Annotated in this window: 51 protein-coding genes and 2 pseudogenes (1 of these 53 cut by a window edge); 22 read left to right on the top strand and 31 right to left on the bottom strand. The window is 71.1% G+C overall.

Translation table 11 applies throughout. The features are described from left to right. A protein-coding gene (argH, locus tag EHO50_RS01075; RefSeq protein ID WP_128427882.1) for an argininosuccinate lyase crosses the window boundary here: on the bottom strand, positions 1–616 show its 5' portion. Its footprint begins 815 nt before the window's first position; only the first 616 of its 1,431 coding nucleotides appear in the window; the start codon lies at positions 614–616; the stop codon falls past the left edge of the window. Between the two features lie 266 nt (positions 617–882). Between argH and EHO50_RS01080 the strand changes: the two genes are divergently transcribed. From EHO50_RS01080 to EHO50_RS01105, 6 genes are all read left to right on the top strand, one after another. Then, positions 883–1,752, top strand: a complete 870-nt coding sequence (locus EHO50_RS01080) for a hypothetical protein (protein ID WP_128427883.1) — start codon at positions 883–885, stop codon at positions 1,750–1,752. Positions 1,753–1,873: 121 nt separating this feature from the next. Continuing rightward, the gene (locus EHO50_RS01085; RefSeq protein WP_128427884.1) at positions 1,874–2,461 is read left to right on the top strand and encodes a pyridoxamine 5'-phosphate oxidase family protein; all 588 of its coding nucleotides are present in this window, start codon (positions 1,874–1,876) and stop codon (positions 2,459–2,461) included. Positions 2,462–2,464: 3 nt separating this feature from the next. Next, positions 2,465–3,166, top strand: coding sequence for a L,D-transpeptidase family protein (locus EHO50_RS01090; protein ID WP_128427885.1), 702 nt, complete (start codon positions 2,465–2,467; stop codon positions 3,164–3,166). A gap of 153 nt (positions 3,167–3,319) precedes the next feature. After that, positions 3,320–4,702 (top strand): ferredoxin reductase family protein, encoded by a 1,383-nt coding sequence (locus EHO50_RS01095; protein WP_164904722.1) that lies wholly within the window; start codon positions 3,320–3,322, stop codon positions 4,700–4,702. A gap of 38 nt (positions 4,703–4,740) precedes the next feature. Continuing rightward, positions 4,741–5,541, top strand: a complete 801-nt coding sequence (locus EHO50_RS01100) for an FMN-binding protein (RefSeq protein ID WP_128427886.1) — start codon at positions 4,741–4,743, stop codon at positions 5,539–5,541. Next, positions 5,534–6,337 (top strand): FAD:protein FMN transferase, encoded by an 804-nt coding sequence (locus EHO50_RS01105; RefSeq protein WP_246100982.1) that lies wholly within the window; start codon positions 5,534–5,536, stop codon positions 6,335–6,337. The genes EHO50_RS01100 and EHO50_RS01105 overlap by 8 nt, the downstream gene beginning before the upstream one ends. 82 nt (positions 6,338–6,419) lie before the next feature. On the opposite strand, the gene EHO50_RS01110 is transcribed toward EHO50_RS01105, so the two are convergent. The 6 genes from EHO50_RS01110 to EHO50_RS01135 form a co-directional block, all read right to left on the bottom strand. Then, on the bottom strand, positions 6,420–6,974 hold the full coding sequence (locus EHO50_RS01110; protein WP_128427887.1) for an arginine repressor: 555 nt from the start codon (positions 6,972–6,974) through the stop codon (positions 6,420–6,422). A gap of 19 nt (positions 6,975–6,993) precedes the next feature. Further along, positions 6,994–8,202: an acetylornithine transaminase gene (locus EHO50_RS01115; RefSeq protein ID WP_128427888.1), complete on the bottom strand. Its 1,209-nt coding sequence runs from the start codon at positions 8,200–8,202 to the stop codon at positions 6,994–6,996. Next, complete coding sequence (gene argB / locus EHO50_RS01120; RefSeq protein WP_128427889.1) at positions 8,199–9,113, bottom strand: acetylglutamate kinase; 915 nt, start codon at positions 9,111–9,113, stop codon at positions 8,199–8,201. Before argB ends, EHO50_RS01115 begins: the two co-directional genes overlap by 4 nt. Continuing rightward, entirely contained in the window at positions 9,110–10,261 is a 1,152-nt protein-coding gene (argJ, locus tag EHO50_RS01125) for a bifunctional glutamate N-acetyltransferase/amino-acid acetyltransferase ArgJ (protein ID WP_128427890.1), read from the bottom strand. Before argJ ends, argB begins: the two co-directional genes overlap by 4 nt. After that, positions 10,258–11,298, bottom strand: a complete 1,041-nt coding sequence (gene argC / locus EHO50_RS01130; protein ID WP_128427891.1) for an N-acetyl-gamma-glutamyl-phosphate reductase — start codon at positions 11,296–11,298, stop codon at positions 10,258–10,260. The genes argJ and argC overlap by 4 nt, the downstream gene beginning before the upstream one ends. 140 nt (positions 11,299–11,438) lie before the next feature. Further along, positions 11,439–12,059, bottom strand: a complete 621-nt coding sequence (locus tag EHO50_RS01135; RefSeq protein WP_128427892.1) for a TOPRIM nucleotidyl transferase/hydrolase domain-containing protein — start codon at positions 12,057–12,059, stop codon at positions 11,439–11,441. An 83-nt stretch (positions 12,060–12,142) separates the two neighbouring features. Here EHO50_RS01135 and EHO50_RS01140 point away from each other — a divergent pair, with 83 nt between their 5' ends. After that, a complete protein-coding gene (locus EHO50_RS01140) occupies positions 12,143–14,164 on the top strand; it encodes a hypothetical protein (protein ID WP_128427893.1) in 2,022 nt (673 codons plus the stop codon). Between the two features lie 66 nt (positions 14,165–14,230). Here EHO50_RS01140 and EHO50_RS01145 read toward each other — a convergent pair whose 3' ends face one another. Then, complete coding sequence (locus EHO50_RS01145; protein ID WP_128427894.1) at positions 14,231–16,714, bottom strand: alpha-L-arabinofuranosidase C-terminal domain-containing protein; 2,484 nt, start codon at positions 16,712–16,714, stop codon at positions 14,231–14,233. 135 nt (positions 16,715–16,849) lie between these two features. On the opposite strand from EHO50_RS01145, the gene EHO50_RS01150 reads away from it, so the two are divergent. Beyond that, a complete protein-coding gene (locus EHO50_RS01150; protein ID WP_128427895.1) occupies positions 16,850–17,293 on the top strand; it encodes a DUF6314 family protein in 444 nt (147 codons plus the stop codon). Here the strand turns inward: EHO50_RS01150 and EHO50_RS01155 are convergent. Continuing rightward, positions 17,275–17,868 (bottom strand): histidine phosphatase family protein, encoded by a 594-nt coding sequence (locus tag EHO50_RS01155; protein WP_128427896.1) that lies wholly within the window; start codon positions 17,866–17,868, stop codon positions 17,275–17,277. The genes EHO50_RS01150 and EHO50_RS01155 overlap by 19 nt on opposite strands. Before the next feature lie 308 nt (positions 17,869–18,176). Here EHO50_RS01155 and EHO50_RS01165 point away from each other — a divergent pair, with 308 nt between their 5' ends. Continuing rightward, on the top strand, positions 18,177–18,782 hold the full coding sequence (locus tag EHO50_RS01165) for a DUF6461 domain-containing protein (RefSeq protein WP_164904723.1): 606 nt from the start codon (positions 18,177–18,179) through the stop codon (positions 18,780–18,782). Here EHO50_RS01165 and EHO50_RS01170 read toward each other — a convergent pair. Continuing rightward, positions 18,779–20,221: an aminotransferase-like domain-containing protein gene (locus EHO50_RS01170; RefSeq protein ID WP_128427899.1), complete on the bottom strand. Its 1,443-nt coding sequence runs from the start codon at positions 20,219–20,221 to the stop codon at positions 18,779–18,781. The two genes, EHO50_RS01165 and EHO50_RS01170, sit on opposite strands and share 4 nt — an antisense overlap. Between EHO50_RS01170 and EHO50_RS01175 the strand changes: the two genes are divergently transcribed. Next, a complete protein-coding gene (locus EHO50_RS01175) occupies positions 20,220–21,164 on the top strand; it encodes a DMT family transporter (RefSeq protein ID WP_128427900.1) in 945 nt (314 codons plus the stop codon). The genes EHO50_RS01170 and EHO50_RS01175 overlap by 2 nt on opposite strands. Before the next feature lie 93 nt (positions 21,165–21,257). Then, positions 21,258–21,452, top strand: a complete 195-nt coding sequence (locus tag EHO50_RS01180; RefSeq protein WP_128427901.1) for a DUF1918 domain-containing protein — start codon at positions 21,258–21,260, stop codon at positions 21,450–21,452. A gap of 31 nt (positions 21,453–21,483) precedes the next feature. Here the strand turns inward: EHO50_RS01180 and EHO50_RS01185 are convergent, their stop codons facing one another. Further along, complete coding sequence (locus EHO50_RS01185) at positions 21,484–22,728, bottom strand: glycoside hydrolase family 10-like protein (protein WP_128428913.1); 1,245 nt, start codon at positions 22,726–22,728, stop codon at positions 21,484–21,486. A gap of 349 nt (positions 22,729–23,077) precedes the next feature. On the opposite strand from EHO50_RS01185, the gene EHO50_RS01195 reads away from it, so the two are divergent. Together EHO50_RS01195 and EHO50_RS01200 are read left to right on the top strand one after the other, a co-directional pair. After that, entirely contained in the window at positions 23,078–23,950 is an 873-nt protein-coding gene (locus tag EHO50_RS01195; protein ID WP_128427903.1) for a 3-hydroxybutyryl-CoA dehydrogenase, read from the top strand. 192 nt (positions 23,951–24,142) lie between these two features. Beyond that, positions 24,143–24,400, top strand: a complete 258-nt coding sequence (locus EHO50_RS01200; RefSeq protein ID WP_128427904.1) for a hypothetical protein — start codon at positions 24,143–24,145, stop codon at positions 24,398–24,400. Between the two features lie 15 nt (positions 24,401–24,415). Here the strand turns inward: EHO50_RS01200 and EHO50_RS01205 are convergent, their stop codons facing one another. The 10 genes and pseudogenes from EHO50_RS01205 to infC form a co-directional block, all read right to left on the bottom strand. Further along, positions 24,416–24,961: an NUDIX hydrolase gene (locus EHO50_RS01205; protein WP_030054968.1), complete on the bottom strand. Its 546-nt coding sequence runs from the start codon at positions 24,959–24,961 to the stop codon at positions 24,416–24,418. 85 nt (positions 24,962–25,046) lie between these two features. Continuing rightward, the gene (locus EHO50_RS01210; RefSeq protein ID WP_128427905.1) at positions 25,047–26,387 is read right to left on the bottom strand and encodes an NsdA family TPR-like regulatory protein; all 1,341 of its coding nucleotides are present in this window, start codon (positions 26,385–26,387) and stop codon (positions 25,047–25,049) included. 276 nt (positions 26,388–26,663) lie between these two features. Then, positions 26,664–27,737 (bottom strand): PP2C family protein-serine/threonine phosphatase, encoded by a 1,074-nt coding sequence (locus tag EHO50_RS01215; RefSeq protein WP_128427906.1) that lies wholly within the window; start codon positions 27,735–27,737, stop codon positions 26,664–26,666. A gap of 247 nt (positions 27,738–27,984) precedes the next feature. After that, positions 27,985–30,534, bottom strand: coding sequence for a phenylalanine--tRNA ligase subunit beta (locus EHO50_RS01220; RefSeq protein WP_128427907.1), 2,550 nt, complete (start codon positions 30,532–30,534; stop codon positions 27,985–27,987). After that, entirely contained in the window at positions 30,534–31,655 is a 1,122-nt protein-coding gene (pheS, locus tag EHO50_RS01225; protein ID WP_062722676.1) for a phenylalanine--tRNA ligase subunit alpha, read from the bottom strand. Before pheS ends, EHO50_RS01220 begins: the two co-directional genes overlap by 1 nt. A gap of 169 nt (positions 31,656–31,824) precedes the next feature. Further along, complete coding sequence (locus tag EHO50_RS01230) at positions 31,825–32,961, bottom strand: sensor histidine kinase (RefSeq protein ID WP_128427908.1); 1,137 nt, start codon at positions 32,959–32,961, stop codon at positions 31,825–31,827. A 53-nt stretch (positions 32,962–33,014) separates the two neighbouring features. Then, complete coding sequence (locus EHO50_RS01235) at positions 33,015–33,863, bottom strand: TrmH family RNA methyltransferase (protein ID WP_128427909.1); 849 nt, start codon at positions 33,861–33,863, stop codon at positions 33,015–33,017. Between the two features lie 98 nt (positions 33,864–33,961). Next, positions 33,962–34,345, bottom strand: coding sequence for a 50S ribosomal protein L20 (gene rplT / locus EHO50_RS01240; protein ID WP_006141703.1), 384 nt, complete (start codon positions 34,343–34,345; stop codon positions 33,962–33,964). A 101-nt stretch (positions 34,346–34,446) separates the two neighbouring features. Continuing rightward, positions 34,447–34,641: a 50S ribosomal protein L35 gene (gene rpmI, locus EHO50_RS01245; protein WP_004933563.1), complete on the bottom strand. Its 195-nt coding sequence runs from the start codon at positions 34,639–34,641 to the stop codon at positions 34,447–34,449. A gap of 111 nt (positions 34,642–34,752) precedes the next feature. Continuing rightward, positions 34,753–35,437 (bottom strand): annotated as a pseudogene (gene infC / locus EHO50_RS01250) (translation initiation factor IF-3). A 336-nt stretch (positions 35,438–35,773) separates the two neighbouring features. On the opposite strand from infC, the gene EHO50_RS01260 reads away from it, so the two are divergent. After that, a complete protein-coding gene (locus tag EHO50_RS01260) occupies positions 35,774–36,148 on the top strand; it encodes a DUF1844 domain-containing protein (protein WP_181449534.1) in 375 nt (124 codons plus the stop codon). Between the two features lies 1 nt (position 36,149). Here the strand turns inward: EHO50_RS01260 and EHO50_RS01265 are convergent, their stop codons facing one another. After that, on the bottom strand, positions 36,150–36,881 hold the full coding sequence (locus EHO50_RS01265; protein ID WP_128427911.1) for an SseB family protein: 732 nt from the start codon (positions 36,879–36,881) through the stop codon (positions 36,150–36,152). A gap of 150 nt (positions 36,882–37,031) precedes the next feature. Between EHO50_RS01265 and EHO50_RS01270 the strand changes: the two genes are divergently transcribed. The 3 genes and pseudogenes from EHO50_RS01270 (at position 37,032) to EHO50_RS45945 (ending at position 39,456) form a co-directional block, all read left to right on the top strand. Further along, positions 37,032–38,033, top strand: coding sequence for a serine hydrolase (locus tag EHO50_RS01270; RefSeq protein WP_128427912.1), 1,002 nt, complete (start codon positions 37,032–37,034; stop codon positions 38,031–38,033). An 88-nt stretch (positions 38,034–38,121) separates the two neighbouring features. Continuing rightward, positions 38,122–38,691: pseudogene (locus EHO50_RS44770) on the top strand (HD domain-containing protein); the annotation flags it as partial. Then, positions 38,665–39,456 carry a DUF4253 domain-containing protein gene (locus EHO50_RS45945; RefSeq protein WP_425472135.1) on the top strand — a complete coding sequence of 264 codons (792 nt, stop codon included), beginning with the start codon at positions 38,665–38,667 and terminating at the stop codon, positions 39,454–39,456. The pseudogene EHO50_RS44770 and the gene EHO50_RS45945, both read left to right, overlap by 27 nt. A gap of 48 nt (positions 39,457–39,504) precedes the next feature. Here EHO50_RS45945 and mycP read toward each other — a convergent pair whose 3' ends face one another. Together mycP and EHO50_RS01285 are read right to left on the bottom strand one after the other, a co-directional pair. Continuing rightward, positions 39,505–40,740 carry a type VII secretion-associated serine protease mycosin gene (gene mycP / locus EHO50_RS01280; protein ID WP_128427914.1) on the bottom strand — a complete coding sequence of 412 codons (1,236 nt, stop codon included), beginning with the start codon at positions 40,738–40,740 and terminating at the stop codon, positions 39,505–39,507. Then, positions 40,737–41,876, bottom strand: a complete 1,140-nt coding sequence (locus tag EHO50_RS01285; protein WP_342786889.1) for a hypothetical protein — start codon at positions 41,874–41,876, stop codon at positions 40,737–40,739. Before EHO50_RS01285 ends, mycP begins: the two co-directional genes overlap by 4 nt. 1,123 nt (positions 41,877–42,999) lie before the next feature. Between EHO50_RS01285 and EHO50_RS01290 the strand changes: the two genes are divergently transcribed. Beyond that, on the top strand, positions 43,000–44,202 hold the full coding sequence (locus EHO50_RS01290; RefSeq protein WP_128427915.1) for an amino acid deaminase/aldolase: 1,203 nt from the start codon (positions 43,000–43,002) through the stop codon (positions 44,200–44,202). Positions 44,203–44,237: 35 nt separating this feature from the next. Here the strand turns inward: EHO50_RS01290 and EHO50_RS01295 are convergent, their stop codons facing one another. Genes EHO50_RS01295 through EHO50_RS01310 form a run of 4 tightly spaced genes read right to left on the bottom strand, consistent with a single transcriptional unit; the run spans position 44,238 to position 48,721 of the window. Next, positions 44,238–45,152 (bottom strand): DUF2510 domain-containing protein, encoded by a 915-nt coding sequence (locus EHO50_RS01295; RefSeq protein ID WP_128428916.1) that lies wholly within the window; start codon positions 45,150–45,152, stop codon positions 44,238–44,240. Between the two features lie 26 nt (positions 45,153–45,178). Next, a complete protein-coding gene (locus EHO50_RS01300; RefSeq protein WP_128427916.1) occupies positions 45,179–45,970 on the bottom strand; it encodes a 3-oxoacyl-ACP reductase in 792 nt (263 codons plus the stop codon). Positions 45,971–45,977: 7 nt separating this feature from the next. Next, positions 45,978–47,342: an aldehyde dehydrogenase family protein gene (locus EHO50_RS01305; protein ID WP_246100983.1), complete on the bottom strand. Its 1,365-nt coding sequence runs from the start codon at positions 47,340–47,342 to the stop codon at positions 45,978–45,980. A gap of 8 nt (positions 47,343–47,350) precedes the next feature. Continuing rightward, on the bottom strand, positions 47,351–48,721 hold the full coding sequence (locus EHO50_RS01310) for a glutamine synthetase family protein (RefSeq protein ID WP_128427918.1): 1,371 nt from the start codon (positions 48,719–48,721) through the stop codon (positions 47,351–47,353). A gap of 87 nt (positions 48,722–48,808) precedes the next feature. Here EHO50_RS01310 and EHO50_RS01315 point away from each other — a divergent pair, with 87 nt between their 5' ends. The 3 genes from EHO50_RS01315 to EHO50_RS01325 all read left to right on the top strand — a co-directional run bounded on the left by EHO50_RS01315 (position 48,809) and on the right by EHO50_RS01325 (position 51,891). Continuing rightward, a complete protein-coding gene (locus tag EHO50_RS01315; protein ID WP_128427919.1) occupies positions 48,809–49,555 on the top strand; it encodes a FadR/GntR family transcriptional regulator in 747 nt (248 codons plus the stop codon). A 185-nt stretch (positions 49,556–49,740) separates the two neighbouring features. After that, complete coding sequence (gene eat / locus EHO50_RS01320) at positions 49,741–51,183, top strand: ethanolamine permease (protein WP_128427920.1); 1,443 nt, start codon at positions 49,741–49,743, stop codon at positions 51,181–51,183. A gap of 21 nt (positions 51,184–51,204) precedes the next feature. After that, positions 51,205–51,891, top strand: coding sequence for a gamma-glutamyl-gamma-aminobutyrate hydrolase family protein (locus tag EHO50_RS01325; protein ID WP_128427921.1), 687 nt, complete (start codon positions 51,205–51,207; stop codon positions 51,889–51,891). A 267-nt stretch (positions 51,892–52,158) separates the two neighbouring features. Here EHO50_RS01325 and EHO50_RS01330 read toward each other — a convergent pair whose 3' ends face one another. After that, on the bottom strand, positions 52,159–53,082 hold the full coding sequence (locus EHO50_RS01330) for a LysR family transcriptional regulator (protein WP_128427922.1): 924 nt from the start codon (positions 53,080–53,082) through the stop codon (positions 52,159–52,161). Between the two features lie 70 nt (positions 53,083–53,152). Between EHO50_RS01330 and EHO50_RS01335 the strand changes: the two genes are divergently transcribed. Further along, on the top strand, positions 53,153–54,277 hold the full coding sequence (locus EHO50_RS01335) for a TDT family transporter (RefSeq protein ID WP_128427923.1): 1,125 nt from the start codon (positions 53,153–53,155) through the stop codon (positions 54,275–54,277). Here the strand turns inward: EHO50_RS01335 and EHO50_RS01340 are convergent. Both EHO50_RS01340 and EHO50_RS01345 read right to left on the bottom strand, forming a co-directional pair. Beyond that, complete coding sequence (locus EHO50_RS01340; protein ID WP_128427924.1) at positions 54,189–54,908, bottom strand: helical backbone metal receptor; 720 nt, start codon at positions 54,906–54,908, stop codon at positions 54,189–54,191. The two genes, EHO50_RS01335 and EHO50_RS01340, sit on opposite strands and share 89 nt — an antisense overlap. Continuing rightward, entirely contained in the window at positions 54,908–55,477 is a 570-nt protein-coding gene (locus EHO50_RS01345; protein ID WP_062709954.1) for a helix-turn-helix domain-containing protein, read from the bottom strand. The genes EHO50_RS01340 and EHO50_RS01345 overlap by 1 nt, the downstream gene beginning before the upstream one ends. Positions 55,478–55,625 lie beyond the last annotated feature (148 nt).

A 55,625-nucleotide genomic window follows, 5' to 3' on the forward strand; every position in this document is an offset into this window, starting at 1 on the left:
CACCCGAGCCGTACGGCGAGACCGCCGTGCGCTCGTCCCACTGGCGCAGCCGCTCCGCGTCCCGGGTCAGCGACTGGACATGGGCCAGGACATGGTGGGCGAAGAGCACCGGCTGGGCGTGCTGGAGGTGGGTGCGGCCGGGCATCGCCACGTCCGGGTGGGCCTCGGCGAGGCCGATGAGCGCGTCCTGGAGATCGGCGATCAGGCCGCCGATGATGCGGGCGCGGTCCCGGAGGTACATCCGGAAGAGGGTGGCCACCTGGTCGTTCCGCGACCGGCCCGCGCGCAGCTTGCCGCCCAGGTCCGGGCCGAGGCGCTCCAGCAGCCCGCGCTCCAGGGCGGTGTGGACGTCCTCGTCGGCGATCGTGCCCACGAAGGAGCCGTCGGCGACATCCGCCTCCAGCTGGTCGAGCCCGGCGATCATCCGGGTCAGCTCGTCCTGCGTGAGCAGCCCCGCCTTGTGCAGCACGCGCGCGTGGGCACGCGAACCGGCGATGTCGTACGGTGCCAGCCGCCAGTCGAAGTGGACGGACGCGGACAGCTTGGCCAGGGCCTCGGCGGGACCGTCGGCGAAACGGCCGCCCCAGAGCCGGACGTCACCGCTGTTGCTGCTCACTTGCTGCGCTCCTCGGGAGGGTCTGCGTGTGTGGCACCGCCTCCCCGTGGCGTGAACGGGGAGGCGGTCGTCAGGCTAGTGCGCGCTCACCACACATTGACATGCATGAGTATGCAGAGGACTGCATGATTCGTCAATTCCGGCGGACCGCGGTAGGAAATTTGAAGATCCTTTGAACACGGGAAACCGCTTACTCGTATCTCTCGCCGAACGCAGGCGCCGCGTTCGGAAACGACGACACCCCCGAACCCGAGTGAGGCATCCGCATGTCCAGGGCTCTTCCGAAGTACAACAAGCGTCGCGTCACGTTCATCGGCGGCGCCGCCGCGGTAGCGCTGTCCGGCACGGTGATCGCCGGCTTCGCCCTCGCCGGGGAGACGACATCGTCTTCGAAGAGCGCCGGCACCAACGCCCGGACGCTGGCCGGTCCCGGCACGATCTCCTGCCCCGACGTGAAGTCGAAGCTGCCCGCGGTCCCCGCCACCGCGAAGGCCGAGGTCGACCGCAACCTGGCCCTGCTCAACACCCAGATCCAAGAAGCCAACAAGCGGCTGGTCGACACCGTGGGCCAGGGCGGGCCCAACTTCGTCCAGAACGCCATCCTCGGCCCCCTGAAGGACAAGCGGGTCGCGACGGTCAACCGCATCGCGACGGCCATCGGCCGCACGGCCGCCAAGCCGCAGGGCCTGGACGCGCTGGCACCCTGCACCCTCAACGCCAACGGGAACGCGGCTGCCGCGACCCCGAGCGCGACGCCCACCAAGCAGGCCGGTGGCAACACGGGGAACACCGGTAACACGGGCAACACCGGGAATGCGGGCAACGCGGGCAACACCAACGCCGCCGGCACCATCTCCTGCCCGGACGTGAAGTCGAAGCTCCCGGCGGTCCCCGCCACCGCGAAGGCCGAGGTCGACCGCAACCTCGCGCTGCTCAACACGCAGATCCAGGAGGCCGACAAGCGCCTCGCCTCCTCGGTCGGCCAGGGCGGGCCCAACTTCGTGCAGAACGCCATCCTCGGCCCGCTGAAGGACAAGCGGGTGTCGACGATCGACCGCATCGCCATCTCCATCGGCCGTACGGCGGCCAAGCCCCAGGGACTGAACTCCCTGGCCGCCTGCACGCTCACCAAGTGACGTGACGGACAGCCGTGGCCGCCCCGTCGGCACGCCGGCCGGGGCGGCCACGGCGACGCCTGCCGAACGAATGCCACAATTCGTTAGACAGGCGAAAGAGTTGCACCCATAATCGTTAGACATGGGAAAGACCTATGAACGCATAGACGGCAGGCTGCGCACCTTCATCGAGGCGCAGCCCCTCTTCTTCACCGCGACCGCCCCCCTCTCCGGCGACGGCACGGTCAACCTCTCCCCCAAGGGCCTCAAGGGCTCCTTCGCCGTCCTCGACGAACTCACTGTCGCCTACCTGGACTTCGCCGGCTCCACCGCGGAGACGATCGCGCATCTGCGGGAGAACGGCCGGATCACCCTGATGTGGTGCGCGTTCCAGGGCCCGCCCAACATCGTCCGGGTGCACGGCCGCGGCGAGGCGGTGCTGCGTGACGACCCCCGCTTCAAGGAACTGCTGAGCCACTTCCCGGACATCGATCCGAGCCTGCACGGCCTGCGGGCGATCATCGTCGTGACGGCCGACACGGTCCGTGACTCCTGCGGCTACGCGGTGCCCTTCATGACGTACGACGAGGACCGCGATCTGCACGCCAGGCGCTTCGCGCGCGAGGACGACGCCTCGCTCAGCGCGTACTTCGCCAACAAGGAGCACATCGCGACGAGCCTGGATGGCCTACCCGGGCTGCCGTTGCCGCTGCCTCCGTCTAGCGTCTGAGCCATGCGCCCCGGTGTCGTCGCCCTCGCGTCCGCCTCCCTCCTCGTGCTCGGCGCCGCGCCGGGCGAGGGGCCACCGCGACCGCTGCCCGCGCGCATGGCCGACACCGGGGGCGGTACCCAGCTGATCACCGCGGTGGCACCGAGGACCGCCTCGACGTCCGGGACGGTCACCTGGTGGGACCGGGTCGACGGGCAGTGGGTGAAGGCCGGTTCGGCGCCGGCCCGCTTCGGGGCGAAGGGGCTCGTCGAGGGGGCCGAGCGCAAGCAGAGCACGAACACGACGCCCACGGGGCTGTACGGGCTGCCGTACGCCTTCGGTGTCGAGGCGGCGCCGCGCGGGACGGCGTACCAGTACCGCCGCGTTCACAAGGACTCCTGGTGGTGCCAGGACAACGACTCGCGTGCCTACAACCGCTGGACCGAGCCCCTGGCGCGCGACTGCCGGGGCGCCGAGTCCGAGCACCTGATCTCGTACGGGGCGCTGTACGCGCACGCGCTCGTCATCGCCTTCAACTACGAGCGTCCGGTGAAGGGGCGCGGGGCCGGGATCTTCCTGCATGTGAAGGGGCGCGGGGCGACGGCCGGTTGTGTGTCGGTGCCCAAGGACGCGATGAGGCGGATCCTCAAGTGGGCCGATCCCCGGCAAAAACCGCACATCGCGATCGGGACGGCGAACGGCACCACGGCGATCACCCGGTACTGAGCAAGTAATGGCCAAGTACTGAGCGAGCACCGAGCCGGTACTACGCGAGCACCGAGCAATCCCCACTGAACACACGGACCTCCCCGCACGTATCTCTGGGCCAAGGGACCACGCCCATCACGCACTCCCCTTGCTCCCGTCCCCGGAGGAACCGTGACCACCACGCTCGCAGGCGGCCGTGCCGCCCGCCGCCAGACGATGCGCCGCATCCGCCCGCGCCGATCCCCGGCCGTCCCGCTGGTGATCGCCCTATGGGCGGGCGCGGCGGCGGTGCTGTGGCTGTGGTGGGACAACACGCCGTCCCTCGCGGACAACACCGCCAAGATCCTCGCCGCCGGGCGGATCACCGGACTGCTGGCCGGATATCTCATGGCGCTGGTGGTGCTGCAGATGGCCCGGGTGCCCGCGCTGGAGCGGCGGGTGGGCTCGGACCGGGTCGCGCGCTGGCACGCGATGAGCGGTCGTTACACGATCTGCCTGGTCATCGCGCATGTCTTCCTCACCATGTGGGCGTACGCGCTCCAGGCCGGCAAGACGCTCGGCGATGTGGTCCAGCAGACGATCGACTCGGTCAACACGCTGCCGGACATGGGCAAGGCGGCCATCGGCACCGGGCTGCTGTTCTTCATCGCGTTCATCTCGATCGGGGGGATCCGCCGCCGGATCCCGTACGACACCTGGTACCACGTGCACCTGCTCACCTACGCGGCCGTGTATCTGACGTTCTGGCACCAGATCACCACCGGCAACGAGTTCGCCGTCGAGCCGTCCGCGAAGACCTTCTGGTACGGGCTGTACGGGGTCGTGACCGCACTGGTGGTCTGGTACCGGATCCTCACCCCGATCCGCCTCAACCTGCGGCACCGGATGTATGTCGAGGCGGTCATCGAGGAGACGCCGGGCATCGTGTCGGTGCTGATCGGCGGGCGCAAGCTGCACCGTATGGGCGCGGAGGCCGGGCAGTTCTTCCGCTGGCGGTTCAAGGCACCGGGCATGCGGTTCAGCTCCCACCCCTACTCGCTGTCGGCGGCGCCCCGCCCCGACATGCTGCGGATCACCGTCAAGGCGATCGGCGACCACACCTCGCGGCTGCGCGACCTGAGGCCCGGCACCAAGGTGTGGGCCGAGGGGCCGTACGGCGCGATGACCGCCCAGCGCCGCAGCCGGGGCAAGGTGCTGCTGGTGGCGGGCGGCGTCGGCATCACGCCGATGCGGGCCCTGTTCGAGACGCTGCCCGGCGCGTCCGGCGACATCACCCTGCTCTACCGGGCCAACAGCACCCAGGACCTGGCGCTGTGGGACGAGCTCGCGGCCATCGCCGACGAGCGCGGTGCCCGGCTGATGTACGCGGTCAACAGCCCGGACGGCGAGCGGCCGGACATCTCGGCGGAGCGGCTGCTCCAGAAGCTGCCCGACATCGACAAGCACGACGTGTTCATGTGCGGGCCGGCCGGCTTCGCGCAGTCCGTCTACGAAGCACTGCGCGGCGCGGGTGTGCCCGCCCGCCGCATCCATCACGAGTCGTTCGAGATGTGAGCGACGGGACTCAAAAGACTTCAGGAGCTGTAGGAGCCATGAGGAAGAGTCACCCCATCCGGCGTGTCGTGCTGGCCGGTGCGGCCACCGTGTCCGGGATCGTGCTGCTGCTGTCGCTGAAGCCGGCGACGGACCCGGCCTCCGCGCAGGCGGCGGGCGGCGCGGCACCACCCGTGGCGGCACAGTCGCCGCAGGGCGGCGCCCAGGCGGCCGGCAACGGCACGGTCACCGGTGACGCGGCGCAGACCCAGTACGGGGCCGTGCAGGTCCGGCTGACCGTGGCCAACGGGAAGATCACCCGGGCGGAGGCCGTCCAGGCACCCAAGGGCGGCCAGAGCGACCAGATCACCGCGAACGCCGTACCCAAGCTCAACCAGGCGGCGGTCGCAGCGCAGAGCGCGAGCATCGACGCGGTGTCCGGGGCGACCTACACCAGCGCCGGGTACAAGGAATCCCTCCAGTCGGCCATCGACAAGGCGAAGGCGAGCGCCGGTTCGTCGCAGGGCTCGGGGTCACAGGGCTCCGGATCGCAAGGGTCCGGATCGCAGGGTTCGGGTGCCGCCCAGGCCCGTACCGTCACCGGCAGTGTCGCCCAGACCCAGTACGGGCCGGTCCAGGTCCGGATCACGGTCAACGGCGGCAAGATCACCAAGGCCGAGGCGGTCCAGACGCCCAAGGGCGGCCAGAGCGACCAGGTCACCGCGAACGCCGTACCGAAGCTCAACCAGGCAGCCGTGGCGGCGGGCAGCGCCGACATCGACGCGGTCTCCGGAGCCACGTACACCAGCGCCGGCTACAAGGAGTCCCTCCAGTCGGCCCTGGACCAGGCCGGTGGCTGACACGGTGGCGGAACCGGCAGAAGCTCCCGCCGCGGTACGTCATGCGGAGGAGGTCATGGGGACGGTCTTCTCCTTCGACGTCCGCGGCGGGGAACCCGGTGCCGTCAAGTCGGCACTGGAAGAGGCGGTCACCGCACTGCACCGGGTCGACGAGGTGTTCAGCACCTACCGCGACGACAGCCAGGTCTCCCGGCTGGCGCGCGGTGAGCTGACCGTCGAGCGGTGCGATCCGCAGGTCGCCGAGGTGCTCGAACTGGGCGCCGAGGCGGAGCGGCTCAGCGAGGGCTGGTTCAGCACGTCGTACCAGGGCCGCCTCGACCCGACCGGCATCGTCAAGGGCTGGTCCGTCGAGCGCGCGGCCCGTCGCCTGGCGCAGGTCCCCGGCGTGACCGGCGTGAGCGTCAACGGCGGCGGCGACGTCCAGCTGCTGGGCGTGCCGGGGGCACAGCGGCCCTGGCGCGTAGGAGTCTCCGACCCCCTTCGCCCGGGCGGCCTCGCGGCGGTCATCTCCGCCGCCGGCCTCGACGAACTGGCGGTCGCCACATCCGGCACCGTGGAACGCGGCGCCCACATAGTCGACCCCCGCACCGGCCGATCGGCGGTGACGGACCTGGTGGCGGTGACGGTGGTGGCCCCCCAACTGACCTGGGCGGACTGCTGGGCGACGGCGGCTTTCGCGATGGGTTCGCGACAGGGTCTGCGCTGGCTGGAGTCGCTGCCGGGGGTGGAGGCCCTACTGATCACAGCAGGGGATGAAGTCCGCTGCACAGGAGGCCTGGCCTCTCGACTGGGCTGACTGCCACCCCTCAAGGGGCGCGGGGAACTGCGCGACCAGCCACAACTCACCCGCAGTCGGCGAACGACCGCCACCACCCCACTCAGTGGCCGTTCTGCGCCAACCTCAGCAAGTGATCGGCCAAGGCCTGACCCCCCGTAGGATTCCGGCTGATCAGCAGCAACGTATCGTCACCGGCAATCGTGCCGAGAATGTCCTGCAGCTCGGCCTGATCAATGGCCGAGGCCAAGAACTGCGCGGCCCCCGGAGGGGTACGCAGGACCACGAGGTTCGCGGAAGCCTCCGCGGAGATCAGCAGCTCCTGGGAGAGCCGCCGCATCCGCTCCTCCTTGGCCGACTCACCCAGCGGCGCACGGGGGGTCCGAAAACCCCCCTCACTGGGCACCGCGTAGATCAGATCGCCCTCGTTGTTACGGATCTTCACCGCGTTGAGCTCGTCCAGATCCCGGGAGAGCGTCGCCTGGGTGACGCTCAACCCGTCATCGGCGAGCAGCTTCGCCAACTGGCTCTGCGACCGCACCGGCTGCCGGTTGAGGATGTCCACGATCCGGCGGTGACGTGCGGTGCGGGTCTGCGGCACGGCGGGCCCGGCGGCCCCGTTCGCGTCGTTGTGCCCGTGGTCCTGCGCATGACTCATCGTCGTCTCATTCTCCGGATCATCCGTCCCCGTCGGCCTCGTCGTCGGCCCCGTCCAGGATGCCGGGCAGCGCCTGAAGAAGCGCCTCCACTTCGTCGTCACCGAGGTTCAGCGGCGGCATGAGCCGTACGACATCGGGGGCGGGCGCGTTCACCAGGAAACCGGCGTCCTGAGCCACCTGCTGCACCTTGGCGGCGAGCGGCTCGGTGAGCACGATACCCAGGAGTAGTCCCGCGCCCCGGACATAATCGATCAACGGGTGGCCCAGCGCCTCGATCCCGTCCCGCAACTTCTCGCTCTGCCGCTTGACGTTCTCCAGCAACCCGTCGTTCGCGATGGTGTCCACAACGGCCAGTCCCGCGGCACACGCGACCGGGTTGCCGCCGAAGGTCGTCCCGTGGTGACCGGGCTGCAGCAGCTCCGCGGCCCGCCCGAAGGCGACCGTCGCCCCCAGCGGCAGCCCGCCGCCGAGCTGCTTGGCGAGCGTGACGACGTCGGGCAGCACGCCCTCGTGGGCCTGGTACTCGAACCAGTGCCCGGTACGGCCGATGCCGGTCTGCACCTCGTCGAGGACGAGCAGCGCACCGCTGGCGGCGGTGATCGCCCGCGCCGCCTTCAGATAGCCGGCGGGCGGGACCACGACGCCGTTCTCGCCCTGGATCGGCTCGATGATCACCAGGGCGGTCTCCTCCGTCACCGCCGCGGCCAGCGCCTGCGCGTCGCCGTACGGCACATGCGTGACGTCGCCGGGCAGCGGCAGGAACGGGTCCTGCTTGGCGGGCTGGCCGGTGAGCGCGAGGGCGCCCATCGTGCGGCCGTGGAAGCCGCCCTCGGTGGCGACCATGTGGGTCCGCCCGGTCAGCCGGCCAATCTTGAACGCGGCCTCGCTCGCCTCGGCGCCGGAGTTGCAGAAGAAGACCTTGCCGTCCCGGCCGAAGAGCTGGAGGAGCCGTTCGGCGAGGGCGATGGTCGGCTCGGCCATGAAGAGGTTGGAGACATGGCCGAGGGACGCGATCTGCTTGCTGACGGCCTCGACGATCGCGGGGTGGCCGTGGCCGAGCGCGTTGGTCGCGATGCCGCCGACGAAGTCGACGTACTGCTTGCCGTCGGCGTCCCAGAGCTTCAGGCCCTCACCGCGCAGGAAAGGCAGCCTCGGGGTGCCGTAGTTGTTCATGAGCGAGCCCTGCCACCGCTGGGTCAACTCTGCGTTGGTCGCGGTGCCCGTCATCCGGCATCCCCCTCTTGCGCGTCCGGCACGACCATCGTGCCGATGCCTTCGTCGGTGAAGATCTCCAGCAGGATCGAGTGCTGGACCCGGCCGTCGATGACGCGGGCGGTGTTGACGCCGTTGCGCACGGCGTGCAGGCAGCCCTCCATCTTCGGCACCATGCCGGAGCTCAACTCCGGCAGCAGCTTCTCCAGTTGGGAAGCGGTGAGGCGGCTGATCACCTCGTCGGAGTTGGGCCAGTCCTCGTAGAGGCCCTCGACGTCCGTGAGGACCATGAGGGTTTCGGCGCCCAGAGCAGCAGCGAGTGCCGCAGCCGCCGTATCAGCATTGACGTTGTAGACATGTCCGTCGTCCTGGCTACGGGCGATCGACGAGACGACCGGGATACGGCCGTCGGCGAGCAGGGCCTCGATCGCGCCCGTGTCGATCTCGGTGATCTCGCCCACCCGCCCGATGTCGACCAACTCGCCGTCGATCTCGGGCTGGTGCTTGGTGGCGGTGATGGTGTGCGCGTCCTCGCCGGTCAACCCCACGGCCAGCGGGCCGTGTTCGTTGAGCAGGTTGACCAGCTCCCGCTGGACCTGCCCGGCCAGCACCATCCGTACGACGTCCATGGCGTCCTCGGTGGTGACGCGCAGGCCCGCCTTGAACTCGCTGACGATGCCGTGCTTGTCGAGGGCGGCGCTGATCTGCGGTCCGCCGCCGTGCACGACGACCGGCTTGAGGCCGGCGTGGTGCAGGAAGACGACGTCCTGGGCGAACGCGGCCTTCAGGTCCTCGTCGATCATGGCGTTGCCGCCGAACTTGATGACGACGGTCTTGCCGTTGTGGCGGACCAGCCAGGGCAGCGCTTCGATGAGGATCTGGGCCTTGGGGAGCGCGGTGTGCTTGCGCGCGGGTGAGTTGGTCATGAGGAGTAGGCGCTGTTCTCGTGGACGTAGTCGGCGGTGAGGTCGTTGGTCCAGATCGTGGCGGTCTCGGAGCCGGCGGCGAGGTCGGCGACGATGTGCACCTCGCGGTAGCGCATGTCGACCTTCTCGCGGTCCTCGCCCACGCCGCCGTTCTTGCACACCCAGACGCCGTTGATGGCGACGTTGAGCTGGTCCGGCTCGAAGGCGGCGGACGTCGTGCCGATCGCGGACAGGACACGGCCCCAGTTGGGGTCCTCGCCGTGGATGGCGCACTTGAGGAGGTTGTTGCGGGCGATGGAGCGGCCCACCTCGACGGCGTCGTCCTCGGTCGCGGCGTTGACCACCTCGACCTTGATGTCCTTGCTGGCGCCCTCGGCGTCCCGGATCAGCTGCTGTCCGAGGTCGTCGCAGACGGCCCGTACCGCCTCGGCGAACTCCTCGTACTCCGGGGTGACTTCGGCGGCGCCGGAGGCGAGCAGCAGCACGGTGTCGTTGGTCGACATGCAGCCGTCGGAGTCGACGCGGTCGAAGGTGACCTTGGTGGCGGCGCGCAGTGCCTTGTCCAGTACGTCGCTGTCGAGGGCGGCGTCGGTGGTGAGGACGACGAGCATGGTGGCGAGGCCGGGCGCGAGCATGCCGGCGCCCTTCGCCATCCCGCCGACCGTCCAGCCGTCCTTCGTCACGACGGACGTCTTGTGCACGGTGTCGGTGGTCTTGATGGCGATGGCGGCCTTCTCGCCGCCGTGCTCGGAGAGCTGGGCGGCGGCGGTCTCGACACCCGGGAGCAGCTTGTCCATGGGCAGCAGCACACCGATGAGGCCGGTGGAGCAGACGGCCACCTCGATGGCACCGCGGCCGAGCACCTCGGCCACCTTCTCGGCGGTGGCGTGGGTGTCCTGGAAGCCCTTGGGTCCCGTACAGGCGTTGGCGCCCCCGGAGTTGAGGACGACCGCGGAGACCTGACCGCCCTTCAGGGCCTGCTCGGACCACAGCACCGGTGCGGCCTTGACGCGGTTGGAGGTGAAGACGCCCGCGGCGGATCGGCGGGGCCCGGTGTTGACCACGAGGGCCAGGTCCGGGTTGCCGTTCTCCTTGATTCCGGCCGCGATGCCCGCGGCCGTGAATCCCTTTGCTGCCGTGACACTCACGGTGCGACTCCGATCGTGGAAAGCCCGGTGTTCTCGTGAAACCCGAGGGCGATGTTCATGCTCTGGACGGCGCCGCCGGCCGTGCCCTTGGTCAGGTTGTCGATGGCGCTGATCGCGATGATGCGGTTCGCGGCGGCGTCGAATGCGACTTGCACCTGAACGGCGTTCGAACCGTAGACGGACGCCGTGGCCGGCCACTGCCCCTCGGGGAGGAGGTGGACGAAGGGCTCGTCGGCGAAGGCTTTCTCGTACGCGGCGCGGACGGAGTCCGCCGTGACGCCGGGGCGCGCGCTCGCGGTGCAGGTGGCGAGGATGCCGCGGGGCATCGGCGCGAGGGTCGGCGTGAAGGAGACGGAGACCCGCTCGCCCGCCGCCGCGCTGAGGTTCTGGATCATCTCGGGCGTGTGCCGGTGGCCGCCGCCGACGCCGTACGGCGTCATGGAGCCCATGACCTCGCTGCCCAGCAGATGCGGCTTGAGCGCCTTGCCCGCGCCGGAGGTGCCGGAGGCGGCGACGATCACGGCCTCGGGCTCGGCGAGGCCGGCGGCGTAGGCCGGGAAGAGGGCGAGCGAGACGGCGGTCGGGTAGCAGCCGGGTACCGCGATGCGCTTGGACCCCTCCAGCGCGGCGCGGCCACCCGGCAGTTCGGGCAGGCCGTACGGCCAGGTGCCGGCGTGCGGGGAGCCGTAGAACGTCTCCCAGTCACCCGCGTCCTTCAGCCGGAAGTCGGCACCCATGTCGACGACCAGCACATCGGGGCCGAGTTGCTCGGCGACGGCGGCGGACTGTCCATGGGGCAGGGCGAGGAAGACGACATCATGCCTCCGGCCCTGCCCGGCCAGTACCTCGGCCGTGGTCTCCTGGAGCACGCGGTCGGCGAGGGGCAGCAGGTGCGGCTGCAGCGCACCGAGCCGCTGCCCTGCGTTCGAGTTCCCGGTCAGGGCCCCTATCTCTACCTCGGGGTGCGCCAGGAGCAGACGCAGCAGTTCCCCGCCCGCATATCCACTCGCTCCGGCCACTGCCGCACGTACCGCCATGGAATCCTCCTCCTAGACGGCATGACTATACGTTTCGATGCACGTTTATGCAATCTGGGCGAGTGGGTATGCACGGAGACTTGTGGCGCGGCTTTCGTCGGCTGCCGTCAGAGGCGTGCCTCGGTGTTTCGGTGCCTCGGTCACAGGCTCGCAAGGAGGTCGTCGAGGGGCGCCGGTACCTGGTCGTGGTCCAGGGCTTCGACGAGGAGGTGGCCGTAGCGGATCTTGCGGCCCTTCTTCGTGCCGAGGAAGCGCCGCAACTGCTGCTGCCGGGGCCGGCCGTGCTGGGCGGGCTGGCGCAGGAAGGTCTGCCAGGCGCGGTGGTCGCCCTCGGTGCGGACGATCTCCTCGACCCGTGCCGTGCCCAGCGCGCGGATGAGCTCGTCCTCCAGGTCTCGCACGCACACGAAGAAGGCCGAGTGCGACGCCGCCCGGGCCCGCTGCAGGGCGCGGTCGTAGAAGCGCTGCTCGCCCTCGTCGCACAGTCCTGCCAGGCGCAGGCCGAGGCCGGACGGGCCGAGGAGGCCGGTGTAGCGGCCGACGCTCATCGCCCCGCCCATCGCCACGACGCACACGCCCTCGGCGGCCAGGTCCCGGCCACGCCGTGCGGCCAGCGCCTCTACGGCCGCGAGGTCACTCGGCCCTTCCAGCAGCACCGCAGTGCGCACCCCCAGCCGCACAGCCAGATCACTCGCAGCCTCGCCGGGGCCGCCGGCCGCCCAGCCGTGGACCTCGTCCCGGAACGCTCGCATGTCGGCCATGAAGCGAGTCTGCACCTCCGGCCGAAGGCAGGGCACGGATTATTCGGCACCCTCGGCGGAAGGACGAAGGTAGGGTCCCGCGCATGTGGGAGGGACTCGACGCGGTCGACTGGGCGGCGCTGAAGCACAACTACGGGTCGGCGCAGGACATACCCCCTCTGCTGCGCCGCTGCGCGGGCCCGGATCCTCAGGACGCGGAGGCGGCGGCGGACGACCTGCTCAACCTGCTCTTCCATCAGGGCGGCTGGATCTGCCCCGCCGCCGCGGCCGCGCTGCCCTTTCTGCTGCGGCTGGGAGCACGGCCGGAGATTGCGTGCCGACGCACGGTGCTGGAGATCGTCTCGGTGCTGGCGGCGGAGGCCGGGCGGGTCGAGGAGCGGTTCCTGGCCCCGGGTTGGGCGGCGGCCTGGGAGCGGGCGCTGCCCGAGGTGCTCGCCCTGCTGGCCGACCCCGAGGCCGAGGTCCGGCGGGCGGGCGCCGACATCGTCGCCGGCTGTCCGAGCCCCGGGAAGGCCGTCCTGCCCGCCTTGCTGGAGCACTGGCGGACCGACAGCGACCTCGCGACCCGCCTCGACCTCGTCGTCGCCCTCGGCTCGGCGGTCCGGCGGGAGCCGGTGGGGCGCCGAGGCACAGAGGCGCACTCCCTGCTGCGCGGGCTGCTGAGCGATCCCGAGCCACAGCTGCGCGCGGCGGCGGTGCACGCGCTGGCAGCGGACGAACCCGAGCTCGCCGAGCGCCACTTGGACCTGCTGCTGGACGCCGTCCGGGATCCCGGCGTGGAGGTGTGGCGGCACACCAGTGCGGTGGGGGGTGGGCCGCGGGCCGTCCAGTACCGGGTCGGCAAACTGTTCACCGATTCCCCGGCCTCGTTCACCTCGTACGTGCTCGGCCTGCTGTCCGATCTCCCCCAGCCTCAGCCTCGAACGGACTCGGTCGGCGGGACCCCCCTCGACGAGGAGTGCCGGATCGGCGCCCTCGCCCAGGCGGCCGAGCTGCTGCGCCGCTGGCGCTCGCCGACCGCTGAGCTGGTGCCGGCCGTCGCCGCGCGGCTGGCGGACCCGAGCGCCGAGGTCCGCTATCTGGCGACCGAACTGCTGGCCTGCCTCGGAACGGCGGCCGCCGACTGTGCCGACGCGGTCGCCGAACTGCTGGACGACACCGGCAGACGCGGCACCCGCAGGGGCGAGAGCGTCGCCGACGCGGCCCTGTGGGCGCTGGCCCGGATGAACGACGCGCGGTGTGTGCCGGGACTTGTCGAGCGGGTGGCCGGAGCGCCGTCGACCTTCTCCAGGTACGGCATCCATGCCGGCGGGAACCACTTCCCCACCCTGCCCGCGCTGCACGAAGTGCTCGCTCTCCTCCCGCACCACGCCGACCGGCTGCTCCCGGCGGTCTGCCAGCGGCTCGATGCCACCGAGGACGCACACGAGCGCTCCCGCCTGTGCGAGGTCCTCGCCGACTGGGGGCCCGGCGCGCGGACGGCCGTACCCCGACTGGTCCGGCTGCTGGAGCACGACGGGAGCTGGTCGGCGGCGGCGACGGCGCTGGGAGGCGTCGGGGCGGCGGACGACGCGACGCGAGAACTCCTGCTCGCGCGGTCGGCGGATCCGGGGGACGGTGACGCGACACTCGCCGCCTGGGCCTACTGGCGGACGGGAGGCGCGCCGGGACGGGCCCTGGAGGTGCTGGGTCCCGTCATCGCCGGGGACGGCGTCCGCCACCCCCATCTGCGCAGGCTGGCCGACCTCGGCCCGCACGCCGCGGGCCTCGCGGACCGGCTGCGCGCGCTGGCCCGGACCGGGGACGAGTGGACGAGCGTCGAGGCGGCGCACGCGCTGTGGGCCGCGACCGGCGACACCGAGGTTCCCGTCCAGGCCCTGGTGACGGCGGTTCGCGGGCTGGCGGAGGGCCGCTACCTACCGGTCATGCTCCCCGCGGTGCGCCACCTGACCCGGATCGGCGGGCCGGCCCGGCCCGCCGCCCGTCTCCTGCGCGAGGTCCCGGACCTCGACCGGCGTCTGCACTACTTCAGCGGCTGGCGCGGCTTCGAGACGGACGAGTCGATCCGCGCGGCGATCGGCGAACTGCTCGCCGCGGCCGGCTGATCGTCCGCACCCGCAGGCGCGGGCCGCCGCCGCTCGGACGGCGGCAGCGGCCCGCGCCTGGACCGGCTACCTCTGCTTGATCCGCAGGAAGGTGATCGAGTTCGCCGGGAAGGTGTACGTGAACTTGTCCGCGACCCCGGAGAAGGTGGATGCCACCGGTGCGACCGGCGTCTCCGTCTCGCTGTTCACGGCGTTCGGGTCGGCGGTCAGGGTGGTCACGCGGGCCGTGGCCGCGACCTTCGCGCCACCCAGGTCGATCGCCGTACGGGCCGCCGCCGACTGGGCGTTGACGACCTTGACGATCAGGTCACCCGTCTTCGCGTCCTTGGTGACGACCTGGCGGAACGGCTCGGCCGGCTTGTCGTCGGTGAAGCTGCCCCATTCCTGGCCGTCGAGGTACAGGGTGACCTGGCGGCCGCGCACCTTGATGTCGATGTCGTAGGCGCGGCCCGTCTCGATCGTCCCGGGCTTGGAGATCAGCGTCGACTTGCCGCCGTCCACGGCCTGCTCGACGGCGGACTGGGTGTTGTTCCAGCCGCCCAGGTTCCACCAGTAGTAGTTGCCGGTGTCCTTGACACCGAAGGCGACGAGGAAGCCCTCCTTGCCGGACTTCTTGGTGGCCTTCGCGTGCAGGTCGTAGTCGTGCCAGGTCGGGTCGCCGGCCGAGACCATCGTGTTCTCGGCGGCCGCGTCCGTCTGCACGTACTGCCCGTCCTGGACGCTCCAGCTGCCGCCGCCGGTGTGCGTCCACTTCGAGGCGTCACCGGAGAAGTCGTCGCTGAGCAGTGTCTTGCCGTCCGCGTCCGTGACCTTCACATCGTCGTACGCCGCACTGGTCGCCCAGGTCGACAGGCCGACGGCACCGCTGATCGGGCCGACCAGCGACGGCGTGCCGGTGGCCGTGGAGGGCACCACACGGTCGCCGACGTTGGTCATGAAGAGCTTTTGGACCTCGTAGTTGGCGGAGTTCCAGGCGGCGTGGTTGTTGAACCAGACCAGGTCGGGCCGCCACTGCACATAGTCCTCGTTGGCGAACAGCGGGGCGTACGAGGCGAGCTTGACGACGTCCGCGTTGCGCTCAAGGCCGGTCATGTAGGCGGCCTCGGCAAGACCGTTCTTGAAGGCGTTGCCCAAGGAGGCGTACTCGCCGAGGAAGACCTTCGGGCCGCTGCGGTCGTAGGAGTCGTAGCGGTCGTTGTTCTGCAGGAACCACTGCGGGCTGTTGTAGTAGTGCTCGTCGACCATCTCGACCTTGGCGTCCCGGTTGAGCTTCCAGGCCGTGTCGAAGGTCGAACCGGAGTCGTCCGGGCCGGAGTTGGAGATCACCTTCATGTACGGGTACTCGGCCTGGACGGCGGCCCGGAACTGCTTGAACCGGGCGAAGAACTCCTCCGGCAGGTTCTCCTCGTTGCCGACCTCTATGTGGGTGAGGTGGAAGGGCTTGGGGTGGCCCATCTGGGCACGCTTCTTGCCCCACTCGCTCGTCACCGGGCCGTTGGCGAACTCGATGAGGTCGAGGGCGTCCTGGATGTGCCGCTTGAGCAGGGCGTCGTCGTCGACGGCCTTGTTCTGGCCGCAGCCGGTCACCAGGGCCGGCACGACGGGCAGCGGTATCGCGCCGATGTCCTCGGAGAAGCGGAAGTACTCGTAGTAGCCGAGGCCGTAGCTCTGGTTGTAGCCCCAGAAGTTGGAGTTGGTGGCGCGCGTCTCGACCGGGCCGATGGTGTCCTTCCACTGGTAGGAGCGCTTTCGCTGCCAGCCGGAGGCCTCGCTGTAGTCCTGCATCGAGCCGGTGTTGACCAGGCAGCCGCCGGGGAAGCGCACGAAGCCCGGGTGCAGGGCGGCGATCTTCTCGGCGAGGTCCTTGCGCAGGCCGTTCGGCTGGTGCTTGTAGGTGTCACGCGGGAACAGGGACACCATGTCCAGCGCGGCGGCGTCGGAGGCGGCGACCGCCAGGCGGCCGTCGCTGCTGGTGCGGGTCGCGGTGAAGGTGACGGTGTACTTGGCCCAGCCGCTCTTGCGTACGGCCACCTCGCGGGCGGCGGCGAGCGTGCCCTCGGCGTCCTTCAGGGTGACCGTGAGCGTGCTGCCGCTCTCGGCGCGCGCCCACACCGAGAAGTCGTACTTCTTGCCCGCCTCGACGTGGATGCCGGTGTTGTAGCCGGCGTTCGTGACGGAGGAACCGGCGCCCAGGGAGAGGTAGTTGCGGTTGCGGTCGTTGAGCCGGCCGGCGTCGTTCACGACCTGCGCGGTGCCGTCGACCGTCCAGGAGGTGAGGGGCGTGTACGACCGGTTGTCGTCCGTGGAGTACTCGAAGGACCGGTTCTGCACGAGCTCGGCGTACAGACCGCCGTCCGCGGCCCGGTTGATGTCCTCGAAGAAGACCCCGTACATCGTGTCGTCGATCTTCGCGCCCTTGGTGGCCGGGTCGACGGTGATCGCGTAGTCGGTGACGTCCTCGGCGTGGGCGGGCGCCGGGACGAGACCGGCGGCCACCAGGAAGGCGGTCGCCGTCAGACCGACTCTCCAGCGGGTGCGCGTGCGTGGCATGGATACTCCGCGGCTCGATGTTCGAAATATCAGACACTGATCAGTACTTCGAACGGCAAGATAGGGAGGGGATTCAAGAGCGTCAACGGGTCGCGCGGTACCGAAAGTGTCGGAAGCGCCGGAAGAGAGGGACGGATGGGCGAGTTCTGGCCAGTACCGGATGTGCTGACGTATCTGGCCGGGAGTTGGCGCGTCGAGCGGTCCGTACGGGACCTCGCGAGCGGGGCGGTCGGGGAGTTCTCCGGCACGACGGTTTTCGCCCCGCTGGAGGGCGGCGGGCTGCTGCACCACGAGTCCGGCACGTTCGTCTGGCAGGGCGTGCCCCGGCCCGCCGAGCGGACGCTGCGCTTCCTGCCGGGCACCGCGCGCGGCACGGCGGACGTACGGTTCGCCGACGGGCGCCCCTTCCACGACCTGGACCTGTCGTCCGGGCGGTACATCGCGGATCACCCGTGCTCGGCCGACCTCTACCGGGGCGAATTCACCGTCCTCGACGAGGACCACTGGCGGACGGTGTGGCGGGTGCGCGGCCCGACCAAGGACCTCGTCCTCACCACCGACTACGCGCGCGAGGGCTGAACCGGCGCCCCGTCGAAGCGGAGGTACCAGCGGCCCGCGCGGCCGGTCACGGTGGTCGTCGACAGAGGGCGTACGTCGATGTTCCAGTACGTGGCGGGCGGCGCCTTCAGCGCGTACACCAGGGCGGCACGGATCACCGACGGTTCGGCCACGGCGACGATCCGGCCGCCGTCCTCCACAGGCCTCGTGTCGAGCCAGCCGCCGACCCTGGCGATGAACGCGAGCAGCGACTCGCCGCCGTGCGGTGTGCCGCGCGGGTCGGCCAGCCAGGCGTCCACCGCCTCCGGCTCCCGCGCCATCGCCTCGCCGAGCGTGAGCCCGCGCCAGCGGCCCATGTCACAGTCGCGCAGGGCGAGTTGCACCAGCGGGGCGTAGCCGAGGGCGTCGCCGGTGGCGCGGCTGCGCGGGGTCGGTGAGCAGTAGCGCAGCTCGGCCGCCGCCAGCGGCAGCAGATCGCGCGCGACGCGCTGCACCTCGTCCCAGCCGGCCTGGTCCAGCGGCCGGTCGTCCTCGAAGCGCTCCGCGAGCAGCGGGGAGCTGCGCGCGGCGGCGACGAACGTGACCCTTAGCGACATGCGGCGATGGTGTGTCGCGAAAGTGCGCAGGTCAAGAGGCGTTGTGCAGGCGTCACCGAGGGTGGACGAAACCTTACTGCGCGGTCAGGACCAGGCGGACAAGTTGCTGGAAAACGGCTGTTGGACATTCAAGTACAGCCACTGGTGCCAAGGAGAAGCGGCAACTGGAAGTGGAGCGCCATCCATTGGTCCGGCCTTTCCAGCGGGGCGAACCCGAGCTTCTCGTAGAGCCCGTGCGAGGGCGGTGGCGTCGAGCGGTTTTCCCTGGTCGGCGGGGCGTTGTCAGTGGCGGGTGCGATGCTGCGGGCATGACCGGGACGACGACTGCCGCGGACTACGCGTGGCTGGAGGAGCTGTACGAGGGTCTGCTGGAGGCGTACTGCGTCACGCTGGTGCGCGGGCAGACTCCGCAGGAACTGCTCCGGCAGCTGGGCGCCGAGCCCGCGCCCCGGATCACCGGCGTGGACGGACTGCACGAACCGTCGTACGACGTGGGCGAGTACGACGGGCTGTTCGTCTGTGTCGCGGACCTCGGCGACTGGTCGCTGATGGTCGAGGTCAACGGCTACCTCGGCGTCACGGACGCGGCCATGCTCCCCGTCTCACGAGGTCGCACCGCGGTCTCCCACTTCCGCAACGTGAACGGCGTGGACCACTTCTGCTGGTACGAGGACGGCGAGGTGCGCCTGCACTTCGAGCCGCTCTTCCCCTTCCATCGCGACGGCACCCGCCCCGACGAACTCGTCGAGGAGATGCGGGCGTCGGGATTCGACCTGAGCGAGGGCGGGGGCTTCGAGGGTCACACCGAGGCCGCCTTCGCCCTGGCCCACCGCATCACCGGCATACGCCTGACCCCGGAGCTCTTCGCGTCCGCCGAGTTCAGCTGCGGCATCGCCCCGGTGCCCCGCGGCTAGAGCACCTCGTCGCAAGCCGCCCGCAGCCGCCGCACCCCCTCCGTGATCTCCCCCACCCCCGCCACCGCCGCGAAGCTCACCCGCACATGCCCGGCCGGAGGTTCCGCGCTGAAGTACGGGCGGCCGGGCGCGAGCGCGACGCCCGCGCGCAGGGCGGCGGAGGTCAAGGCCGACTCGTCGGCGCCGTCGGGCAGGCGCAGCCACAGGTGGTAGCCGCCGGACGGGATGTGCGGGAGGGCGAGTTCGGGGAGGTCGAGCCGCAGGGCGGCCGTCATCGCATCGCGGCGGGTCTTCAACTCTGCGGAGATCGCCCGCAGATGGCGCGGCCAGGCGGGCGAGCCCACGAGTTCGAGCGCGGCCTCCTGCAGCGGGCGGGGCACGAAGAAGGTGTCGACGACCTGGATGGCGCGCAGCCGCTCCAGCACCGGACCGCGGGCCGCGAGCGCGCTCAGCCGGAAGCTCGGTGAGGTCGCCTTGGTCAGGGAGGAGACATGGACGACGACGCCCTCGGGATCGTCGGCGGCCAGCGGACGCGGCAGGGGTCCCGCATCCTCGTGCACCAGCCGCCGCACGAAGTCGTCCTCGATGACGAAGGCACCGGCCTCGCGCGCGATGCGCAGCACCTCGCCGCGCCGGTCGGGGGCGAGCATCGCGCCGGTCGGGTTCTGGAACAGCGGCTGGCAGACGAACACACGGGCGCCGGTCGCCCGGAAGGCGTCGGCGAGCAGGGACGGCCGTACGCCGTCCGCGTCGACCGGGACGGGGACCGGGCGCAGACCGGCCGCGCGGGCGATCGCCAGCATGCCCGGGTAGGTGGGCGACTCGACCAGCACCGGCGCGCCCGGCGGTGCGAGTGCCCGCAGCGCGGTCGTCAGGGCCGACTGGCCGCCCGCGGTGATCAGCACCTCGGCGGCCGTGACGGCGCCGCCCGGCCCGCCGATGCCGCGCGCGAACCACTCCCGCAGCTCCGGCAGCCCCTCCATGGGCGGCCTCCCCCACGCCCCGGGCCGGCGTCCGGCCCGTGACAGCGCGGCGGCCATCGCCCGCTCCGGCTGCAACGACTGGTGCAGATAGCCGCCGTTGAACTCGATCACGCCGGGCGGCGGAGCCGTGAGCGAGGCCAGCACGCCGGAGGCGTCCACCGAGCGCGGTACGAGTTCCGCGGCGGCGTCCGCACTGAGCGCCACCTCCTGCCAGGAGGTGTCCCCCATGGACGCGGACCGCGCCTGCGGCTCGGCGCGGAAGGCGCCGGCGCCGGGCCGGGTGACCACCAGCCCCTCGGCGGCCAGTTGCGCGAGGGCACGGGAGACGGTCACCGGGCTCACCCGGAACCGCTCGACCAGGGCTCGACTCGACGGGAGCTTTCCACCTGGAGAGTAGCGGTCCAGCTCTCGCCGCAGCTGATTCGCCAGTTCACCGACACTGCTACGCTCTTGCATGGGAACAGAGAATAGCGCTACCGCTCCGAGCTCGATAGCAGTCACCACCCCGGCCACGCCCAGCACCGCGACCGCGCCGGCCGGGACGCCCCTCCGCGGCACGCTCCAGGCCGCCCTCGGTGTCGCCGCCTTCTCCCTCACCTTCCCCGCCACCGCCTGGGGCCTGGAGAGCTTCGGCGCCTGGTCCCTGGTCGCCGTACGCAGCGTGCTGGCCGCACTGATCGCGGGCAGCTGTCTGCTCGCCCTGCGCGTGCCGCTCCCCGCCCGCCGTCACTGGGCGGGCCTCGCGGTGGTCGCCGGCGGAGTGGTCTTCGGCTTCCCCCTGTTCACCACGCTCGCGCTCCAGACGTCCACCACCGCGCACGCCGCCGTGGTCGTCGGTCTGCTCCCGCTGACCACCGCCCTGTTCTCGGCCCTGCGCGTCGGCACCCGCCCCTCGCGCACCTTCTGGACGGCGGCGCTCGCCGGCGCGGCCGCCGTGGTCGCCTTCACCGTGCAGCAGAGCGGCGGCGCTCTGACCACCGCCGACCTGTACCTCTTCGCCGCGCTGCTGGTGTGCGCGGCCGGCTACACCGAGGGCGGCCGGCTGGCCCGGGTCATGCCCGGCTGGCAGGTGATCGGCTGGGCGCTGGTGCTGTGTCTGCCGCTGAGTGTGCCGGCCGCCGCAGTGGCGCTGTCGTACGAACCCGTCCACCTGACCTGGCACGGCGTGACCGGGTTGCTGTGGGTCGCGGCGGGATCGCAGTTCCTCGGCCTGGTCGTCTGGTACCGCGGCATGGCGGCGATCGGCATCCCGAAGGCCAGCCAGTTGCAGTTGGCCCAACCCCTGCTCACACTGGTGTGGTCGGTGCTGTTGCTGGGCGAGCACCTGACAGTGGCCGCCCCGCTGACGGCCGCGGCGGTGCTGGTGTGCATCGCCGTGACCCAGCGGGCGCGTGGCTGAGCGGGCCGAACGACCCACTTCCAACCACCGCTCCACGCCGTAGACTCAAGGCCACGGACCGCTGCTCCCGCACCTGGTGAGGAGGACCGACAGATGCGTGCAACCGTGGGCGACCAGCTTGTCCAGCACGGCAGGGTGGTCGGGCAACACGACAAGGTCGGCGAGATCGTCGAAATCCTGGGCCAGGAGGGCAACCCCCCGTACCGCGTCCGTTTCGAGGACGGGCACGAGGGTCTGTGCTCCCCCGGCCCCGACACCGAGATCCGTCACAGGGACACGATGAAGTAGCTCGGCGAGCAGGTCAGCCGCGACCGAGCCGTCAACGCGGAGGAATCGCCGGCCGCCCGTAGTGGTCGGCGACCACCCGTGCCATCGCCCCGATCCGGTCCGCCGCCACGTCCTTCGCGGCGAAGAAGACGTGCCCGCGCGCCTCCACGTGCTCCTTGGCCAAGGTGAGATGCCGGGACAGCTCGGCCTTGTCCTGCCAGGCCGCGGGCTGCGCCGGATCCCCGGCCTTGTACAGCGCCTCGCCGAGGTACAGCCTCGTCCGGCTGCCGCGCGCCACCTCCGCCCACCAGGGCACGAGCTTGGCGTAGTCGGCGGCTGCGAAGCCGATGTTCCAGTACAGCTGCGGGCAGATGTAGTCGATCCACCCCTCACGGACCCACTTGCGGGTGTCCGCGTACAGGTCGTCGTACGTCTGCACGCCGGCCCGTGAGTCGGAGCCGAGCGGGTCGGTGGCGGAGTTGCGCCACACGCCGAACGGGCTGATGCCGAACTCCGTGGTGGGCCGGATCTTCCTGATGCCGGCCGCCATCTCCTTCACCAGCTTGTCGATGTTGTCCCGCCGCCACTCGGCCCGGGTCGCGAAACCGCCACCGTAGCGGTCGTAGGCATCGTTGTCGTCGAAGGTCTGGCCCGCGACCGGGTACGGGTAGAAGTAGTCGTCGAAGTGGACCGCGTCGACCGGGTACCTCTTCACCGCGTCGAGCATCGCCTTCTGCACGAAGGCGCGGACCTCGGGCAGGCCCGGGTTGTAGTAGAGCTTGCCGCCGTACGTCACCACCCAGTCCGGGTGCCGGCGGGCCGGGTGGGATTCGGCCAGCCTGGTGGGGTCGGTGTGATTGGCGATGCGGTACGGGTTGAACCAGGCGTGCAACTGCAGACCGCGGGCGTGGGCCTCCTCGACGGCCGTACCCAGCGGGTCCCAGCCGGGGTCCTCGCCCTGAGTGCCGGTGAGAACCTGCGACCACGGCTCGTACGGCGAGGGCCACAGGGCGTCGGCCGTGGGCCGCACCTGGAGGATGACCGTGTTCAGACGGTTTTCCACCGCCGCGTCCAGGTGAGCGATCAGCTCCTCGCACTGTTCGTCGGCGGTCAGCCCCTGCTTGGAGGGCCAGTCCCGGTTCGCCACGGTCGCCACCCACACCCCGCGCATCTCGCGGGTCGCCCGGCGCGGGGCCGGCTTCGTCGTTCCGCCGGCCATGGCGGAACCGGCCGCCACCGCGCCGCCTCCCGCCACGAGTGCCGACAGGGTGGTCACCGCGAACGCCCGACGTGACATGCGCGACTTGCGGTGCAGCATCTTCTCCGTACCTCCGTGTGCCGTGGTCAAGGGCCCACCCCTAGGCCCTGTCGTCGAATGCCCGCCTGCCCGGCGACGCCTGGCCCGCACTGCGGCTCCGGCGCCTTACGATCGCACGCACCGGACGCCGCCGGACCGGCCCTTCGGGCGGACGACGGGAATTCGACGACAAAGCCCGAATCCGTACTCTCCGGATCGCGCCCTGCGTCAGCCTTTCATGAGGCACCCGAACGATCGATCATGCTTCGCCGAAGGTAACGTGCAGGTTTGGAGCAGGCGCCGAACAACGGCGGTCCTGCCGCATTCGTGGACCAGCGAAGGGGTCGATGTGACCGGCATCTCCGGAGATATTGCACGCGTCGGTGTGGTGGGCTGCGGCCAGATGGGAGCGGGCATCGCCGAGGTGTGCGCCCGCGCCGGGCTGGACGTGATGGTCGCCGAGACCACCGGCGAGGCCCTGGAGATCGGCCGTACCCGGCTGTTCACTTCCCTGACCAAGGCGGCCGAGCGCGGCAAGATCAGCGAGGAGGAGCGGGACGCCACGCAGGCGCGGATGTCCTTCACCACGGACCTGGGCGAGTTCGCCGACCGTGACCTGGTGATCGAGGCCGTCGTCGAGAACGAGCAGGTGAAGACCGAGATCTTCCAGGTGCTCGACCAGGTCGTGACCCGCCCGGACGCCATCCTGGCCTCCAACACCTCCTCGATCCCGCTGGTGAAGCTGGCGGTCGCCACCTCGCGCCCCGACCAGGTCATCGGCATCCACTTCTTCAACCCGGCCCCGGTGCAGAAGCTCGTCGAGCTGATCCCGGCGCTCACCACCTCCGAGGGCACGCTCGCCCGCGCCCAGCAGTTCGCCGAGAAGCTGCTCGGCAAGCACGCCATCCGCGCCCAGGACCGCTCCGGCTTCGTGGTGAACGCGCTGCTGATCCCCTACCTCCTCTCCGCGATCCGGATGTTCGAGTCGGGCATCGCCAGCCGCGAGGACATCGACAACGGCATGGAGCTCGGCTGCGCCCACCCGATGGGCCCGCTGAAGCTGTCCGACCTGATCGGTCTGGACACGGTCGCCTCCGTGGCGCAGAGCATGTACGACGAGTTCAAGGAGCCGCTGTACGCCGCTCCCCCGCTGCTGCAGCGCATGGTCGACGCAGGCCGGCTCGGCCGTAAGACCGGCTCGGGCTTCTACACCTACGGCTGATTACAGACCGTCAAATTCCGGCCAAGCAGACGGGCCCGGCACCGAGATGGTGCCGGGCCCGCGCCATTCACACACCGTGTGCGCTCCGGGCTCGCATATGCCCCTCGCACACTCTCCCCATGCGTCCACCAGGCGAGTTCACTTTCCCTGCGCATGCCAGGGATTCGAGATGACTACGGAAAGGAGCGGACTGTGACCGCCGATCCCGAGCATCCCATCGTGCAAGGAGAACTCGCAGAGTTACGACGCCGCCTGGACGTCGCCTACGCCCGTGTGGAGGGCGGGCTGGCTCTGCTCACGCACCGCACCGAGGAGACCGCCAAGGAAATCGACGAGCTGAACACCCGGATCCACACACTGGAACACGCGCGCTGGCCGCTGCCCGCGGTCGCCGCCCTCACCGCCGTGGGTGCTCTCGTCGTGGCGATCTGGCAGGCCGTCGGGCATTAGATCCAGGACGCCACTTCAGGGCAGGACGTCCTGCCCGAGCCTGAGATGGTGCAGCAGCAGTAACGCGGCCGCCATGTTGGCGGCCGGGACCTCCCCACGGGCGACCATGTCGGGGACGAGCTTGAGCGGGACCCATTCCCGGCGGTCCGACTCGAAGTCGTCCACGGGATGCCCGACGTACTCGCCCTCGTCGGCCCAGTAGATGTGGTGCCGGGCGTCGGTGAGGCCGTTGGAGGGCTCCACGCTCATGAGGTGGTGCAGGGGTCCCGGCCGCCAGCCGGTCTCCTCCTCGAGTTCCCTGGCGGCCGCGCGGACGATGTCCTCGCCGTCCTCGACGACGCCCGCCGCGAGTTCCCACCCCCAGCTGTCGGTGATGAAACGGTGCCGCCACAGGAGGAGGACTTCATTGGCCTCGTTGACCACAGTGGCCACGGCGACCGGCCGCAGCCGTATGAGGAAGTGGTCCAGGTGTCGGCCGTCCGGCAGCTCCACGTCTGCCAGGTTGACGGTGAACCAGCGGTTTTCATACACAGTTTGTTCGTTCTGTTTCGTCCACTGCACGGTTCTGCCACCTTCCGTCGAGTAAGTGGCAATATCGCAGCAGGGACTATGAGGTGTCGGGGTTCGAGTACCGACCTGCAGCGGCCTAAAGCGGTACGCGCAGTGCTCCGTCGATGAGTTCGGCGGCCTCGGAGGTGCCCGCGCAACCGCTTCGCACCAGATGTTCGCGTACCGCCCGGAGTCTGTCGCGCAGGCGCTGGGACTCCATTCCCCGGGCTTGCTCGGCCATCTGCACCGCGGTGGCCACCGCCTTGTCGGCATGGCCCTGGCGCAGTTCGATCGTGCTGAGCATGGCGAGCCGGTGCACCCGGCCGCGGTCGTGGGCGGGATTGTCGACGGCGGCCGCGGCGTGCTCCCCGGCAGCCGCCAGCTCCCCGAGGCTGAGCAGCGCCTCCGCCACCTGCACGTTGACCAACCCCGGCTGGACATAGCCGGTTTCGTCGGGTTCGTATCCGCGCCGGATGCGTTCGGCGGCCTGCTCGGCACGCCGGATGCAGGACAGGGCGCTCGTGCCGTCGCCGAGGTGGGCGTACGCCTTCGCCTGCATCGCGTACAGGTCGGAGGCGAGCGCCGGGGTGATGTGCTTGCCGGCCGCCCGCAGCGCGGCCTCCGCGAAGGCGACGGCCTGCCGGAACTCCCGCATGAACAGCGCCTGGTTGACGAGAAGGGCGATCACATACGCACCCAACCCCCGGTCCCCGCTCGCCTTCGCGAGCCGCAGCGCCTGATGGAAGTAGCGCTGGGCGAGCCCGTGCGCGTCGGAGTCGTACGCGCAGATGCCGGCGACCGCCACCAACCCGCCTGTGGCCCGGTGCAGTTGACGCCCGGTGGCATCGGTGTAGCTGCCGCGCAGCAGGGGCGCCGCCTCGGCGTTGAGGAAGCCGACGATCCGAGTGCGGGTCGCTATGCCGCCCGCCTTCCGGTACATCTGTTCGTAATGGGTGCGTGCGGCACGCAGCATCTCGATGTCGGCGGGGGTGACCCGATGCCGGCCGCCACGCGACACGTCCACATCCTCGGGCGGGTTCTCCCACTCCCACACGGGCATGACGGCGGGCGTCCCCGTGACGGCGGGGGCGCCCAGGATGTGGGGCCGCTGCTGCTCGTCGGAGCGCCACAGCGCGGTGGCCCGCTCCACGAAGCCGGACAGCGAGGTGGTGTGCGCGGCCGACGGGTCACCGGGCACGCCCAGGCCGATGTCGTCGAGCGTGACCGTACGGTGCAGCCTGGTGGCGAGCACCTCACAGATCAGGTCGGGCACCTGGCCGCGCGGGCGCTGCCCCTTCAACCACCGTGCGACGGCGGTGTGTTCGTATCTGAGCGCGAGCCCGCGCGCCCTCCCCGCCTGGTTCACGTGCGCGGCCAGCCCCGCGTGCGAGATCCCCGCCTCGTCCAGGATCGCGTCGAGCAAGGTGTTGGGCTGCATGTATGCCCCCCGGATGGCTCGGTGCCGTCAGAGTAGTGCGAACGCCTTCACACGGGGTGTGAACGGAGTACGCGAATCCGCAGCGTGCGCGCGCTGTTGCGGAGAGTTTCCAGCCGGTTGACTGAAATGCCTCGCAAGAGGCCGGCCGGGCCGCCGGCTCCCCCTCGTACAGTGCGGCGGCCCGCATCCGCGCCGTCCGCCCAGCTGCCTGCCCGACACTCCGTGGCGGGGCGGACGGCCGCCGCCGGCTTGGCCGCACGACTAATCGCCGTTGGTCTAAAGGTGGTTGGTCGGCTGCGGGCCGGGGGTGGCTGGTCGCGCAGCTCCCCCCGCCCCTGAGGGCGTGCACTGGACCGGAGTTCGGTCGTTCCGTAGGACCAGTAGCGCTATGTCGTCTGCCGGCCTGCCTCTTGTGTGGCGGAGGAGGGCCGTGAAGAGGGTGCGCAGGATTGTCTGCGGAGTGATCGGGGCGTTGCCTACGACTCCGGTGAGTGCCGCCCGCAGCGCAAAGAACCGGCCTCTCGCGTCCCTCGCGTCCTCGACGCCGTCCGTGTACAGGACCAGGGAGTCGCCGGGCTGCAAGGTGCCGCAGCTCAATGCGGGCAGTTCGGTGGGGAGCGGGAAGGGCCCCAGGGGCGGAAGGGGGTCGGCGCGGGCGAGGGGTTCGACGCCGCCGACGGTCAGCAGATACGGCCAGGGATGACCGCAGTTGAGGGCGGTGATCTCGCCGTCCCGCCCGATCTGCAGTAACAGGAGGGTGACGAACTCTTCGGCGACCGGGCTGTCGGGTTCCCGGCCCGCGGAAGGGTGCTCTTCACGTGCCCGCTCGCGCAGGTGCCGAGCCAGGGCCCGGTCCAGTCTGTGCAGCACCCGGCCCAGGTCGGGTTCGTCGTGCACGGCTTCACGGAAGCTGCCGAGGACTGCGGCGACCGTGCCTATGGCGGCGATGCCATGTCCGCGTACGTCGCCCATCACCGCCCGCACGCCGTGCTCGGTCGCGATGACCTCGTACAGGTCACCGCCGACACAGGCACTGCGATCCGCGGAGAGCTGGGCGGCGGCGACGTTCAGCCCGTCGATACGCGAAGGCAGCGGCCGCAGCAGCGCACTCTGCGCGGCACCGGCGACCTTGCGGACCTGCCGGAGCTCACGCAGCAACGCCTGACGGACGTGCACGATCAGCCCCGTACCCACGGCGAAGAAGACGGCACTGGTGACAACACGGGCCCCGAAGCCGTCCTGCTGGGCGAGCGGGCACGCCAGCTTGTACGTGATCGCCATCGCGCCCCAGGCAATGGGCAGCCCCAACGCCAGCACCTTGCGGGGAACCCGACCCTTGATGCGGAACATGCCGACGGCCCCCCAATAGGCCCTGACAACGCAGAACGGACCGACCCCGAAAGGCCGGTCCGATTCTGTCGAGAGATGCCCCGGAAGTACCAGATCACCCAGAGAAGTCACCCTATTGAGTGAGGTGACCACAACGCCCGATGGGGGTGTGGGGGCATGCCCCCACAAGGGGCGCGGGGAACTGCGCAACCAGCCACGACGAGCCCGCAGCCGCCAACAAACAGCAGTCCCCCGCCCCTTGGGCGAACTAGCCCCGCAGAACAGCTCCCGTACGCTCGCCCGCCAGGGCCACCGCAGCGTCCCTGGCAGCCGAAGCCTCATCGACGGTCAGCGTCCGATCGCCCGCGCGGAAGCGGAGCGCGTACGCCAGCGACTTCTTCCCGTCGCCCAGCTGCTCCTCGTTCTCGTACACGTCGAACAGCCGGATCCCCTCGAGGAGTTCGCCGGCCCCCGCACGCAGCGCGGCCTCGACCTCCGCGGCCGGCACCGGCTTGTCCACCACGAGGGCGACATCCTGCGTGGCCACCGGGAACGTGGAGATGCTCGGCGCCTGAGGCGTACCGTCCCCGACCTGCTCCAGCGCGTCCAGGTCCAGCTCCATCGCGCAGGTGCGCGCAGGAAGGCCCAGCGCCTTGAGCACCCTCGGGTGCAGCTCACCGGCGTGACCGACAACGCGCTGGGCACCGTCCACGGTGATCGCCAGCTCGGCGCACCGGCCCGGGTGCCAAGGCCCGTACTGCCCGCCCCGCACGATCAGATCGGCCCCGGCCTCACGGGCCACGAGCCGCGCTGCCTCGACCGCGTCGGCCCACCCGGCCGGACGGCCACCGCCCCACCAGCCGGCCTGCTCACGCGCACCGGCGAGGACGACGCCCACATGCCGCGGCTGCTCGGGCAGCACGGCGTTCAGCGCGGCGATCTCCTCGTCGGTCGGGCGGCGGTCGACCGGCAGATGCCCGGCGACGCGCTGCTCCTCACGCGGCTGGAAGACCAGGCCCGTCTCGAACAGGGCCAGGTCGTGCGAGCCCCGCCCGTCATTGCGGCGCAGCGCACCGAGCAGACCGGGCAGCAGCGACGTACGGAGCGCGGGCTCCTCGTCGTTGAGCGGGTTGACCAGCTTGACGACGCGGCGGGCCGGGTCGTCGGCCGCGAGGCCCAGCTGGTCGAAGACCTGCTCGCTGACGAAGGGGTAGTTCGGCGCCTCGACATAGCCCGCTCCGGCCAGCGCACGACCGACCCTGCGGTGCAGTCGCTGACGGTGGGTCAGGCCACGGCCGGACGGCGGCTTGGGCAGCGTGGAGGGCAGGTTCTCGTAGCCCTCCAGGCGGATGACCTCTTCGGCCAGGTCGTTCGGTTCGAGGAGGTCGGGCCGCCAGGACGGCACGGTGACGATCAGCTCGTCCTGCCCGTACACGTCGCAGCCGATCTCCTGGAGACGCCGTACGACGGTCTCGCGGCCGTACTCGACGCCCGCGACCTTGTCCGGGTGGTCGGCCGGGCTGGTGATGGTGTGCGGCCCGGAGGGCGTGACGACCTCGGTGACACCGGCCTCGGCGGTACCGCCGGCCAGCAGCACCAGCAGGTCCACCGTCCGCTGGGCGGCCGCAGCAGCCGCCGCCGGGTCGACGCCGCGCTCGAAGCGGCGGGACGCCTCCGAGGACAGCTTGTGACGGCGGGCGGTGCGCGCGATGGCGACCTGGTCGAAGTGGGCGGCCTCGATGACGACGTCGGTCGACGCGTTCGAGACGTCGATGGGGGTCCCCCCGGTCGAGTCCGTTCGAGACTGGGGGAGGTCGGCGATCTCGGTGTTGGCGCCGCCCATGACGCCCGCGAGGCCGATCGGGCCGCGCTCGTCGGTGATGACCAGGTCCTCGGAGTGCAGCTTGCGCTCGACGCCGTCGAGGGTGACGAGCTTCTCGCCCTCCTCGGCCCGGCGCACGCCGATGGTGCCCTGGACGAGGTTGCGGTCGTAGGCGTGCAGCGGCTGGCCGAGCTCCATCATCACGTAGTTCGTGACGTCGACGGCGAGCGAGATCGGGCGCATGCCGACCTTCTGCAGGCGGCGCTGCAGCCAGATCGGCGAGCGCGCCTCGGGGCTCAGGCCGGTCACCGTACGGGCGGTGAAGCGGTCGCAGCCAATCGGGTCCGAGACCTGCACCGGGTAGCCGAAGGCGTTCGGGCCGGGCACGTCGAGCAGTGCGGGGTCGCGCAGCGGGATGCCGTAGGCGATGGCGGTCTCGCGGGCGACGCCGCGGATGGACAGGCAGTCGCCGCGGTTGGCGGTGACGGCGATGTCCAGGACCTCGTCGACCAGCTCCAGCAGCTCGATGGCGTCCTTGCCGACCTCGGTCTCCGGCGGCAGCACGATGATGCCGTGGGTGCCGTCGTCGCCCATGCCCAGCTCGCTGGTGGAGCAGATCATGCCGTGCGAGACGCGGCCGTAGGTCTTGCGCGCGGCGATCGAGAAGCCGCCGGGCAGCACGGCGCCGGGGAGGACGACCACGACCTTGTCGCCGACCTGGAAGTTCCGGGCGCCGCAGATGAGTTCCTGGGGCTCGCCGGTGCCGTTGGCCTGGCCGACGTCGACGGTGCAGAAGCGGATCGGCTTCTTGAACTCCGTCAGCTCCTCGATGGTCAGCACCTGGCCGACGACGAGCGGGCCCTTGAGGTCGGCGCCGAGGTGCTCGACGCTCTCGACCTCGAGACCGGCCGAAATGAGCTTGGCCTGGACGTCACGGCCGGTTTCGGTCGCCGGCAGGTCGACGTACTCCCGCAGCCAAGAAAGCGGGACCCGCATCAGATCTCCATCCCGAACGGCCGGGTGAACCGGACGTCACCCTCGACCATGTCTCGCATGTCTTCGACGTTGTGGCGGAACATCAGCATCCGCTCGATGCCGAACCCGAAGGCGAAGCCGCTGTACTTCTCCGGGTCGACGCCGCAGGCGGTGAGCACCCGCGGGTTGACCATGCCGCAGCCGCCGAGCTCGATCCAGCCCTCGGAGGAGCAGGTACGGCAGGGCCGGTCGGGGTTGCCGACGGACTCGCCGCGGCAGACGTAGCACACCATGTCCATCTCGGCGGACGGCTCGGTGAACGGGAAGAAGTTCGGGCGCAGCCGGGTCTTCATGCCCTCGCCGAACAGGGACTGGACCATGTGGTCCAGGGTGCCCTTGAGGTCGGCCATGGTCAGGCCCTCGTCGACGGCGAGCAGCTCGACCTGGTGGAAGACCGGGGTGTGGGTGGCGTCCAGCTCGTCGGTGCGGTACACGCGGCCGGGGCAGATCACGTACACCGGCAGCTCGCGGTCGAGCAGGGAGCGGATCTGCACGGGCGAGGTGTGGGTGCGCAGCACGACACCGGACTCGGTGCCGCCGTCAGGGCCCTGGACGAAGAACGTGTCGGCCTCGCCGCGCGCGGGGTGGTCCGGGCCGATGTTCAGGGCGTCGAAGTTGAACCACTCGGCCTCGACCTGCGGGCCCTCGGCGACCTCGTAGCCCATGGCCACGAAGATGTCCTCGATGCGCTCGGACAGGGTGGTGAGCGGGTGGCGGGCGCCGGCCGGTACGCGGTCGTACGGCAGCGTGACGTCCACGGCCTCCTCGACCAGCACGCGCTGGTCGCGCTCGGCCTCCAGCTCGGCCTGGCGGGCGGCGAGGCCCTTGTTGACCGCGCCGCGGGCCTGGCCGACGCGCTTGCCGGCCTCGGCCTTGGCGTGCGGGGGCAGGGCGCCGATCTCGCGGTTGGCGAGGGCCAGCGGGGAGGTGCCGCCGGTGTGGGCGACCTTGGCCTCCTGGAGCGCGTCGAGGGAGTCCGCGGCGGCGAAGGCGGCGAGCGCCTCGTCCCGCATGCGCTCGATCTCTTCCGGTTTCAAGGCCTCGACCTCTACAGGGTCGTACGACTTATTCGGTGCCGACATCTCTTCCCGTGCTTCCGATTGGCTGGCGGATGGTCCCCGTACCGACTCGTGGACAGTGCGTCACGGTTTTCGGGACACAGCGTCTTGGTTTTTGGGACACAAAGGTGCCAAAGGCCGAGTCTAACGGGGTTGAGGTATGCGAATGCGCCCGTGGGGCTCGGTCCGGATCTCAGGTGAGATACGCCGGGGCCGCCACGGGCAACGTAAATCGGAACTGGGCGCCGCCGCCGGGGGCGCGGCCGACCTCGACGGCGCCGCCGTGCGCCTCGACGATGCCCTTGACGATGTAGAGCCCGAGGCCCGTGCCGCCGCGCTTGCTGCCCCGCCAGAAGCGGGTGAAGACGCGGTTCATGGACTCCTCCGGGATGCCGGGCCCCTCGTCGCTCACGGTGACCGACGTGCCGGTGTCCTCACCTTCTCGTGGGGACGCCGTGGCCGTGATGTCAATGGTGACCGTTCCGTCGCCGTGCCGCACGGCATTTTCGATCAGGTTGCTGAGCACCTGGTCGATCTTGTCGGGGTCGGCCCACAGGGCGGGCAGCGGCTGCTCGATGCGCAGCAGGAACCGGTCGGCCGGCTGACCCGCGGCGACGTACGCCTGGATGTGCCGCCCCACGGCCGCGCCGATGTCGACGGGCTGGCGGCGCACCTCCAGCCGCCCGCTGTCGATCCGCGAGATGTCGAGCAGCTCGGCGATGAGCCGGGTGACCCGGTCGGCGTCGGCGTCGACGGTCTCCAGCATCAACCGCTTCTGGTCGTCGGTGAACCGTTCCCACTTGGCGAGGAGCGTGGCGGTGAAGCCCTTGACCGAGGTGAGCGGCGAGCGCAGCTCGTGCGCGACGGTGGCGATCAGCTCGGCGTGACTGCGCTCGGTGCGACGGCGGGCCTCGGTGTCGCGCAGCGAGACGACGACGCGGCATACGGGACCGGTGGGCTCGCTGCGGACGTACCGCACCGAGACGAGCACCTCGCGACCGCCGGGGAGGAGGAGATTGCGCTCAGGCTGCCTGCGTCGAATGGCGAGGCCGCCGTACGGATCGGTCAGCTGCCACCAGCGCCGCCCCTCCAGGTCCTCTAACGGCAGGGCCTTCTCCAGCCGCTGCCCGAGGGCGTCGGCGGCCCGGACGGCGGTGATGCGCTCGGCGGCGGCGTTGAAGCAGATGACGTGCCCGTGCTCGTCGGCGACGACAAGGCCGTCGGGCAGGTCGTCGGGATCGATACCGAGCTCGGCGGGATCACCGGGGCAGGACGCGGACGGTGGCCGCACATCCCGTGCCCCCGGCGCGCTGCTCGTGCCGACACTCATCCCCGTACCCCACCTCTCACGACGGCTGAGGGGCCCCCGAGCTGGTCACCCTACTAGCTCTCGGTGACGGTGCGGCACCCTCCGGAGGCGCGCTGTGCACGGGCCGACGCATAGAGACATACGGCGGCGGCGGTGGCGAGGTTCAGGCTCTCGGCCTTCCCGTGGATCGGGACGCGCACGACGGCGTCGGCCAGCGCACGCGTCTCCTGCGGAAGCCCCCACGCCTCGTTCCCGAACACCCAGGCGGTCGGCCCACCCATGCTCCCCTTGTCGAGCTCGTCGTCGAGATCGTCGGTCCCCGCCCCGTCGGCGGCGAGGATCCGCACGCCGGCGTCCTTCAGCCCCGCCACGGCCCGCTCGACGGGTACGCCCACGGCGACAGGGAGGTGGAACAGGGAGCCCACGGAGGCCCGGACGGCCTTGGGGTTGTACAGGTCCACGGAAGCGTCGGTAAGGACGACGGCCTCGGCCCCGGCGGCATCGGCGCACCGCAGCACGGTCCCGGCGTTCCCGGGGTCCCGCACATGAGCGAGGACGGCCACGAGCTTCGGCCGGGCGGCGAGGATCTCCTCGAACGGGGTGTCGATGAACCGGCAGACGCCGACGAGCCCCTGCGGGGTGACGGTCGTCGAGATGTCGGCGATCACCTGCTCGGAGGCGAGGTGCACGCGCGCGTCGGCCGCCCGGGCCTCCCCGATGATGTCGGCATACCGCTCTGCGGCCTCGACGGTCGTGAACAGCTCCACGAGCGTGGACCCGTACGCCGCCGCCTCCCGCACAGCCTGCGGTCCCTCGGCCAGGAACAGCCGCTCCTTGCCCCGGAAGTTCCGCTTGCCGAGCCGCCGGGCGGCGGAGACACGGGGGGAACGGGGGGAGATCAGCTCGGGGGCGCCGGAAGGCATGGGGCTCACTTTCAAAGGATCTTTCCGCCAACACAACGGACCCGCAGGTAAAACCCACGGGTCCGTTCAGTCACGTCGGTTCAAGCCGAGCGCAGCGGTCACGCAGCCTTCGGCGCGTTGACGTCCGACGGCAGCGCCTTCTGGGCGACCTCGACGAGCGCGGCGAACGCGTTCGCGTCGTTGACGGCCAGCTCGGCCAGGATCTTGCGGTCGACCTCGACGTTCGCGGCCTTCAGACCCTGGATGAAGCGGTTGTACGTGATGCCGTTCGCGCGGGCAGCGGCGTTGATGCGCTGGATCCACAGCTGGCGGAAGTCACCCTTGCGCTTCTTGCGGTCGTTGTAGTTGTAGACCAGCGAGTGGGTGACCTGCTCCTTGGCCTTGCGGTACAGACGCGAACGCTGACCGCGGTAGCCGGAAGCCTGCTCGAGGATCGCCCGGCGCTTCTTGTGGGCGTTGACTGCCCGCTTGACGCGTGCCACTTTTTAACTCCTTGTAGCGGGGCCGCGGTTGGACTCACACGGCCCGGAAACGATTGGGTCCCGGTCCAGACGTACGGCGCTCAGTGCAGGCGCCGCTGACGTCACTTGCCGAGAAGCTTCTTGATCTTCGCGGCGTCGCCCGGGGCCATCTCGGCGTTGCCGGTGAGGCGACGCGTCACGCGGGACGACTTGTGCTCGAGCAGGTGGCGCTTGCCGGCGCGCTCACGGAGCACCTTGCCGGAGCCGGTGACCTTGAAGCGCTTGCTGGCACCGCTGTGCGACTTGTTCTTCGGCATAGCGCCGTTCTCTCCTCGTCGGTGGCGTTCCGGTGCCCGGTCGTGAAACCGGGCACAGTGGAACGTCGCTCTTTGTATCGGTTACGTCCTGGGGACTGGCGTCCCCCGGGATCACGCCTCGGCGGAAGCCTCGGCAGGCGCCTCGGCGTCGTCCACGTCGTGGTCGACCTCCGCGGCGTTCTGCGACTTGCCGGGGTTGGCCTTCGCTTCTGCCTTGCGGGCTTCCTGCGCCTGGCGGGCCTCGGCCATCGCCTCGGTCTTCTTCTTGTGCGGACCGAGAACCATGATCATGTTTCGGCCGTCCTGCTTCGGGTTCGACTCCACGAAACCGAGGTCCTGGACGTCCTCCGCGAGACGCTGCAGCAGTCGGTAGCCCAGCTCGGGCCGGGACTGCTCGCGACCACGGAACATGATCGTGATCTTGACCTTGTCGCCCTGCTTGAGGAACCGGACGACGTGACCCTTCTTGGTGTCATAGTCGTGCGGGTCGATCTTCGGCCGGAGCTTCATCTCCTTGATGACCGTGTGCGCCTGGTTCTTGCGCGCCTCACGGGCCTTCATGGCCGACTCGTACTTGAACTTCCCGTAGTCCATGAGCTTGCACACGGGCGGACGGGCGTTCGCCGCGACCTCGACCAGGTCCAGGTCGTACTCCTGCGCAAGCTCCAGTGCCTTGGCCAGCGGGACAATGCCCACCTGCTCGCCACTGGGACCGACAAGTCGCACCTCGGGAACGCGAATCCGGTCGTTGATGCGGGGCTCGGCGCTGATGGATCCTCCTCGGTTAGCACCACACGGCGGTCTGGCGGACAGCCGCGTATGTCTTCTTTCGTAAGACCTAACCGCGCCGAAGCACAAAAAATGCCCCGGACGATCACAGGCGGGGCTCCAAAACACTACCGGAGCACCACCGCGATGATCACGGGGCGCGGCTTCGGGCGACTCCATCGTCCGTACGGAACGATGGTGGCCGCCTGACCGGGTGACCCGCCGTCCCGGAGGACGGTCAGGTGGGAAGTCGGAGCCTCCACTTGTGGGCTGGGCAATAGCTGTCCAGCCGGTCGTTACACAAGGTTAGCAGCTACCCGGGGGTGGTGCTAATCGGAGTGCACCGGGGCCTATCGTGTGGGACATGAGTGACACCCCTGCTGAGCCCGCCGAGTCTGCCGCGGGCCCCGACTTCGACGAGATGACCCGCGACATCGCCGAGGTCCCCGCCGTCGAGGTGATCGTGACGGTCGCCGTCAACCTGATGAGCGCCGCCGCGGTGAAGCTCGGTCTGACCGAGGAGGGCGAGAAGCACAAGGACCTGGACGAGGCCCGCAAGCTGGTGCACGCCCTCGCCGGGCTCCTCGACGCGAGCACCACCGAGATCAGCTCCTTCCACGCGGCTCCGCTGCGTGACGGCCTGAAGTCGCTCCAGCTGGCGTTCCGCGAGGCGTCGATCGTCCCGGACGAGCCGGGTCAGGGCCCGGGCGAGAAGTACACCGGCCCGGTCTACGGCTAGCTCATCCCCGTACGTACAGGGGCTCGCCCGGTGGCGTCGCCTCGGCCGGCAGCAGTGCCAGGTCGAGGCCGCGTACCAGGCGGGCCCTCAGTGTTTCGTCGGCGGCGAGGCGCTCCGCGACCACCCGCGCGGCCCGGGCCGGGGGCGCGGCCGGGTCCAGTACGAGGGCGAGGGTGCCGTCGGCCTGTCCGGGCCCGAGGTGGGCGCGCAGGACGGCGGGTTCGGCGGCGACGGCAGCGCGTACGGCCGCCACGACGGCCGGGTCGGTGAGCGGGTCGGTCGTCGTACGGCCCTCGGCGAGCGCGAGCAGTGCGCGCCCGGTCAGCTCGTACGGCACCGGACCGGCCAGGTCCAGCACGATCGTGTCCGCCTTCTCGTGCGCGGCCGCCTGCAGGGCCTGGTGCAGGGGTACGGCGACGGGGCGGGCCGCCGGGTCCCAGCGGGCGAGCGAGTCGGTGGACGTGAAGGCGGGCAGGGCGGTGCGCTCGCCGGCCTTCAGGGTCGGTACGGCCATGTCGCTGCTCTTCTCGCGGCGCAGCCCGTTCTCGTCCTCCTCCACCTCGCCGAGCACGGCCACGACCGGGACGAGCAGCCGGGCTTCCTTGAGCGCCTCCAGGACCGGTCCCTCGGCGGTGCGGTCCTCGGCCCAGGCGGCGAGCGCGGCGCTCAGCCGGGGGGAGGCGGAGCCGTCGTCGTCGGAGAAGGGGGAGTCGGGAATGTTCTTGTTCGCCACGGTCACCGACCCTATCGGGGGGATGATGCTGCGCTTGTGCGGCCCCGGAAACCCGGCTGTGACGCGTTTCACCGGAATCTCAGATTTCCCTGACACACATCTAACGTCCGTCTAACGGCCCGCACAGTCGCCGGTCCGACGATCGCGGGCATGGAGTCTTCCAGAGCCCGCCGCCGTCGCCGGCCCCTGCCCTGCATCGCGCTCGTACTCGTCGTCATCGTCGGCGGGGCGGCCACCGGGACTGTGTACGTGCAGGCTCAGGCGCACTCGGGCGGGGGCGCCGTATCGTCGTCGGCGACGCCGTCGGCCTCGCCCTCGGCCTCGATGTCGGTTTCGGTCCGGGCGGGTGGGGAGGCTTCCGTGGAACCCGTGGCACAGCCGACGGTGGATCACGACGTGCTGCTGGCCGAGGCCATGGAGTCGGTGACGGTCGAGGACGGTGCCGAGGTGTCGGTGGCGGTGCTGGACGTGGGGTCCGGTGCGAGCGCCGCGTACGGGAACGGCCGCTTCGACACCGCGAGCATCGTCAAGGTCGACATCCTGGCCGCGCTGCTGCTTCAAGCGCAGGACGCCGGGCGTGAGCTCACCGCCGCGGAGAAGTCGTACGCCACCAGCATGATCGAGAACAGTGACAACACCGCCGCGTCGGCCCTGTGGCGGGCGATCGGGAAGGCGGAGGGGCTCGATACGGCGAATGCGCGCCTCGGGCTCAGGGACACCGAGGGCGGCGACGGCATGTACTGGGGGCTGACGCAGACCACTGCGGCCGATCAACTCACGCTGTTGCGGCAGGTGTTCGGGGAGGAATTCGAGCTGAGTGCGCAGTCGCGGACGTATCTGCGGGAGTTGATGGGGGAGATAGCGGTCGACCAGCAGTGGGGCGTCTCGGCCGCGGCCGACGGGTCGGGATGGGCGTTGAAGAACGGCTGGCTGCCGCGCACCGCCACCGGGCTGTGGGACATCAACAGCGTCGGGCGGGTGACGGTGGACGGCCACGACTATCTGGTGGCGGTGCTGTCCGACGGCAACTCGACCAAGGCGAAGGGGATTTCGTTGGTCGAGGCGTCGGCGGTAGCGGCGGTGTCGGTGTTCGCCGGGGAGGGTGGTGGCGCGTCCGCTGCCGCGTCGGCGTCCGCGACGGCCGCGTCGTAGCCGCTCAGGGGCCTGGACCGCCGTCCGTTTTCCCGTCGCCGTTCGGTTCGAGCATCAGTAGCCTGACGCGGTGTCGTCGTCAGACCTGCTGTCCCGAGCCCTGTATGCCTCCGTCGATCCGCCTCTGCGGCCGCTCCCAGTGCCTGTCGCGGACCTTCTGCGCGCCCTCGACGCCCCACCGCGTCTTGCAGCGCATCTGCGTGCCGTGCACGATGTCGCGGTTCAGCTGGTCGACTGGGTGGAGCAGCGGTATCCCGAGCTCGGCGTCGACCGCGAGGCCGTGTTGTTCGGGGCGGCGACGCATGACATCGGCAAGGTGGTGCACGTCGCCGAGTTGTCGGGCGCCGGGTCGTCTCACGAAGAGGCGGGGAGGGAGCTGCTGTTGGCCCGCGGGTTCGGGCCGGAGCTCGCTCGGTTCGCCGGGACCCACGGCGCTTGGCAGGATCCCGCCGCGACCGTCGAGGATCTGCTGGTGAGTACGGCGGACAAGATCTGGAAGAACAAGCGCGTCCCGGACCTCGAAGACCTCGTCATCACCCGGCTGGTGCGAGCCACCGGCAGGGAGGGCTGGGCGGCGCGCCTCGCCGTCGACGAGCTGCTTGAGCGCATCGGTGACGGAGCCGACGGCCGACTGGCCTTCCAGGCCTCCTTCCCAGCGCCTGGCACCGGTCTCGTCGAAGGAGCGGAGCACCCGGTGGTCCGGTTCCTGCGCGAGATCGCCGCGGACGTCGGCATCGACGAACCTGAGCTGGAGCGCACCGTCTCCCCTGGCAATGTCGACCTCTACGGGCTCAGGTGCCCGAACGTCGCTCTCGGGGACGCTCTGTGGCGGCGGCTGCGAGCGCTTCACCACGACACCGGGCTCTGGCCGTTCCTGAGTCTCTGGTCGCCGAACGAGTGGGAGTGGGAGGAGCAGCGGCATGCGCAGCCGCGGCCGGCCGACTCCGGAGTGCTGGCGCAGATCATCGCCTCCCAGGAGAAGACCGTCGTGGAGTCGGAGATGGGCGTGCTCACGCCGTATGCGCGGGGCGAGCTCTTCTCGCGGAAAATCGCCCATGCGCACCAGGGGATCTGGGTCTGTCTGATCGAGGCGGACCGGCCGTCCACGCTCCCTCAGCTCCTGCACGCGCCTCATACCCCCAACTGGGGCTCCGACGGACCGGTGCCGGAGCTCGGCTACGACCAGCATCAGGCGGTGCTGCGGGAGTGGGAGATCCGCCATGGCGCGGTCGTCTACTACTTGGCGTGCCAGGACGCACTGGTACTGGAGGTCGAACGGCCGCCGACCGACCGCGCCGAGATCGCCCGCGTGGCGGTCGAGCACTACGCGTACTGCTTCGATCTGGACCAGTTGATCGGCGGCCCCACGGACGTCGCCGAACGCCAAGTCCCCTCCAGGCACTGGTGCTTCTGGTGGGACTAGGCTCCGGCGCTCCGGCGCGCCTCAGAAGGCTGAGAAGGCTGAGACGTCTCAGAAGTCGTAGCGTTCGCGGCGGCCGCGCAGCACCACGACCGCCGCGATCAGCAGGAGGACGCCGGCGCCGCCCGCGAGTCCGGCGGTCCAACTCGTCGCGTCGTCATCGGACTTGGCGGCATCGGGACCCGAGCCGAAGTACTCCTCGCCGTATGCCGCTGCCTGGAGGTTCTTCGGCTTGAGGGTCGCGGCCTTCTTGATGGCGGCCGCCGGGTCGATGAAGCCGTAGCCGCGGGAGTCGTCGCGGCCGTCGGCGGGGGCGTTGCGGGCCGTGTCCTCCAGGAGCTTCTTGATCTGGGCCGGGGTCAGGCCGGGGTGGGCGGCCTTGAGCAGGGCCACCGCTCCGGAGACGAAGGCGGCCGCGGCGCTCGTGCCCCAGCCCTCGTAGTACTTGTGGTCGGGGTCGGCGATGATGACGTCGTCGCCGGGGGCGCTGACCGTGGCGTACCAGCGGCGGGTGGAGAACGAGGCGCGGGTGCCGTAGCGGTCCACGGCGGTCGCGGCGATGACGCCCGGGTAGGCGGCCGGGTAGGAGATGTGGTCGCCCTTCTCGCCGCCGTTGCCGGCCGAGGCGACGACGACGGTGCCCTTCTTCAGGGCGTACTGGACGGCCTCGTCCTCGCCCGCTTCGGGGTGGGCGGACTTGGAGTCGTCGCCGAGGGAGAGGTTGATGACGTCGGCGCCGTGGTCGGCGGCCCAGCGGATGCCGTCGGCGAGGGCGTTGCCGCGGGTGCTGCGGGCCTTGGCGCGGGCCGGGTCGCCGTCCTCGAGGATGACGCGGACGGGGAGGATCTTGGCCTCGGGGGCGATGCCCATGACGCCGTCGCCATTGCCGGCGCCGTGTCCGTGGCCGGCGATGATGCCCGCCATCGCCGTGCCGTGCCGGGCCCAGGCGCGGTCGCCGGGCTCGGCCCCGAAACCGACCATGTCCTTGCCGTCGAGCACGTTGCCGGCCAGGTCGGGGTGGTCGGGCTCGACGCCGGTGTCGAGGACGGCGACGGTGACGCCCTTGCCCTTGGTCGTCTGCCAGACCTCCTGGGTGTGCATGGCGTCCAGGGCCCACTGCCGGGCACGTATGGAGTCGGCGTGCGCGGCGGTGGGCGGCAGGAGCGCAAGACAGGCGCCGAGGAGGACGGCGAGGGGGCCGGTACGCCGGGTCAGGACGGTCTTGACGGGGCCGCTTCCGGTGCTGGTCGCGGTGGTGGTCGCCGCGCTGCTCGGGCCGGTGTTCATGACGACTGCTCCGTGGACGGGCTGACGTTCTTGCGCAGGGCGCGTTCGATACGGTCGGCGAGGCCCTGTGCCTCGTGGCCGAGGCCGGCCTGGGCCACGTCCGTGGTGGCGCCGGACTGCATGGCCTCCTCGGCGGGCTCGGGCTCGTCGACCGTGCGGTCGTCGGCCCAGCCGGAGACGGCGTAGACGACGACCGGTGCGTCGGTGAGGACGGAGACGGTCCACGAGGCGCGCTGTTCGTCGCCGAATCCGGCGGCCAGGGTGCCCTTGGCTCCGTAGGGACGCGGCATGAGGTCGGTGCGGCGGTCGAGGCCCTGTTTGGTGAACTCGGTGTCGAGCGCGCGCATCGCAGCGGCGTCGGCCTTGGTGAAGAGCAGGCCGACGGTGGTGACGTAGCTCTGGGTGGCGTCGATGTAGGTGGCGCGCAGGAGGCGCTCGCAGCCGACGGGGGCGAGGGCCTTGCGCAGAAGCGGGTCGAAGGCGTTCGCACAGCCGGTGTCCGGGGCCACGGCGATCCGCGTCCAGGTCCGGTCGGCGCCGCCGGGTCCGGCGCCCTGCCCGAGCACCGTCGGCGGGAACAGCTTGTCGACGGGGACGCTGTGCCACAGGCTCCCGGCCGCGGCGAAGGTGTCCTGAGCGCCGCCGTCGCCCGGCTCACCGATCAGCCAACTGCCGGTCACGGCCCCGCCGATGAGGCCCAGTCCGAGCACGACACAGGCGGCGGCCATGGCGACCCTGGGCCTGATCCGCACGCCGAGGGGCCGCGATCGCGCCTGCTCGTCGTACCCCTCGGGCTCCCCGAACGACACGACCGGGCGCCGCGACCCCGGTGCCCCACCCGGCGACATGGGGGCGCTCCAGGAGAGGGACGGGTCCGGGGAGAACGCGGCGGTGCCGTGGGTGTTCGTGGTGTGGCCGTGGCCGGTCGTGGCGCCGGTTGGGGCGTGGCCGGTCGTGGCGTGCTGCGCGGCGTGGGTGGGCCCGGCGGGGGCCGAGGCCGCGTACCCCCGGCCCGCTGATCCGTCTCCGGCCGACGGCTCCGGGGTGGGACGCAGTGGAGGCAGGGGGGCGGAAGCGGCGGGGCGAGCGGGCTCGGCCGGCGTGGCGCCGGGGCGGGTGCCCGGCTTCGAGGGCATGCCTACGGAACCCTGCGCGGGTCCGGCGCCCGGCTGACGAGAGGCGCCTGCGCGGCCCCGTGCTGAGGATGGGGCGTTGTCGGCCGCAGGGATCGGCCGGAGGCGGAACGTGGTCTCCGCGGCGGTCTCGGCGGGGGCGCCCGTGCGACGTGGCGTCGAGGGACGGTCGGCCGGGCGGGGCGGTGTGCCATCGGGCGCGGCCTGTCCGGCGCCCTCCTGGCGCAACGATCCGCCACTGTCCCGACGCCCTTCACCGGCGTCGGCACGGCCTGCCGTCGGCGGCGTATCCGGGAAGCGCGCCGAGGCGCGGGGTGGGGGCGGGGACGTGGGGGCGGCGTCTGTGGGTGCCGGGGTGTGGTGCGAGGTGGCGGATGCGGGGCCGGTGGAGCCCGTGCGGCCGGTTCCGTCGCCGTGCGGGGGCGACGAAGGGACACCTGAGCCCTCTGTGCCCGTCGACCCGGCGAGGCCGCTGTCGGCGAGGCCGCTGCTCCGAGGCGGCGGCACGGCGGCTTCGCCGCGTACCGGCACAGGACCAGCCGAGCCCGGCCTCATGCCGACACCACCACGCACCGCACCCTCCGGCACCGAGCCCGACCCACCGTGTCCCGGCCCTTGCGACCCCGAGACCGGTCCACCGCCGACACCGCCAGGCACCGATCCCTCCGTTCGCGAACCCTCGCCGGTCGCCCGTGTGGCCGGTGTGCCCAGGATCGTCTGCTCGCCCTGCGGGTCGCCGGGTGTCGGCGGCTGGGCGGGTCTCGGCGGTGTGGTCGGGCGGGGTGGGGCGGTGGGCGGTGGGGGTGCCGTGGGGCGTGGGGGGACGGGGGCGCGGCGCGCTTCCGTGCTCATGCACCCCCCGTTTCCTCGTGCCCGGGCCCACCCTCACGCAGGCCTTCGTCGCGTTGTCCGTCTGCCCGGCGCGGACTCGTCCGACCAGGCACGCATACCCGCACGGGCGGGGCGTCATCCCGGCGCGGTCGTGCGGCCGGGGCGTTCCCCACACATGCGTGCGCGTCACTCTACGGGTTGATCCTGGGCGAACGGGAACCAGTCCGGGACCCCGTATGCATCTGCCCGGAACATCCCCCTACCCTGCGGTAATCCTGCATGGCAGGCTTCGTTCATGACTGCGCGCGCCGCCGACCGGGCCCGTTACGACCGGGCCACCGCCCATCTCGACGCCCCTCTCGCGATCGTGGACCTGGACGCCTTCGACGCCAACGCGGACGACCTCGTCCGCCGGGCCGGAGGAAAGCCGATCCGTGTCGCCAGCAAGTCCGTACGCTGCCGTGCCCTGCTGGAACGGGTGCTCGCGAAGGACGGATTCGCGGGGATCATGTCCTTCACGCTCGCCGAGTCCCTGTGGCTGGCGCGGTCCGGGTTCGACGACGTTCTCCTCGCCTATCCGTCCGCCGACCGTGCCGGATTCGCCGAGCTGACCAATGATCCCAAGCTCGCCTCCGCCGTCACCGTGATGATCGACGATCCGGCGCAGCTCCGGCTGATCGACGAGTCCCGGGACGGGGGGCGTGAAGTCGTGCGGGTCTGCCTGGAGTTGGACACCTCGCTGAAGCTGCTCGGCGGGCGCGTGCGGGTCGGTGCCCGGCGTTCGCCGCTGCACTCCCCCGCGCAGGTCGCCGACATGGCTCGGGTCGTCGCCCGGCGGCCCGGGTTCGAGGTGGTCGGGATCATGGCGTACGAGGGGCACATCGCCGGGGTCGGGGACGCCCTGGCGGGGCGGCCGCTGCGGTCGCGTGCCGTGCGGCTGATGCAGGCCACCGCGCGCCGGGAACTCGCCGAGCGGCGGGCCGCTGTGGTGCGGGCGGTGCGGAGCGTGGTGCCGGGGCTTCAGTTCGTCAACGGCGGCGGGACCGGCAGTGTGCAGCACACCGCCGCCGAGGACTCCGTCACCGAGATCGGGGCCGGGTCGGGGCTGTATGTGCCGCGGCTGTTCGACAACTACACGTCCTTCAGCGGGCGTCCGGCCGCGCTGTTCGCCCAGCCGGTCGTGCGCCGACCGGGGGTCGGGGTGGTGACCGTCCTCGGCGGTGGATATCCGGCCTCGGGTGCGGCCGGGCCCGACCGGCTGCCGGTGCCGTATCTGCCGGAGGGGCTGCGGTACGACCCCCAGGAGGGGCCCGGCGAGGTGCAGACGCCGCTGCTCGGCTCCCCCGCCGACGATCTGCTGCTCGGCGACAAGGTGTGGTTCCGGCACGCCAAGGCGGGTGAGCTGTGCGAGCGGTTCGAGAAGCTCCACCTCGTCGAGGGGGACTCGGTGACGGCCACCGTGCCGACGTATCGGGGTGAGGGACACACCTTCCTGTAGCCCAGTCCGTCCCGTCTCTCAGTCCGTCCCCTCGCTCAGTCCGTCGCGGGCCGGATGCCCTGCGTGAAGCGGTCCATGTCGGCCAGTGGCGGCCCGTCCTCGCCCGCGTCGAAGACGTAGCGGACGAGGACGGGTGCCTCGGTGCCGACGGGGGACGCGAAGGCGAGGGACTGGACGTACCCGCCCGGTCCCTCGGCGGTTTTGACCCGCCAGCGCACGAAGTAGCCGGTGCGGCCGGCCACCTCGACCGGGCCGGATTTGACGACCTGGTGGGACTCGATGCCGCCGAAGGGGCGCCGGCCGACGCGGTCGCGGTCGTAGGCCTCGTCGGCCGCCTGCTGGATGTCCGCCTTGGCGAGGGCCTCGGGGGACGTCTCGCCGTTCTGGGTCGCCGTGCGGGAGATGACCTTGCCGTGCCGGCAGAAGCCGAAGTCGTCGCCGGGGCAGTCGTAGGTGCCGTCCGTGGACATGAGGACGTCGGGCTCGCTGAAGGTCTGCGGTCTGACCCAGCCGTCGAGCAACGGCAGGGTGATGCCGTTGAGCTGGTCCTCCACGACGGCCGGGTCGTCGGCGGAGGGCTCGGAGGTGGACGCCGACGGGGTGGGCGTGGGGGTGTCGGTGGCCGGCTCACGGGGCTCGGGCTCCGAGGTCGCGAGCGTCGGCGCGGTGTTCACCTCCGTACCCCCGTCGTCCTTGCCGAGCACCATCGCGCCCGTGACGATCGCGGTGACCAGGACGGCTCCGGCGGCGGTGAGGGCGATGACCCTGGACCGCTGCGCGGCGACATCACCGGCGGACGACGGGCCGGGCAGCGGCGGGCCGGGCGGCAGCGGCACCGGCGGTCCCGGAACCTCGGGAGCGCGCCGGTGCTCGGTCCAGGCCGTACCGTCCCACCAGCGCTCCAGATGCGGGGCCTTGGGGTCGCGGTACCAGCCGGGCGAGGGTGTCATGCTCATCCCGGCCACTGTAGGGCGGCCTACAGCGGCGTGACGTACGCCCCCGAGATTCCGCCGTCGACCAGGAAGTCGGTGGCGTTCACGAAGGAGGAGTCGTCGCTGGCCAGGAAGGCGACGGCGGCGGCGATCTCCTCGGCCTCGGCGAAACGGCCGACCGGGATGTGGACGAGGCGGCGCGCGGCGCGCTCCGGGTCCTTGGCGAACAGCTCCTGGAGGAGGGGAGTGTTGACCGGTCCCGGGCACAGGGCGTTGACCCGGATGCCGTCGCGGGCGAACTGCACGCCCAGTTCGCGGGACATGGCCAGCACGCCGCCCTTGGAGGCCGTGTACGAGATCTGCGAGGTCGCGGCGCCCATCCGGGCCACGAAGGACGCCGTGTTGATGATGGAGCCCTTGCCCTGCTGCCGCATGTAGGGGATGGCTGCCTTGCAGCACAGGTAGACGGAGGTGAGGTTGACCTCCTGGACGCGCTTCCAGGCCTCCAGGCCGGTCTCCAGGATGGAGTCGTCGTCGGGCGGCGAGATGCCGGCGTTGTTGAAGGCGATGTCGACGCTGCCGTAGGTGTCGTACGCCGTCTTGAACAGCGCCTCGACCTGCTCGGGGTCGGTGACGTCGACCTTGACGAAGATCCCGCCGGTTTCCTCGGCGGCCGCCTTGCCGCGCTGCTCGTCGACGTCGCCGCAGACGACGTGGGCGCCCTCGGAGGCGAGACGGCGGGCGGTGGCGAGGCCGATGCCGCTGCCGGCACCGGTGATGACAGCCGTACGGCCCACCAGGCGGCGGCAGATGGTTCCCTCGGTGTTGTCGGTCATGAGCGGCTCAGGCCTCCGTGCTGATGAAGACGTTCTTGGTTTCGGTGAAGGCGGTCAGGGCGTCCGGACCCAGCTCGCGGCCGATGCCGGACTGCTTGAAGCCGCCGAAGGGGGTCCAGTAGCGGACGCTGGAGTGGGAGTTGACGGACAGGTTGCCGGCCCGGACCGCCTGGGAGACGCGCAGGGCGCGGCCGACGTCACGGGTCCAGATGGAGCCGGAGAGGCCGTAGTCGGTGGCGTTGGCGAGGGTCACGGCCTCCGCCTCGTCCTCGAAGGGGAGCACTACGGCGACCGGGCCGAAGACCTCCTCGACGGCCACGCGCGCGTGCGGGTCGACGCCGGTGAGGACGGTGGGCGGGAACCAGAAGCCGGGGCCTTCGGGGGCCTTGCCCCGGATGCCGTCGGCGCCCGAGTCGACGTACGAACGCACCCGGTCCAGCTGGGCCTTGGAGATCAGTGGGCCCATGTCGGTCTTCTCGTCGGCCGGGTCGCCGACCGTCACCGCCTCGATCGCCGGGCTCAGCAGCTCCAGGAACCGGTCGTAGGCGGAGCGCTGGACGAGGATGCGGGTGCGGGCACAGCAGTCCTGGCCGGAGTTGTCGAGGAAGGACATGGGGGTGGCGGCCGCGGCGGCTTCGAGGTCGGCGTCGGCGAAGACGATGTTGGGGCTCTTGCCGCCGAGTTCGAGGGTGACGCGCTTGAGGAGCGCCGAGCCCTTCACCAACACCTGTTTGCCCACGGTCGTTGACCCCGTGAAGACGATCTTCGCGACGCCCGGGTGCTCGACGAGGGCGTTCCCCGCGACGGGACCATGGCCGGGCAGCACCTGGAACAGGCCCTCCGGAAGCCCGGCCTCCAGGGCGAGTTCGGCCAGGCGCAGGGCGGTCAGCGGGGTCGTCTCGGCGGGCTTGAGGAGGACGGCGTTGCCCGCCGCCAGCGCCGGAGCCGTGCCCCAGGCCGCGATCGGCATCGGGAAGTTCCAGGGGGCGATCACGCCCACGACGCCCAGCGGTTCGAGGATCGTCACGTCCAGGCCGCCGGGGACCGGGATCTGACGTCCGGTCAGCCGCTCCACTCCCCCGGCCGCGTAGTCGAGCAGATCGCGGACGTTGCTCGCCTCCCAGCGGGCGTTGCCGACGGTGTGCCCGGCCTCGCGGACCTCCAACTGGGCGAGTTCTTCGATGTGTTCGTCGACCTTGACCGCGAAGCGGCGCAGCAGCCGGGCGCGTTCGCCGGGGGCGAGTGCGGCCCAACGGACCTGGGCGCGCGTCGCGCGTACGACCGCTGCGTCCACGTCGGCCGCGGTGGCGGCCGGGACGGTGGCGACGACCTCTTCGGTGGCCGGATCGAGTACTTGGAGCTGGTCGGACAAGAAGGGCCTCACATGCGTTCGAAGGAGCGGCGCAGCTCCCAGTCGGTGACCGCGGCGTCGAAGGCGTCCAGCTCGACGCGCGCCATGTTGCGGTAGTGCGCGACGACCTCGTCGCCGAAGGCGGCCTTGGCGATCGGGCTGTTCTCCCAGAGCTCGGCGGCCTCGCGCAGCGTGGTGGGCACGTGCGCGAAGTCGGCGGCGTAGGCGTTGCCGGGGCAGGGCTCGGGCAGTTCCAGTTTCTGCTCGATGCCGTAGAGGCCGGCCGCGACCAGTCCGGCGACGGCGAGGTGCGGGTTGACGTCGCCGCCGGGGAGCCGGTTCTCGAAGCGCATCGAGCGGCCGTGGCCGACGACACGCAGGGCGCAGGTGCGGTTGTCGTGGCCCCAGGCGACGGCGGTCGGGGCGAAGGAGCCCGGCTGGAACCGCTTGTAGGAGTTGATGTTGGGGGCGTAGAGCAGGGAGAAGTCCCGCAGCGCGGCCAGCTGTCCGGCGAGGAAGTGCCGCATGACCTCCGACATGCCGCCGGGGTCCTGGGCGGAGCCCGCCATGACGTTGTTGCCGGCGGCGTCCGCGAGCGAGAGGTGGATGTGGCAGGAGTTGCCCTCGCGCTCGTTGTACTTGGCCATGAAGGTGATCGAGACGCCCTCCTGGGCGGCGATCTCCTTGGTGCCGGTCTTGTAGATGGCGTGCTGGTCGCAGGTGACCAGGGCGTCGTCGTACTTGAAGGCGATCTCGTGCTGGCCGGGGTTGCACTCGCCCTTGGCGGACTCGACGGTGAGGCCTGCGGCCGCCATCTCGTTGCGGATCCGGCGCAGCAGCGGCTCGATCCGCCCCGTCCCCAGCACCGAGTAGTCGATGTTGTACTGGTTCGCCGGCGTCAGCCCTCGGTAGTTCGCGTCCCAGGCCTGCTCGTAGGTGTCCTTGAAGACGATGAACTCCAGCTCGGTGCCGACCTTCGCGGTGTACCCGTGCTCGGCGAGGCGCTCCAGCTGGCGGCGCAGGATCTGGCGTGGGGCGGCCACCACCGGGGACCCGTCGTTCCAGGCCAGGTCGGCGACCAGCATGGCCGTACCGGCGTTCCAGGGCACGCGGCGGAGCGTGGCCAGATCGGGGTGCATGGCGAAGTCGCCGTAGCCGCGGTCCCAGGAGGACATCGCGTAGCCGTCGACGGTGTTCATCTCGGTGTCGACGGCGAGGAGGTAGTTGCAGCCCTCGGTGCCGTGGTGAAGGACCTCGTCGAGGAAGAAGCGGGCGGCGAACCGCTTGCCCTGGAGCCGCCCTTGCATGTCGGGGAAGGCCAGGACGACAGTGTCGATCTCACCGCCTGCGACGAGGGCGTGCAGCTCCTCGACGCTCAGCGGGGGTGTGCGGTCTGCCACGGGAGAGCCTCCATTCGGCTTACTTCGGTCAGCCGGGAGCCATAAGGTATTGCGCAGGACCATTGATTGGGAAGGGGGTCCGGCCACATGTCGCAGACGGACACGGAGCACGGGGCGCCCGGGGCCGACGACCGACTGACGTCGGTACTGCGGCCGGTGCGGGCCGGCAACGGCTTCGAGGAGGCCCTGGAGCAGATCCTCCAGGTCGTCCGGCTCGGCCTGGTGCCGGGCGGCGAGCGGCTGCCCGCGGAGCGCGAGCTGGCCGACCGGCTGGGGATCAGCCGGGTGACGCTGCGCGAGGTGCTGAAGGTGCTCCAGGACCAGGGCCTGGTCGAGTCGCGGCGCGGTCGCTACGGCGGCACGTTCGTGCTGCCGCGACCCGTGACCCCCGGCGAGGAGGAGCTGCGCCGCCGCCTGAAGGACGTGGACGTCGAGGATGCGCTGCGCTTCCGCGAGGTGCTGGAGGTGGGCGCCGCCGGGCTGTGCGCGGCGCACGGGCTGGACGAGGAGCAGGCGAACCGGCTGCGCGAGGCCTTGGCGCACACGCACGACGCCCCGCTCGCCGAGTACCGCCGCCTGGACACGCTGCTGCACCTGACCCTCGCCGAGCTGTCCGGCTCCCCGACGCTCACCGCCCAGTACGCGGCCGTACGGGCGACCGTCAACGATCTGCTCGACTGCATCCCGCTCCTCGTACGCAACCTGGAGCACTCCCAACGCCAGCACACCGCCCTGGTGGAGGCCGTGATCGAGGGCAACGCCGAGTGCGCGCGGGAGATCATGCGCGAGCACTGCGGGGGTACGGCGGCGCTGCTGCGGGGATTCCTCGGCTGAGCCGGTGGTGCTCCCCCCGGCGCCAAGGATTTACGGGCGATTAACGCAGGGGTATTGCCTTCCCGTGGCCGACACCGCAAAGGTATGGATCGCAAAGGTATGGATCTATTCCATTGAGCCGGAGCTCGGTCGACCCCACCGTGCCCGGAAATGCCCGGTGTCCGCCGCCCGTGGGGAGTTGGCCCATGTCCCTGGAATCCACAAGCACACCCGCCACCGAGGCGGACGACTATCTGGAGCGCAGAACACTGCGCCGCGGCAGCGCCGGCTGGGTGCTGCTGACCGGTCTCGGCGTCGCCTACGTCGTCTCCGGCGACTACTCGGGCTGGAACTTCGGCCTGGCCGAAGGCGGCTTCGGGGGCCTGGCGATCGCCATGGTGCTCATGGGCGCGATGTACGCGTGCATGGTCTTCGCCCTCGCCGAGCTGTCCTCGATCCTGCCCACCGCGGGCGGCGGCTACGGCTTCGCACGCCGGGCGCTGGGCCCCTGGGGCGGCTTCCTGACCGGTACGGCGATCCTCATCGAGTACGTCCTCGCGCCCGCCGCCATCGTCATCTTCATCGGCGACTACGTCGAGTCGCTGGGCCTGTTCGGCCTGGAGTCCGGCTGGCCGATGTACCTGGTCTGCTTCGCGATCTTCCTCGGCATCCACCTGTGGGGCGTGGGTGAGGCGCTGCGCTTCAGCTTCGTCGTCACCGGCATCGCGGTGGTGGCCCTGATCGTGTTCGCGCTGGCGGCGCTGCCCGACTTCAGCGTCGGGTCTCTGGACGACATCCCGGTCGACTCGTCGGCGGCGGGGTCGAGCTCATGGCTGCCCTTCGGCCTGCTCGGCATCTGGGCGGCGTTCCCCTTCGGGATGTGGTTCTTCCTGGGCGTCGAGGGCGTGCCGCTGGCCGCCGAGGAGACCAAGGAACCGGCCCGTACGCTGCCGAAGGCGATCCGCTGGTCGATGGCCGTCCTGGTGGTGCTGGCGGTGGTCACCTTCTTCGCGGCGGCGGGAGCGCGCGGCTCGGCGGCGATCCAGGAGGCGGGCAACCCGCTGGTGGAGGCCCTTCAGCCGAACGGCAGGGCGACGACGCTGAGCCGGATCGTGAACTACGCGGGTCTGGCGGGCTTGGTGGCGTCGTTCTTCTCCCTCATCTACGCGGGCTCGCGCCAGCTGTTCGCCCTGTCCCGCGCGGGCTACCTCCCCCGGTTCCTGTCCCTCACCAGCCGCCGCAAGGCGCCCTACCTGGGCCTGCTGGTGCCCGGCACGATCGGCTTCCTGCTGGCGGCGGTGTCGGGCGACGGCGCCCGGATGCTGAACATCGCGGTCTTCGGCGCGACCATCTCCTACGCGCTGATGTCCCTGTCGCACATCGTCCTGCGCCGCCGCGAGCCGGAACTCGCGCGGCCGTACCGTACGCCCGGCGGGGTGCTGACCTCGTCGGTCGCCCTGGTCCTGGCGTGCGCGGCACTGGTGGCGACGTTCCTGGTGGACGTGACGGCGGCGGTGATCGCGCTGGTGGTGTACGTGGTGGCGATCGCCTACTTCGGCCTGTACAGCCGTAAGCGGCTGGTGGCGAAGGCGCCGGAGGAGGAGTTCGCGGCGCTGGCGGCGGCCGAGGCAGAGTTGGCACGGGACTGAAGCGTCGACTGTGAGGGAGTTGTGGTGGCAAGGCCGTTGATCGGTGTCAGCACCTATCTGGAGTCCGGTGCGCGCTGGGGTGTGTGGGAGCTGGAGGCGGCGCTGCTGCCGGCCGGTTACCCGCGGCTGGTGCAGCGGGCGGGCGGCCTGGCCGCGATGCTCCCGCCGGACGACCCGGCGCACGCGGCCGCGGCCGTCGCCCGGCTGGACGGGCTGGTCATCGCGGGGGGCCCGGACGTCGAGCCGGTCCGGTACGGCGCCGAGCCGCACCCCCGCACCGGGCCTCCGGCGCGGGCGCGGGATGCGTGGGAGCTGGCGCTGATCGACGCGGCGCTGGAGGCGGGGCTGCCTCTGCTGGGGATCTGCCGGGGCATGCAGCTGCTGAACGTCGCCCTCGGTGGCACGCTCGTGCAGCACATCGACGGGCACGCGGAGGCCGTGGGCGTGTTCGGCAGCCACAGTGTGAAGCCGGTGCCGGGGAGTCTGTACGGCGATGTCGTGCCGGAGGAGGCGTCGGTGCCGACGTATCACCACCAGGCCGTGGAGCGCCTGGGCGAGGGGCTTGTCGCGTCGGCGTATGCGGCGGACGGGACGGTGGAGGCAGTGGAACTGCCGTCCGGGGGGTGGGTGTTGGGGGTGCAGTGGCATCCGGAGATGGGGGAGGATCTGCGGGTGATGCGGGGGTTGGTACGGGCCGCCGGCGGCTGACGCCGGGTTTCCTCGCCCCCGCCGCCCCTACCCTTCCCGTCCCTGGGGGCTGCCGCCCCCAGACCCCCGCTTCGGCCCTGAACGGGCCTCGTCCTCAAACGCCGGACGGGCTGGAATGCCTGGACCGGCGCTGAGAGGTGAAGCCCCAGAAACTCAGCCCCTCCGGCGTTTGAGGAGCGGGGGTCCAGGGGGCGGAGCCCCCTGGCGGGGTCGAAGGGGCGGAGCCCCTTCAAGGACGGGAAGGGTAGGGGCGGCGGGGGCGAGAGACTACCCCCGCGTCAGCGACAGCAGGTCCCGCGCCGGCCCCACCGGGCGGTGGCCCGTCGGCCACACCGCTCGCAGGTCCCGCGCCAGGGACACATCCGCCACCGGGATGCTCACCAGACGCCGCATGGCCAGTTCCTCCCCGACGGCGAGTTCGCTCAGTACCGCCGGCCCCGCCCCGCTGACCGCCGCCGCCTTGACCGCCGTGGTCGAGGACAGCTCGATCAGGGGACGCGCCAGCCCACCCAGCGCCGCGTCCAGGACCTGCCGCGTACCCGAGCCCTTCTCGCGGAGGATCAGCGGAGTCACCGCGAGCTCCGAGGCCTCCAGCGGCCGTCGACGCCGGGACCAGGCGTGGCCCGGCGCTGTCACCACGATCAGGTTGTCGTGGGCGATGACGACCGAGTCCAGCCCCGTCGGGGCGGTCAGCCCCTCCACGAACCCCAGGTCCGCCTCGTCCGCCAGCAACCGCTCCGCCACCGCCGCCGAGTTCCCGGCGAGCAGCGACACCGCCGTGTCCGGACGCTGGGCGCGCAGCGCGAGGAGCCAGCCCGGCAGCAGGTACTCCGCGATCGTCATGCTCGCCGCCACCCGCAGCCGCGAGTCACGCCGGTCCCGCAACGCCTGCGCACCCGCGTCGAACGCCTCCGCGGCCTCCACGATGCGCCGCGCCCAGTCCGTCACCAGCGCCCCGGCGTCCGTGAGCCGGGATCCCCGCGGTGACCGGTCGACCAGGGCCACGCCCAGCTGCCGTTCCATCGAGCGGATCCGGCTGCTCGCCGCCGGCTGGGTGATGCCGAGTTCTCGCGCCGCCGCACCCAGACTGCCGAGCCGCGCCACCGCCAGCAGCAGCTCCAACGCCCCGAGATCCGGGACGCGATGTGCCAGGGTTCCCACGCGAAACTGCCCCTCCGCCGCTTGAGTCATAAGCCCAGTTTATGTCGCCATAGAGGCAAACTCCCTGGTCGTGGACGACAGCGGACACGACTCTGAGCGTATGGTCACCGCCGTCCGTCACCTCGGACCCAACTGGTACGCGTCCGTCATGGGCACCGCAGCCGTCGCCACCGCCGGAGCCGGACTGCCGCTGCACCTCCCCGGGCTGCGTACCGCCTGCACGGCCGTCTGGGCCCTCTCCCTCGCGCTGCTCGTCGCCCTGCTCGGCGCCCGTGCCCTGCACTGGACCCACCACCGCGACCAGGCCCGCGCCCACCTCCTCGACCCGGCCACGGCGCCCTTCTACGGCTGCCTGGCCATGGCTCTGTCGGCCGTCGGCGGCGGTGCCCTGACCGTCGGCCGGGACTGGATCGGGACCGGCGCGGCGGTCGCGCTCGACGCCGTGCTGTTCACCGCCGGTACGGTCCTCGGGCTGACGGCCGCGGTCGCCGTCCCGTACCTCATGGCCGTACGCCATCGGATCGAGCCGTCGCAGGCCACGCCCGTGTGGCTGTTGCCGCTCGTGGCGCCCATGGTGTCCGCCGCGCTCGGGCCGCTCCTCGTGCCGCATCTGCCGCCCGGGCAGGCCCAGGAGACCCTGCTGCTCGCCTGCTTCGCGATGTTCGGGCTGAGCCTGCTCGGCACGCTGCTGATGCTGCCGTTGGTCTTCGCCCGGCTGGTCGCGGGCGGGCCCCTGCCCCTCGCCCTCACCCCGACCCTGTTCCTGGTGCTGGGCCCGCTCGGGCAGTCCACCACCGCCGTCGGGATGTTCGCCGACGTCGCCCCCGGGGTGGTGCCGGCCTCGTACAGCCAGGGCTTCGGCGTGCTCGCGGTGCTCTACGGCGTGCCCGTCATGGGCTTCGCGCTGCTGTGGTTCGGGCTCGCCACCGCCCATGTGCTGCGGGCTCGGCGGCACGGCATGGGGTTCGCGATGACGTGGTGGGCGTTCACCTTCCCCGTCGGCACCTGTGTCACCGGTGCCGCGGCACTCGCCCGGCACACCGGGCTCGTGGTCTATGGCTGGATCTCCGTCGGGCTGTATCTGGTGCTCGTCGGCGCCTGGGCCGTCGCCGCCGTGTGCACCGTCCGCGGTCTGTTCAGCGGTGCGCTGCTCGCAGGGCCTCGGACAGCACCCGTGGTGCCTCGGCCAGTGACGGGCCGTACCACGTCAGGTGCCGTCCGCTGACGAGCGCGCAGGGCAGGCCGGGGTACGCCTCCGGGCCGTCGTCGGCCGTGAAACGGTACGGCTCGTCGGGGAGGACGACGACGTCCGGGGCTGCTGCTCGCAGGTCGTCCAGGGGGATGCGGGGGTAGCGGTCCTCGTGCGTCGCCCAGAGGTTGTCCACGCCGAGGCGGGCCAGTACGTCGCCCGCGAAGGTGGCGCGGCCCAGCACCATCCAGGGGCGCCGCCAGATCGGGACCACGGCCGTCGTACGGCGTCCGGGGAGTGGCAGCGACGACCAGGTCTCCTCCGCCTCGTCCAGCCAGCGTGGGCGTGCCCCCACCCCACATGCCGCCAGTACCCGCGCCAGTTCCCGGAAGGCCTGCGGGACGTCCCGCACCTCGGTCACCAGGACCTCGACGCCGGCCGCGCGGAGGGCGGCGAGGTCGGGCTCGCGGTTCTCCTCCTCGTTGGCGATCACCAGGTCGGGGGCGAGGGCTACGATCCGGTCGACCTTGGGGTTCTTGGTACCGCCGACGCGGGTGACGTCCAGGTCGGCCGGATGGCTGCACCAGTCCGTGGCGCCGACGAGGGCACCAGGGGCCGAGACGGCCACGGCCTCCGTCAGGGACGGCACCAGGGAGACGACGCGCATCAGCGCCCCGGCCGGTCCCGGACCGCCTCGATGTGCTCCGCCACCGCGACGACGACCACACGCGTGTCCGGCACGGTCGCCCGCCAGCGGTGGCGCACCCCGCCGGTGAGGTACAGGGTGTCGCCGCGGCCGAGGCGGTAGGCGCGGCCCTCCGCCTCGATCTCCACGGCGCCGTCGGCGACGTACATCAACTGGTCGTTGCGGTACTGGAATTCACGGCCGGCGTCATGGTCGCCGGTGAACTCCGAGGCGTGCATCTGATGGTGACCGCGCACCAGGGACCGCACCCGGGGCTCCGGGGCCAGCTCGGTGCCGTCGGCCCGCACGACGTCCACGCTGCACGCCGGGTCGGCCGCGGCGAGGAGTTCGACGGCGGTCGTACGCAGCGCGTCGGCGACCTTTTCCAGGGAGCTTCTGCTGGGGCGTGCCCGGTCGTTCTCGACCTGGCTCAGGAAGGGCACCGACAGGCCGCTGCGCTCGGCGACGACGGCAAGGGTGAGATCCAGCGCGCGACGGCGCCGCCGCACGGCCGCGCCCACTCGAAGGGACTGTTCTTTGTGGTCGCCCATCGCTCCGGCTCCCTCCTTCGCTCGTCGGTCCGATGTCCTTGCGCCCGCCTTCCGGCGCACTCCTTCTGTTGAGTTCTCTGCACCCTACGCATGTTCGGCAAACCGTTTCATGCGCCCGTCGCATCGACGACACCTCAGGGGGAGTACG

It is taken from the genome of Streptomyces cyaneus (assembly GCF_004028635.1).
GTDB lineage: Bacteria > Actinomycetota > Actinomycetes > Streptomycetales > Streptomycetaceae > Streptomyces > Streptomyces cyaneus.

Bases quoted from the DNA above. Each gene is read 5' to 3' on its own strand.
- EHO50_RS01080 (WP_128427883.1), top strand. From the start codon at position 883: ATGTCCAGGGCTCTTCCGAAGTACAACAAGCGTCGCGTCACGTTCATC.
- EHO50_RS01085 (WP_128427884.1), top strand. From the start codon at position 1,874: ATGGGAAAGACCTATGAACGCATAGACGGCAGGCTGCGCACCTTCATC.
- EHO50_RS01090 (WP_128427885.1), top strand. From the start codon at position 2,465: ATGCGCCCCGGTGTCGTCGCCCTCGCGTCCGCCTCCCTCCTCGTGCTC.
- EHO50_RS01100 (WP_128427886.1), top strand. From the start codon at position 4,741: ATGAGGAAGAGTCACCCCATCCGGCGTGTCGTGCTGGCCGGTGCGGCC.
- EHO50_RS01110 (WP_128427887.1), bottom strand. From the start codon at position 6,974: ATGAGTCATGCGCAGGACCACGGGCACAACGACGCGAACGGGGCCGCC.
- EHO50_RS01115 (WP_128427888.1), bottom strand. From the start codon at position 8,202: ATGACGGGCACCGCGACCAACGCAGAGTTGACCCAGCGGTGGCAGGGC.
- argB (WP_128427889.1), bottom strand. From the start codon at position 9,113: ATGACCAACTCACCCGCGCGCAAGCACACCGCGCTCCCCAAGGCCCAG.
- argC (WP_128427891.1), bottom strand. From the start codon at position 11,298: ATGGCGGTACGTGCGGCAGTGGCCGGAGCGAGTGGATATGCGGGCGGG.
- EHO50_RS01135 (WP_128427892.1), bottom strand. From the start codon at position 12,059: ATGGCCGACATGCGAGCGTTCCGGGACGAGGTCCACGGCTGGGCGGCC.
- EHO50_RS01140 (WP_128427893.1), top strand. From the start codon at position 12,143: ATGTGGGAGGGACTCGACGCGGTCGACTGGGCGGCGCTGAAGCACAAC.
- EHO50_RS01145 (WP_128427894.1), bottom strand. From the start codon at position 16,714: ATGCCACGCACGCGCACCCGCTGGAGAGTCGGTCTGACGGCGACCGCC.
- EHO50_RS01150 (WP_128427895.1), top strand. From the start codon at position 16,850: ATGGGCGAGTTCTGGCCAGTACCGGATGTGCTGACGTATCTGGCCGGG.
- EHO50_RS01155 (WP_128427896.1), bottom strand. From the start codon at position 17,868: ATGTCGCTAAGGGTCACGTTCGTCGCCGCCGCGCGCAGCTCCCCGCTG.
- EHO50_RS01165 (WP_164904723.1), top strand. From the start codon at position 18,177: ATGACCGGGACGACGACTGCCGCGGACTACGCGTGGCTGGAGGAGCTG.
- EHO50_RS01175 (WP_128427900.1), top strand. From the start codon at position 20,220: ATGGGAACAGAGAATAGCGCTACCGCTCCGAGCTCGATAGCAGTCACC.
- EHO50_RS01170 (WP_128427899.1), bottom strand. From the start codon at position 20,221: ATGCAAGAGCGTAGCAGTGTCGGTGAACTGGCGAATCAGCTGCGGCGA.
- EHO50_RS01180 (WP_128427901.1), top strand. From the start codon at position 21,258: ATGCGTGCAACCGTGGGCGACCAGCTTGTCCAGCACGGCAGGGTGGTC.
- EHO50_RS01185 (WP_128428913.1), bottom strand. From the start codon at position 22,728: ATGTCACGTCGGGCGTTCGCGGTGACCACCCTGTCGGCACTCGTGGCG.
- EHO50_RS01210 (WP_128427905.1), bottom strand. From the start codon at position 26,387: ATGCAGCCCAACACCTTGCTCGACGCGATCCTGGACGAGGCGGGGATC.
- EHO50_RS01215 (WP_128427906.1), bottom strand. From the start codon at position 27,737: ATGTTCCGCATCAAGGGTCGGGTTCCCCGCAAGGTGCTGGCGTTGGGG.
- EHO50_RS01220 (WP_128427907.1), bottom strand. From the start codon at position 30,534: ATGCGGGTCCCGCTTTCTTGGCTGCGGGAGTACGTCGACCTGCCGGCG.
- pheS (WP_062722676.1), bottom strand. From the start codon at position 31,655: ATGTCGGCACCGAATAAGTCGTACGACCCTGTAGAGGTCGAGGCCTTG.
- EHO50_RS01230 (WP_128427908.1), bottom strand. From the start codon at position 32,961: ATGAGTGTCGGCACGAGCAGCGCGCCGGGGGCACGGGATGTGCGGCCA.
- EHO50_RS01235 (WP_128427909.1), bottom strand. From the start codon at position 33,863: ATGCCTTCCGGCGCCCCCGAGCTGATCTCCCCCCGTTCCCCCCGTGTC.
- rpmI (WP_004933563.1), bottom strand. From the start codon at position 34,641: ATGCCGAAGAACAAGTCGCACAGCGGTGCCAGCAAGCGCTTCAAGGTC.
- EHO50_RS01260 (WP_181449534.1), top strand. From the start codon at position 35,774: ATGAGTGACACCCCTGCTGAGCCCGCCGAGTCTGCCGCGGGCCCCGAC.
- EHO50_RS01270 (WP_128427912.1), top strand. From the start codon at position 37,032: ATGGAGTCTTCCAGAGCCCGCCGCCGTCGCCGGCCCCTGCCCTGCATC.
- mycP (WP_128427914.1), bottom strand. From the start codon at position 40,740: ATGAACACCGGCCCGAGCAGCGCGGCGACCACCACCGCGACCAGCACC.
- EHO50_RS01285 (WP_342786889.1), bottom strand. From the start codon at position 41,876: ATGCCCTCGAAGCCGGGCACCCGCCCCGGCGCCACGCCGGCCGAGCCC.
- EHO50_RS01290 (WP_128427915.1), top strand. From the start codon at position 43,000: ATGACTGCGCGCGCCGCCGACCGGGCCCGTTACGACCGGGCCACCGCC.
- EHO50_RS01295 (WP_128428916.1), bottom strand. From the start codon at position 45,152: ATGACACCCTCGCCCGGCTGGTACCGCGACCCCAAGGCCCCGCATCTG.
- EHO50_RS01300 (WP_128427916.1), bottom strand. From the start codon at position 45,970: ATGACCGACAACACCGAGGGAACCATCTGCCGCCGCCTGGTGGGCCGT.
- EHO50_RS01315 (WP_128427919.1), top strand. From the start codon at position 48,809: ATGTCGCAGACGGACACGGAGCACGGGGCGCCCGGGGCCGACGACCGA.
- eat (WP_128427920.1), top strand. From the start codon at position 49,741: ATGTCCCTGGAATCCACAAGCACACCCGCCACCGAGGCGGACGACTAT.
- EHO50_RS01330 (WP_128427922.1), bottom strand. From the start codon at position 53,082: ATGACTCAAGCGGCGGAGGGGCAGTTTCGCGTGGGAACCCTGGCACAT.
- EHO50_RS01335 (WP_128427923.1), top strand. From the start codon at position 53,153: ATGGTCACCGCCGTCCGTCACCTCGGACCCAACTGGTACGCGTCCGTC.
- EHO50_RS01340 (WP_128427924.1), bottom strand. From the start codon at position 54,908: ATGCGCGTCGTCTCCCTGGTGCCGTCCCTGACGGAGGCCGTGGCCGTC.
- EHO50_RS01345 (WP_062709954.1), bottom strand. From the start codon at position 55,477: ATGGGCGACCACAAAGAACAGTCCCTTCGAGTGGGCGCGGCCGTGCGG.